At 59.5% G+C, this 56955-nt stretch carries 57 protein-coding genes and 3 tRNA genes (1 of these 60 running past the window's edge); 36 read left to right on the forward strand and 24 right to left on the reverse strand.

Annotated features, from left to right (window positions below):
- On the reverse strand, positions 1–654 hold the 5' portion of the coding sequence (locus ESZ53_RS09550; RefSeq protein ID WP_246837281.1) for an oxidoreductase. 294 nt of this gene lie to the left of the window's left edge; the window shows 654 of its 948 coding nt (coding positions 1–654); its start codon is at positions 652–654; its stop codon lies beyond the left edge, outside the window.
- Positions 655–890: 236 nt separating this feature from the next.
- Here ESZ53_RS09550 and ESZ53_RS09555 point away from each other — a divergent pair, with 236 nt between their 5' ends.
- Together ESZ53_RS09555 and ESZ53_RS09560 are read left to right on the forward strand one after the other, a co-directional pair.
- Complete coding sequence (locus ESZ53_RS09555) at positions 891–2195, forward strand: PLP-dependent aminotransferase family protein (RefSeq protein WP_129072611.1); 1305 nt, start codon at positions 891–893, stop codon at positions 2193–2195.
- Between the two features lie 7 nt (positions 2196–2202).
- Positions 2203–3153, forward strand: coding sequence for a D-alanine--D-alanine ligase (locus ESZ53_RS09560; protein ID WP_129072612.1), 951 nt, complete (start codon positions 2203–2205; stop codon positions 3151–3153).
- A gap of 668 nt (positions 3154–3821) precedes the next feature.
- Here the strand turns inward: ESZ53_RS09560 and ESZ53_RS09565 are convergent.
- The 8 genes from ESZ53_RS09565 to rpmH form a co-directional block, all read right to left on the reverse strand.
- The gene (locus ESZ53_RS09565; protein ID WP_129072613.1) at positions 3822–4772 is read right to left on the reverse strand and encodes a ParB/RepB/Spo0J family partition protein; all 951 of its coding nucleotides are present in this window, start codon (positions 4770–4772) and stop codon (positions 3822–3824) included.
- Positions 4772–5689, reverse strand: coding sequence for a ParA family protein (locus tag ESZ53_RS09570; RefSeq protein ID WP_129072614.1), 918 nt, complete (start codon positions 5687–5689; stop codon positions 4772–4774). Before ESZ53_RS09570 ends, ESZ53_RS09565 begins: the two co-directional genes overlap by 1 nt.
- Positions 5690–5755: 66 nt before the next feature.
- Positions 5756–6391: a 16S rRNA (guanine(527)-N(7))-methyltransferase RsmG gene (rsmG, locus tag ESZ53_RS09575; RefSeq protein WP_129072615.1), complete on the reverse strand. Its 636-nt coding sequence runs from the start codon at positions 6389–6391 to the stop codon at positions 5756–5758.
- A 14-nt stretch (positions 6392–6405) separates the two neighbouring features.
- Positions 6406–6936, reverse strand: coding sequence for a R3H domain-containing nucleic acid-binding protein (locus tag ESZ53_RS09580; RefSeq protein WP_129072616.1), 531 nt, complete (start codon positions 6934–6936; stop codon positions 6406–6408).
- Positions 6933–7910: a membrane protein insertase YidC gene (gene yidC, locus ESZ53_RS09585; protein WP_129072617.1), complete on the reverse strand. Its 978-nt coding sequence runs from the start codon at positions 7908–7910 to the stop codon at positions 6933–6935. Before yidC ends, ESZ53_RS09580 begins: the two co-directional genes overlap by 4 nt.
- A gap of 7 nt (positions 7911–7917) precedes the next feature.
- Entirely contained in the window at positions 7918–8229 is a 312-nt protein-coding gene (yidD, locus tag ESZ53_RS09590) for a membrane protein insertion efficiency factor YidD (protein ID WP_129072618.1), read from the reverse strand.
- On the reverse strand, positions 8226–8567 hold the full coding sequence (gene rnpA / locus ESZ53_RS09595) for a ribonuclease P protein component (RefSeq protein WP_246837282.1): 342 nt from the start codon (positions 8565–8567) through the stop codon (positions 8226–8228). The genes yidD and rnpA overlap by 4 nt, the downstream gene beginning before the upstream one ends.
- Before the next feature lie 9 nt (positions 8568–8576).
- Positions 8577–8714 carry a 50S ribosomal protein L34 gene (rpmH, locus tag ESZ53_RS09600; protein WP_055810406.1) on the reverse strand — a complete coding sequence of 46 codons (138 nt, stop codon included), beginning with the start codon at positions 8712–8714 and terminating at the stop codon, positions 8577–8579.
- Between the two features lie 287 nt (positions 8715–9001).
- On the opposite strand from rpmH, the gene dnaA reads away from it, so the two are divergent.
- The 10 genes from dnaA to ESZ53_RS09650 all read left to right on the forward strand — a co-directional run bounded on the left by dnaA (position 9002) and on the right by ESZ53_RS09650 (position 19882).
- A complete protein-coding gene (gene dnaA / locus ESZ53_RS09605; protein WP_129072619.1) occupies positions 9002–10420 on the forward strand; it encodes a chromosomal replication initiator protein DnaA in 1419 nt (472 codons plus the stop codon).
- Positions 10421–10746: 326 nt separating this feature from the next.
- Entirely contained in the window at positions 10747–11892 is a 1146-nt protein-coding gene (dnaN, locus tag ESZ53_RS09610; RefSeq protein WP_129072620.1) for a DNA polymerase III subunit beta, read from the forward strand.
- A gap of 15 nt (positions 11893–11907) precedes the next feature.
- Positions 11908–12792, forward strand: a complete 885-nt coding sequence (gnd, locus tag ESZ53_RS09615) for a phosphogluconate dehydrogenase (NAD(+)-dependent, decarboxylating) (RefSeq protein ID WP_129073577.1) — start codon at positions 11908–11910, stop codon at positions 12790–12792.
- Between the two features lie 11 nt (positions 12793–12803).
- Positions 12804–13967 (forward strand): DNA replication/repair protein RecF, encoded by a 1164-nt coding sequence (gene recF / locus ESZ53_RS09620; protein WP_129072621.1) that lies wholly within the window; start codon positions 12804–12806, stop codon positions 13965–13967.
- Complete coding sequence (locus ESZ53_RS09625; protein WP_129072622.1) at positions 13960–14460, forward strand: DUF721 domain-containing protein; 501 nt, start codon at positions 13960–13962, stop codon at positions 14458–14460. Before recF ends, ESZ53_RS09625 begins: the two co-directional genes overlap by 8 nt.
- Before the next feature lie 166 nt (positions 14461–14626).
- On the forward strand, positions 14627–16621 hold the full coding sequence (gyrB, locus tag ESZ53_RS09630; RefSeq protein ID WP_129072623.1) for a DNA topoisomerase (ATP-hydrolyzing) subunit B: 1995 nt from the start codon (positions 14627–14629) through the stop codon (positions 16619–16621).
- A 59-nt stretch (positions 16622–16680) separates the two neighbouring features.
- Complete coding sequence (gyrA, locus tag ESZ53_RS09635) at positions 16681–19257, forward strand: DNA gyrase subunit A (RefSeq protein ID WP_129072624.1); 2577 nt, start codon at positions 16681–16683, stop codon at positions 19255–19257.
- Positions 19250–19660, forward strand: a complete 411-nt coding sequence (locus ESZ53_RS09640) for a DUF3566 domain-containing protein (protein WP_129072625.1) — start codon at positions 19250–19252, stop codon at positions 19658–19660. The genes gyrA and ESZ53_RS09640 overlap by 8 nt, the downstream gene beginning before the upstream one ends.
- A gap of 48 nt (positions 19661–19708) precedes the next feature.
- A tRNA-Ile gene (locus tag ESZ53_RS09645) sits at positions 19709–19782 on the forward strand.
- 27 nt (positions 19783–19809) lie between these two features.
- Positions 19810–19882, forward strand: a tRNA-Ala gene (locus ESZ53_RS09650).
- Between the two features lie 401 nt (positions 19883–20283).
- Here the strand turns inward: ESZ53_RS09650 and ESZ53_RS09655 are convergent.
- On the reverse strand, positions 20284–20829 hold the full coding sequence (locus ESZ53_RS09655) for a hypothetical protein (protein ID WP_129072626.1): 546 nt from the start codon (positions 20827–20829) through the stop codon (positions 20284–20286).
- A 133-nt stretch (positions 20830–20962) separates the two neighbouring features.
- On the opposite strand from ESZ53_RS09655, the gene ESZ53_RS09660 reads away from it, so the two are divergent.
- On the forward strand, positions 20963–21502 hold the full coding sequence (locus ESZ53_RS09660) for a peptidylprolyl isomerase (protein WP_129072627.1): 540 nt from the start codon (positions 20963–20965) through the stop codon (positions 21500–21502).
- 230 nt (positions 21503–21732) lie between these two features.
- Positions 21733–22341 (forward strand): rhomboid family intramembrane serine protease, encoded by a 609-nt coding sequence (locus ESZ53_RS09665; RefSeq protein ID WP_307841919.1) that lies wholly within the window; start codon positions 21733–21735, stop codon positions 22339–22341.
- Between the two features lie 59 nt (positions 22342–22400).
- On the opposite strand, the gene ESZ53_RS09670 is transcribed toward ESZ53_RS09665, so the two are convergent.
- Positions 22401–22631 carry a cell division protein CrgA gene (locus ESZ53_RS09670; RefSeq protein ID WP_129072629.1) on the reverse strand — a complete coding sequence of 77 codons (231 nt, stop codon included), beginning with the start codon at positions 22629–22631 and terminating at the stop codon, positions 22401–22403.
- An 81-nt stretch (positions 22632–22712) separates the two neighbouring features.
- Between ESZ53_RS09670 and ESZ53_RS09675 the strand changes: the two genes are divergently transcribed.
- From ESZ53_RS09675 to ESZ53_RS09680, 3 genes are read left to right on the forward strand one after another with little or no spacing between them, the layout of a single operon-like run.
- Entirely contained in the window at positions 22713–23486 is a 774-nt protein-coding gene (locus tag ESZ53_RS09675; RefSeq protein ID WP_129072630.1) for a class E sortase, read from the forward strand.
- On the forward strand, positions 23486–23644 hold the full coding sequence (locus tag ESZ53_RS14345) for a hypothetical protein (RefSeq protein WP_168187218.1): 159 nt from the start codon (positions 23486–23488) through the stop codon (positions 23642–23644). The genes ESZ53_RS09675 and ESZ53_RS14345 overlap by 1 nt, the downstream gene beginning before the upstream one ends.
- On the forward strand, positions 23641–24276 hold the full coding sequence (locus tag ESZ53_RS09680; RefSeq protein ID WP_129072631.1) for an aminodeoxychorismate/anthranilate synthase component II: 636 nt from the start codon (positions 23641–23643) through the stop codon (positions 24274–24276). Before ESZ53_RS14345 ends, ESZ53_RS09680 begins: the two co-directional genes overlap by 4 nt.
- Positions 24277–24304: 28 nt before the next feature.
- Here ESZ53_RS09680 and pknB read toward each other — a convergent pair whose 3' ends face one another.
- The 8 genes from pknB to ESZ53_RS09720 all read right to left on the reverse strand — a co-directional run bounded on the left by pknB (position 24305) and on the right by ESZ53_RS09720 (position 33955).
- Positions 24305–26032 carry a Stk1 family PASTA domain-containing Ser/Thr kinase gene (gene pknB, locus ESZ53_RS09685; protein WP_129072632.1) on the reverse strand — a complete coding sequence of 576 codons (1728 nt, stop codon included), beginning with the start codon at positions 26030–26032 and terminating at the stop codon, positions 24305–24307.
- A 68-nt stretch (positions 26033–26100) separates the two neighbouring features.
- Positions 26101–27795: a protein kinase gene (locus ESZ53_RS09690; RefSeq protein WP_129072633.1), complete on the reverse strand. Its 1695-nt coding sequence runs from the start codon at positions 27793–27795 to the stop codon at positions 26101–26103.
- Positions 27792–29246, reverse strand: coding sequence for a penicillin-binding protein 2 (locus ESZ53_RS09695; protein ID WP_129072634.1), 1455 nt, complete (start codon positions 29244–29246; stop codon positions 27792–27794). The genes ESZ53_RS09690 and ESZ53_RS09695 overlap by 4 nt, the downstream gene beginning before the upstream one ends.
- Positions 29243–30688 carry an FtsW/RodA/SpoVE family cell cycle protein gene (locus tag ESZ53_RS09700; RefSeq protein WP_129072635.1) on the reverse strand — a complete coding sequence of 482 codons (1446 nt, stop codon included), beginning with the start codon at positions 30686–30688 and terminating at the stop codon, positions 29243–29245. The genes ESZ53_RS09695 and ESZ53_RS09700 overlap by 4 nt, the downstream gene beginning before the upstream one ends.
- Positions 30672–31916 (reverse strand): PP2C family serine/threonine-protein phosphatase, encoded by a 1245-nt coding sequence (locus ESZ53_RS09705; protein WP_129072636.1) that lies wholly within the window; start codon positions 31914–31916, stop codon positions 30672–30674. The genes ESZ53_RS09700 and ESZ53_RS09705 overlap by 17 nt, the downstream gene beginning before the upstream one ends.
- 4 nt (positions 31917–31920) lie before the next feature.
- Positions 31921–32442 (reverse strand): FHA domain-containing protein, encoded by a 522-nt coding sequence (locus ESZ53_RS09710; protein WP_129072637.1) that lies wholly within the window; start codon positions 32440–32442, stop codon positions 31921–31923.
- On the reverse strand, positions 32439–33155 hold the full coding sequence (locus tag ESZ53_RS09715; RefSeq protein WP_129072638.1) for a DUF3662 and FHA domain-containing protein: 717 nt from the start codon (positions 33153–33155) through the stop codon (positions 32439–32441). Before ESZ53_RS09715 ends, ESZ53_RS09710 begins: the two co-directional genes overlap by 4 nt.
- 80 nt (positions 33156–33235) lie before the next feature.
- Positions 33236–33955 (reverse strand): M23 family metallopeptidase, encoded by a 720-nt coding sequence (locus tag ESZ53_RS09720; RefSeq protein WP_246837283.1) that lies wholly within the window; start codon positions 33953–33955, stop codon positions 33236–33238.
- A 210-nt stretch (positions 33956–34165) separates the two neighbouring features.
- Between ESZ53_RS09720 and ESZ53_RS09725 the strand changes: the two genes are divergently transcribed.
- Positions 34166–34249, forward strand: a tRNA-Leu gene (locus tag ESZ53_RS09725).
- Between the two features lie 124 nt (positions 34250–34373).
- On the opposite strand, the gene pdxY is transcribed toward ESZ53_RS09725, so the two are convergent.
- Positions 34374–35225, reverse strand: a complete 852-nt coding sequence (gene pdxY, locus ESZ53_RS09730) for a pyridoxal kinase PdxY (protein WP_129072639.1) — start codon at positions 35223–35225, stop codon at positions 34374–34376.
- Between the two features lie 141 nt (positions 35226–35366).
- Between pdxY and ESZ53_RS09735 the strand changes: the two genes are divergently transcribed.
- Positions 35367–35966, forward strand: a complete 600-nt coding sequence (locus ESZ53_RS09735) for a hypothetical protein (RefSeq protein WP_129072640.1) — start codon at positions 35367–35369, stop codon at positions 35964–35966.
- Positions 35967–35976: 10 nt separating this feature from the next.
- On the opposite strand, the gene ESZ53_RS09740 is transcribed toward ESZ53_RS09735, so the two are convergent.
- Together ESZ53_RS09740 and ESZ53_RS09745 are read right to left on the reverse strand one after the other, a co-directional pair.
- Positions 35977–36384, reverse strand: a complete 408-nt coding sequence (locus tag ESZ53_RS09740; protein WP_246837284.1) for a DUF2834 domain-containing protein — start codon at positions 36382–36384, stop codon at positions 35977–35979.
- The gene (locus tag ESZ53_RS09745) at positions 36359–37423 is read right to left on the reverse strand and encodes a LacI family DNA-binding transcriptional regulator (protein WP_129072641.1); all 1065 of its coding nucleotides are present in this window, start codon (positions 37421–37423) and stop codon (positions 36359–36361) included. Before ESZ53_RS09745 ends, ESZ53_RS09740 begins: the two co-directional genes overlap by 26 nt.
- Positions 37424–37703: 280 nt before the next feature.
- On the opposite strand from ESZ53_RS09745, the gene ESZ53_RS09750 reads away from it, so the two are divergent.
- The 16 genes from ESZ53_RS09750 to ESZ53_RS09825 all read left to right on the forward strand — a co-directional run bounded on the left by ESZ53_RS09750 (position 37704) and on the right by ESZ53_RS09825 (position 54632).
- Complete coding sequence (locus tag ESZ53_RS09750) at positions 37704–39002, forward strand: ABC transporter substrate-binding protein (protein ID WP_168187219.1); 1299 nt, start codon at positions 37704–37706, stop codon at positions 39000–39002.
- Between the two features lie 75 nt (positions 39003–39077).
- The gene (locus ESZ53_RS09755; protein WP_129072643.1) at positions 39078–40037 is read left to right on the forward strand and encodes a carbohydrate ABC transporter permease; all 960 of its coding nucleotides are present in this window, start codon (positions 39078–39080) and stop codon (positions 40035–40037) included.
- A gap of 2 nt (positions 40038–40039) precedes the next feature.
- Positions 40040–40975 (forward strand): carbohydrate ABC transporter permease, encoded by a 936-nt coding sequence (locus ESZ53_RS09760; protein ID WP_129072644.1) that lies wholly within the window; start codon positions 40040–40042, stop codon positions 40973–40975.
- A 62-nt stretch (positions 40976–41037) separates the two neighbouring features.
- A complete protein-coding gene (locus ESZ53_RS09765; RefSeq protein WP_129072645.1) occupies positions 41038–41802 on the forward strand; it encodes an SDR family NAD(P)-dependent oxidoreductase in 765 nt (254 codons plus the stop codon).
- Positions 41799–43643 carry a heparinase II/III family protein gene (locus ESZ53_RS09770; RefSeq protein WP_129072646.1) on the forward strand — a complete coding sequence of 615 codons (1845 nt, stop codon included), beginning with the start codon at positions 41799–41801 and terminating at the stop codon, positions 43641–43643. Before ESZ53_RS09765 ends, ESZ53_RS09770 begins: the two co-directional genes overlap by 4 nt.
- Positions 43640–45670: a DUF4962 domain-containing protein gene (locus ESZ53_RS09775; protein ID WP_129072647.1), complete on the forward strand. Its 2031-nt coding sequence runs from the start codon at positions 43640–43642 to the stop codon at positions 45668–45670. Before ESZ53_RS09770 ends, ESZ53_RS09775 begins: the two co-directional genes overlap by 4 nt.
- Positions 45667–46320: a DUF624 domain-containing protein gene (locus tag ESZ53_RS09780; RefSeq protein WP_129072648.1), complete on the forward strand. Its 654-nt coding sequence runs from the start codon at positions 45667–45669 to the stop codon at positions 46318–46320. The genes ESZ53_RS09775 and ESZ53_RS09780 overlap by 4 nt, the downstream gene beginning before the upstream one ends.
- Before the next feature lie 3 nt (positions 46321–46323).
- Positions 46324–47535 carry an MFS transporter gene (locus tag ESZ53_RS09785; RefSeq protein ID WP_129072649.1) on the forward strand — a complete coding sequence of 404 codons (1212 nt, stop codon included), beginning with the start codon at positions 46324–46326 and terminating at the stop codon, positions 47533–47535.
- A gap of 5 nt (positions 47536–47540) precedes the next feature.
- A complete protein-coding gene (locus tag ESZ53_RS09790) occupies positions 47541–48050 on the forward strand; it encodes a MauE/DoxX family redox-associated membrane protein (RefSeq protein ID WP_246837285.1) in 510 nt (169 codons plus the stop codon).
- 63 nt (positions 48051–48113) lie between these two features.
- A complete protein-coding gene (locus ESZ53_RS09795; RefSeq protein WP_129072650.1) occupies positions 48114–49172 on the forward strand; it encodes a type III polyketide synthase in 1059 nt (352 codons plus the stop codon).
- Between the two features lie 67 nt (positions 49173–49239).
- The gene (locus ESZ53_RS09800; RefSeq protein ID WP_100387739.1) at positions 49240–49770 is read left to right on the forward strand and encodes an isoprenylcysteine carboxyl methyltransferase family protein; all 531 of its coding nucleotides are present in this window, start codon (positions 49240–49242) and stop codon (positions 49768–49770) included.
- Positions 49767–50966 carry an NAD(P)/FAD-dependent oxidoreductase gene (locus ESZ53_RS09805; protein WP_129072651.1) on the forward strand — a complete coding sequence of 400 codons (1200 nt, stop codon included), beginning with the start codon at positions 49767–49769 and terminating at the stop codon, positions 50964–50966. Before ESZ53_RS09800 ends, ESZ53_RS09805 begins: the two co-directional genes overlap by 4 nt.
- Positions 50967–51097: 131 nt before the next feature.
- Positions 51098–51742 (forward strand): hypothetical protein, encoded by a 645-nt coding sequence (locus ESZ53_RS09810; protein ID WP_129072652.1) that lies wholly within the window; start codon positions 51098–51100, stop codon positions 51740–51742.
- A 40-nt stretch (positions 51743–51782) separates the two neighbouring features.
- The gene (locus tag ESZ53_RS09815) at positions 51783–52877 is read left to right on the forward strand and encodes a peptidoglycan-binding protein (protein WP_246837286.1); all 1095 of its coding nucleotides are present in this window, start codon (positions 51783–51785) and stop codon (positions 52875–52877) included.
- Between the two features lie 4 nt (positions 52878–52881).
- Positions 52882–53526 (forward strand): ABC transporter ATP-binding protein, encoded by a 645-nt coding sequence (locus tag ESZ53_RS09820; RefSeq protein WP_129072653.1) that lies wholly within the window; start codon positions 52882–52884, stop codon positions 53524–53526.
- A complete protein-coding gene (locus ESZ53_RS09825; protein WP_246837287.1) occupies positions 53523–54632 on the forward strand; it encodes an FtsX-like permease family protein in 1110 nt (369 codons plus the stop codon). Before ESZ53_RS09820 ends, ESZ53_RS09825 begins: the two co-directional genes overlap by 4 nt.
- Before the next feature lie 32 nt (positions 54633–54664).
- Here ESZ53_RS09825 and ESZ53_RS09830 read toward each other — a convergent pair whose 3' ends face one another.
- Both ESZ53_RS09830 and ESZ53_RS14350 read right to left on the reverse strand, forming a co-directional pair.
- Entirely contained in the window at positions 54665–55213 is a 549-nt protein-coding gene (locus ESZ53_RS09830) for a hypothetical protein (RefSeq protein ID WP_129072654.1), read from the reverse strand.
- Between the two features lie 220 nt (positions 55214–55433).
- Positions 55434–55595 (reverse strand): hypothetical protein, encoded by a 162-nt coding sequence (locus ESZ53_RS14350; protein ID WP_168187220.1) that lies wholly within the window; start codon positions 55593–55595, stop codon positions 55434–55436.
- Positions 55596–55960: 365 nt separating this feature from the next.
- Here ESZ53_RS14350 and ESZ53_RS09835 point away from each other — a divergent pair, with 365 nt between their 5' ends.
- Positions 55961–56167 carry a hypothetical protein gene (locus tag ESZ53_RS09835; protein ID WP_129072655.1) on the forward strand — a complete coding sequence of 69 codons (207 nt, stop codon included), beginning with the start codon at positions 55961–55963 and terminating at the stop codon, positions 56165–56167.
- Positions 56168–56955: the final 788 nt, after the last annotated feature.

A 56955-nucleotide genomic window follows, 5' to 3' on the forward strand; every position in this document is an offset into this window, starting at 1 on the left:
TCCTGTGCCTGCGGTTCCCGGATGCGCGGCCACCGAGATCGCGTCGACTTCAGCTGCGTCGAAGAGGCGCTGAAGCTCGTACGCGAACAGAAGATTGGCGAGTTTTGAGCGACCATAGGCGGCCCGAGGCGTGTACGAGCCGTTGAGGAACATGAGATCGCCAAATTCCATGAATCCCCAACGGTGTGCGACGCTCGACAGGCTTACGACGCGTGCGCCGGGAGTTGCCCTAATGAGATCGAGTAGATGTCCCGTGAGCGCGAAGTGGCCGAGATGGTTGGTGCCGAGCTGCGATTCGAAGCCGTCGATCGTGAGCTGGGCATCCGTCATCATGATCCCCGCGTTGTTGATCAGAAGGTCAAGGCGCGAATGTTTCCCGTGAAACATTTCGCTGAAACGCCGCACGGACTCGAGGTCTGCGAGGTCAAGAATCATGGTCTCGAGGGAGGCCCCGTCGAGCTCAGCAGTCAGCGCAGCGGCAGTGGATGAGGCCTTCGCTTCGCTCCGCATCGTCATGACAACGTGGGCACCAGCTTTGAGCAGCGCGCGGCTCGTCTCTAACCCCAGCCCCGAATTCGCACCGGTCACAATCGCGACCTTGCCAGTGAGGTCTCCGAGGTTAGCTTCGGTCCAGTCGGTGCGAGGGTTCATCATTAGCTTCCGTTGAGGGTATGAGGTGTCAGACGAGCAGGGGAGAGCCAACGCAACATCGGCGCTCCGCCCACTGTAGAACCGTGAAGCGAACAGGCTAATTCCACGATTCTTTCTTTGTCAGTTATTCGGAGCCGCAGCGGGTTCAGATTGTCCTCTCTCGAGTCACAATGCCCGCTCGGTTTCAGGTCGGAACCCTCAAACGCCTATTGTTTAAAGTCAACCGAACGGGACGCCCCATGACAACACAGCCAAACAACCTCGACCAGTGGTTTGACCACTACGCTGATCGCGCCTCAGGACTTGCCGCCTCAGAGGTACGAGCGTTGTTTGCCGTGGCCTCGCGGCCCGAAGTAGTTTCGCTCGCGGGCGGTATGCCGTATGTTTCAGCGCTGCCTCAAGACCTCATCACCGAGTCAATCGACCGCGTGATGCGAGATCGTGGGCCCGCCGCGCTTCAGTACGGCTCAGGTCAAGGACTTCCGGCTTTGCGCGAGCAGATCCTCGAGGTGATGGCGCTCGAAGGCATCCGAGCCAGTGTCGACGACGTCGTCGTCACCACGGGCTCTCAGCACGCTCTTGAGCTCGTCACGAAGCTGTTCATCAACCCCGGCGACGTCGTCATTGCCGAGGGACCGAGTTACGTCACGGCAATGGTCGTCTTCAAGTCGTTCCAGGCCGAGATCACTCATGTCGAAATGGATGAGTTCGGTCTCGTTCCCGAATCGCTGCGAGCCCACATCGCGTCGGTGCGCGCCGCCGGCAAGACGATCAAGTTCCTCTACACGGTTCCCACATTCAGCAACCCCGCTGGTGTGACGCTCAGCTGGCAGCGTCGCCTCGAGGTGCTAGAAATCGCTCGGGAAAACGGCATTCTAGTTCTCGAAGATAACCCCTATGGGTTGCTCTACTTTGACGGACCGCCACCCCACGCCATGCGATCGGTCGAAGAAGATGGCGTCGTTTACTTGGGTACGTTCTCCAAGACTCTTGCTCCCGGTTTCCGAGTCGGTTGGGTTCTCGCCCCTCACGCCATCAGAGAGAAACTCATTTTGGCTAATGAGGCGGCGGTACTGTCGCCGAGCTCGTTCACGCAGAACATCATTAGTGAATACATGAGTGTTGCCGATTGGAAGGGGCAGATCGATACCTTCCGTGGGGTTTACCGTGAGCGTCGTGATGCAATGCTGGGTGCCCTGGGTGATTACCTTCCGGACCTGCAGTGGACCGTGCCAAACGGCGGCTTCTACATCTGGGTCACGCTGCCCGATAATCTCGATTCCAAGGCGATGTTGCCGCGTGCCGTCAAGGAACTAGTGGCCTATACGCCCGGCACAGCCTTCTTCGCGGATGGCAATGGACGCAGCAATATGCGCCTGTCTTTCTGTTATCCCACCCCTGACTTCATTCGGGAAGGAATTCGCAGGCTGTCCACCGTGATCAACGGTGAACTTGAGCTTCTCAACACTTTCTCGCAGACAGCCCCTCTGACGGTGTCGCCTCCTGCGCCATCGATGATCAACCCCCCAGCCAACCTCAGCTAGGAACACCATGAACGATTCACCTACCCGCGTACTCGTTCTCGCTGGCGGAATCTCGCATGAACGGGACGTCTCGCTCCGCTCCGGTCGCCGCGTCGCCGATGGATTGCGTGCCCAAGGCAAGATCGTCGAGCTTCGTGATCCCGACGCGACGTTGCTGCCCTATCTGCGCGAGTCGAAGCCGGATGTCGTGTGGCCTGCACTCCACGGCGCTAGCGGCGAGGATGGCGCCCTCCGAGGCCTCCTCGACCTCATCGGCATTCCCTACGTAGGGTCACGCGCCGACGCTGCCCGATTAGCGTGGGACAAGCCGACAGCCAAGTCGCTCGTTTCACGCGTCGGCGTCCGCACGCCATTGTCCATCGCTCTGTCTCGAGACTCGTTCCGCGAGCTGGGAGCGCACAGCATCCTTGATGAACTCGCTGACGAGCTGTCGGGGGAGTTGGTGGTGAAACCTGCTCAGGGCGGATCGGCTCAGGGCGTGTCTATCGTGACCGACCGCGCTAACCTTCCGAGCGCGATGGTGAACGCTTACAACTATTGCGACGTAGCCCTTATCGAGCAACGCATCACGGGTGTTGAGATCGCTATCGGAATCCTCGACAGCGGTATGGGCCCAGTCGCGCTTCCCGCGGTTGAGATCGATCCCGTCGAGGGCGCCTACACTTTTGAGGCTCGCTATAATGCTGGTCAGACCCGCTTTTACACGCCAGCGAGAATCTCAGAAGCTGACGCCGAACGCGCAGCCGCGGCGGCGCTTGCGGCGCACTCCGCCCTCGGACTACGCCACCTATCTCGCGTCGACCTCATCGTCGACGGTGCCGGAACCCCGTGGTTCCTCGAGGCGAATGTGCTCCCCGGTCTTACCGAGACATCCATTTTGCCGCAGGCCTTGGTAGCCGCCGGTCACGATCTCGGATGGGTTTACGCAGCCCTGGCGGACATCGCGATGGAGGGCTAGAGCCTGCTTTCCATTGCTCTGGCGCGAATGAGTTTCCTCACCAATAAGCTCGCACAGTGGTCGAAGACACCGCTCGAGCTGGAGGGCCGTTGTTCGAACGGATAGCCAACCTCGTTGAATCCTGCGATGTTTCACGTGGAACATAGTGGGGGAGTCGCTCAAGTTGTCGAGTCACGCCGTACGGGTGATGCGCGGTCCGATCTCTTTCACGACGGCGCCGAGAGTGCACAATCTTGGGTGCGACTAGCGACTAGCGACTAGCGACTAGCGACTAGCGACTAGCGAAGTTTCACGTGAAACATCGAATGTGTATGCACGCCTGATGCAAATCAGGAGCCCGTCTTCATGAACGCGGCGCACTACTCCTGACAGGAAGCCGCAAACCTTGGAAGCTACCCTCCGAATAGTGTCAAAACCACGCCCGACCGCGCTCTCGCAGTCGCAGTCGCAGTCGCAGTCGCAGTCGCAGTCGCAGTCGCAGTCGCAGTCAACGTCAACGTCAACGTCAACGTCAACCGGAATGATTCCGTATCAGTCGAGCATGCCTATCCAAAAACAGGAGCTCCCGACAATACGAAGAGCAGAAAAGCGCCATGGACCATCGAAGAGCGCAATCCGGGCTCGTGTTCCTTCAAACGAAACACGACACAACGAGGGGCTGCGACACCTTAGGCGCTGAACCCCGTGTCGCCGAGTTCCTCGAGAATGCGGTTGAGGTCGCCCACGGTAGCAAAATCGATGACGACCTGGCCCTTGCTCGCACCCAGAGTGACCTTGACGCGGGTATTGAGTCGGTCTCCGAGGCGCTCAGCGATCTCGTCTAGATGTCCCTGCTTTTTTCCGCGAGACGGCTTTGAGCGAGGAGGTTTCGTCGAGAGAGAACCTGCGGCAGCTTCCGCTGCACGCACCGAGAGCTCTTCATTGACGATTTTCTCAGCCAAACGCTCCATTCCGGCGCTGTCAGGAAGCGATAAGAGCGCTCGAGCGTGGCCCGCGGTGAGAACTCCGGACGCTACGCGGCGCTGAACGGTTTCTGGAAGGCGCAAAAGCCGCATTGTGTTCGTGATTTGGGGCCGTGAGCGACCGATTCGCTCTGCGAGCTGCTCCTGAGTGATGCCAAAGTCCGCGAGTAGCTGTTGATACGCCGATGCCTCTTCGAGGGGATTGAGGTTCGCGCGATGAAGATTCTCGAGAAGCGCGTCCCGAAGCATGTCTTCATCGGCTGTACTTTTGATCACAGCGGGGATCGTTGAAAGTCCCAAATGCTTGCTCGCGCGCAGCCGACGCTCGCCCATAATCAATTCGTACTGTGGGCCGCCGTCAACCGCGCCCACCAGTGGGCGAACTACGATCGGCTGGAGCACTCCTATCTCGCGAATCGAAACGATCAGCTCTTCGAGCTCCTCCTGCCGAAATTCGCTTCGCGGCTGGCGAGAGTTGGGAACAATATCGAGAGGGGAAAGGCTCGCGAGTCGAGCGCCGGGAACCGCGCGTAAACGATCTGGGACTAGTTCGCCACCGGGAAAGAAAACATCCACCGGACGCTCTTGATTTTCATCGGTGGACGGGATCAGCGCGCCAATTCCACGACCCAAACCAGTTCTCTTCGGTGCTGCCATTATTTGGGTACTCCTCGATGTGCAATTTCCGCTGCCGCTTCAAGATAGGAGAGCGATCCGGGGGAGTTCTGGTCATAGCTGATCACGCTCTGGCCATAGCTCGGGGCTTCCGAGATACGGACCGAGCGCGGTATCAGAGTAGTCAACACTTGATTCGGGAAGTGCGCTCGCACATCATCCACGACCTGGTTCGCCAGATTGGTGCGGGAGTCGTACATGGTCATCAATATTGTGGTCACACGCAGCCGTGGGTTGAGGTGGCGCTCTATCAACTTGATGTTGTTGAGCAGCTGGCTCAGTCCTTCAAGAGCGTAGTACTCACACTGGATCGGGATGAGAACTTCTTGCGCCGCGACGAAGGCGTTGATTGTAAGCAACCCTAGTGATGGCGGGCAGTCGATGAAGACATAGTGAAATGGCTCCGAAGTTTCAGCCAAAAAAGTATCGAGCGCAGAACGAAGACGCTGCTCCCGAGCAACGAGAGAAACTAGCTCGATCTCGGCACCAGCGAGATGAATCGTCGCTGGTACACAGTACAACGCCGCAAATTCAGGGCTCTTCTGGACAACATCAGCCATAGGGACGTCGTTGATCATTACGTCGTAGACGCTAGAAGTCTCGGAGCGATGCTCGACGCCGACGGCTGTTGAGGCGTTTCCTTGGGGATCGAGATCGATCACGAGGACACGTGCGCCTGTACGGGCGAGAGCTGCAGCCAAATTGACTGTCGAAGTAGTTTTTCCTACGCCACCCTTTTGGTTAGCGACAGTGAAGACTCGGGGCTCAGCCGGAAGAGGCAACGAAGCCGACGCCACAGCCCTACGGCGTCGAGTGAGATCAGCTATCTCCCGCGCAAGCGGCGTGGTTTCATCGAACGATTTACCTTGTTCGTTGACTTCGCTTTCGGGATGTTTCACGTGAAACTTTCTCTCAGACTGCGGTAAAAACGGTAAAAACTAGAGCCGGCTATGAAGATTGCCGAATTAGTCCACTCTAGCCCGAAAGACCCGAGTGATCTCCGGAGTTAGACCCTCTCCAAGAACAAGAGATTCAACATCTCTTAGCCGCGCCTTACGAATGGCTTTCGCCGCCGCCTCGATCTCATCATCGATGCGTGCACCCTTCATGAAGACCATTTCGCCGCCGGGGGAGAGCAGGTGTTCCGTAGAGGGTATTAGTTTCGAGAGCGCTGTGACTGCTCTAGCTGTGATCTGCGTGAGCTTTTCAGCGTACGGCGCGTCCTGAGAACGGGAGCGATCCACCAGCACGTTGCCAAGCCCAAGCCGAGAGACTTCTGCATTGAGCCAGTCAACTCGACGTTCCATTGGTTCGATGAGAACAAAATTCACATCGGGACGCGCGATTGCGAGTACTAAGCCCGGAAGACCAGCGCCACTGCCAATATCGCCAACGAGTCCAGGGCGAAGCAGGGGAGCCACTAACGCACAATTCACAATGTGACGAGACCACAGCCGAGGAACTTCAAGAGGCCCGATAAGACCGAGTTCCTCACCACGGTGCGCAAGGCTCTCGGTATACATACGTGCTAAATCAATGCGAGAGCCAAATAACTCCGCCGCAATGTCTGGCTCAGGTTCGAGCTCTAATCCGTGGCTCAATGTTTCACGTGAAACTATGAACGCGTAATCACGGTGTGACGGTCACGGCCCTCGCCGCTGGACTGGGAGACAAAGCCGCGCTCCGCGACGACATCGTGAACAAGCTTGCGCTCGTACGAGGACATTGGAGGCAGTGCGGCTGAATCAGAACCAGCCTCAATGCGAGCGACGGCAACGTCGACGAGTTTCGAAAGTTCTGCAGCGCGAGCTTCACGAGATCCGCCGATGTCCAGAATCAGACGCGAGAATGCTCCGGTCTTGTTCTGGACGGCGATTCGAGTGAGCTCCTGCAGAGCCGTGACGGTGTCCGGCTTCGAGAGCAGGCGGAGGTTGGTGTCTTCACTCGACGTGACCGATACATACGAACGCCCCGCGCGGGCATCGATCTCGATGTCGCCATCAAGATCCGCGATGTCGAGCAGCTCTTCGATGTAATCCGCCGCGATGTCGCCCTCTTCTTCAAGCTGGGCGGTGGTGCGGTCTTCGCGATCTTCCACAGGAGCGGATTCGACGGCGGCGGTGTCGGTGTCAGAAACGTTCGTCATTTCTTCTTTCCCTGCTTCTTCTTTGCACGGTTTTTGCTCACGGGTTGATCCCGCTGCGGGTTCTTAGGTTCTTCGATGATGATCGTGCCGGCATCCGGAGTTTCTTCGACGATGCCCTTGCGCTGATTGCGCTTCGCAAGACGAGCCTCACGGGCCAGAGCAGCTTCACTGCCGGGCGTAGGCATGTTGCGAATAACGAGGAACTGCTGACCCATGGTCCAGAAGTTCGATACCAGCCAGTAGAACATCACCCCAAGCGGGAAGGTGAAGCCCGAGAATGCGAATACGAGGGGGAGTAGGTACAGCATGATCCGCTGTTGGCGGTACATGGGGCTAGCTTTCATCTCTGCCGACTGGTTCTTCGACATGATCTGGAGCTGAGTAATGAACTGCGAACCGGTCATCAGAATGACCATGATGACCGCGGTAACGATAACCGCCGTGTTCCCGTCAGCGGTGCTGATTGCGAGGTGAAGCGGAGCGATATCAAAAAGCGACGATGTACCAAAGGACTCTGAGAGCTCCGCGTTGAGCAGACCAACACCGGGAGCATTTCCCTCGAGTTGTGCGTTACGTAGCACCGAAAAGAGACCGAAGAAGATCGGCATCTGAAGCAGAAGGGGGAGGCAAGAACTGAACGGGTTGGTTCCCGCGTTCTTGTACATGGCCATTGTCTCGCGGGACATCGCCTCGCGAGAGAACTGGTCCTTCTTACCCTTGTACTTGTCTTGAATTTTCTTGAGCTGAGGAGCGACTTCCATCATCCGCCGCTGGCTCTTAATCTGGCGAACAAACACCGGGATCAACGCTGCGCGAACGACCAAGACCAGGCCGACGATCGAGAGCACCCAGGTCAGACCGTCATCCGCATTCATTCCAAAGAACGTGAGGATTTCGTGGAAGGCGACGAGGATTGCCTCGATTACCCACTTGATTGGCCAAAGCAGATTGCCAAAGAAAGCAAAAAGGTCCATGAAGTGGTTAGCCCCTTTCGTGGCTTGCGGCTATAACAAAGCCGAACCGGGTGATCTGGTAGCGGTCATGCCGGCGAGCCGGGATGTCGTCGATTCCACCTTCTGCCCACGGGTGGCAACGGAGGATTCGGCGCGAACCAAGCCACACACCACGGAAAACCCCGTGCTGTTGAATAGCCTGGAGCGTGTAGTGAGAACACGATGGGTAATAACGGCAAACATCCCCGTAAAGCGGAGAGATAACCGCGCGATACACGCGAAGAACGAAGACACAGATGTTTCGCGGAAGAAGCAGAGCGAACGTCAGGACGGAATTCATACCTTCACCACGATGCGGTCAATCCCTTCTGCGATCTCAGCGTGCAGCGTAGACCACTCAGCTTGCTCTGAACCTGCCAAAGCCCGAACAACGATGTCCGCATTGGCATGAACATCCGGAAGCAACTGAGCCGCCGCCGCACGAAGTCGACGACGAACACGGTTGCGTACAACCGCGTTGCCTACCGCTTTAGAGACGATGAATCCGAAGCGCACGCCTTGAGACCGCTCGTTGTTCACAATGTGGACAACGCAGTGCGGTGCTGTAAACCGACGACCCCGACGAACAGCCAAACGAAAATCGTTTGGCAACGCGACGCGATTCGTCTTAGACAGCACCGGACGAGATTACGCGGAGAGTTCGGTGCGTCCCTTACGACGACGCGCGCTCAAGATTGAACGGCCGGCGCGGGTACGCATGCGCAAACGGAATCCGTGTACCTTCGCGCGGCGACGGTTGTTTGGCTGAAAAGTTCTCTTGCTCATAGCTATATCTCCAAGGCCCAGCTCTAGCAGCCGGGAAGAATTGGTAGGCCCAAGGGCCGGAAGTCAACTGATTAAAACTACGGCGTTAAACCGATGCGGTCAAACCGCAACGGAAACACCGACGCATTATCCACACAGAATACATCGTTATTGGTAACGACATGCTGTGGACAACTAAGGTGACTAGCGGTGCATAACGGCCAAAAGATCGCAGTGTTTCAGCGAGAATAGCTGTACTCACCAGTGGATAAGCCTGTGAGTAATTACTGCAAAGGGATGGGAAAAGAATGTCGGAAACACCCGACCCGACTAGGGGACTATGGCAAATAGTCCTGACACACCTCAACGGAGACGAGCGAATTACCCCGCAATTGCAGGGCTTCGTAAATCTCGTTGAACCAAAAGGTGTCATGGCAGGCACGCTCTATCTAGAAGTTCCGAACGAACTCACCCGAGGAATGCTGGAGCAGCGACTGCGTCAGCCGTTCATCGATGCCATAGCCGCGCTCGATGATTCTCACGGCGTCACAAACTTCGCGACCGTAGTGAATCCAGAAATCCAGCAGGATGCGTTATCCCAGGACCTTCCTCACACGGAACAGCCCTACATCGAGCCGACTCCTCCCAGTCCAGTGGAGAAAACATCCTCTCCGCGGCGAAGCGACTCACGGTTAAACCCTAAATACAGCTTTGACAACTTCGTTATCGGCGGCTCGAACCGCTTCGCGCATGCCGCAGCGGTGGCCGTAGCCGAAGCACCAGCCAAGGCATACAACCCACTCTTCATCTATGGAGGATCGGGGCTCGGCAAAACCCACCTCTTGCACGCAATCGGACACTATGCCGAAAGTCTCTACCCGGGCATCCGCGTTCGCTATGTCAGTTCAGAAGAGTTCACCAACGACTTCATTAACTCGATCGCAAACAACCGCGCGTCAGTATTTCAATCGCGCTACCGCGAAATCGACATTCTTCTCATTGACGACATCCAATTCTTGCAAGGAAAGGATTCCACCCAGGAAGCCTTCTTCCACACTTTTAACACGCTCCACGATCACAACAAGCAAGTGGTCATCACGAGCGATCTGCCTCCCAAACACCTGACCGGTTTCGAAGATCGGATGCGTTCGCGCTTCGAGTGGGGCCTGATTACAGACGTGCAGGCGCCAGATCTCGAGACTCGCATTGCGATTCTGCGCAAGAAAGCGCAGAGCGAGAAGATGCAGGTCGGCAACGACATCCTCGAATTTATGGCCTCAAAAGTCTCGTCGAACATCCGCGAGCTCGAAGGAACTCTCATTCGCGTGACTGCGTTCGCGAGCCTCAACCGCACTGAGGTCGACATGGCGCTCGTGCAAACAGTGTTGAAAGACCTCATCACTCTCGATGAAGACAACGTAATCGCGCCGGTCGACATCATTAATCACACTGCGGACTACTTCAAACTGTCGGTCGACGACCTGTACGGGTCGTCACGATCCCAGGCGATTGCTACCGCGCGTCAGATCGCCATGTACCTCTGTCGCGAGATGACTAATCTTTCGCTGCCAAAAATCGGTCAGTTGTTCGGCAACAGAGATCACACCACGGTTATGTACGCCAATAAGAAGATCACTGAGCTCATGAAAGAGCGCCGTTCTATCTACAACCAAGTAACTGAGCTCACCAGCCGCATCAAACAAAACCAGCGTTTCACTCAAAAGTAGCTTTTTCCACTTGGGGATAACTTGGGGATAACCTTCCCAACTCGCCGGAAAGATTGTTGATCACAAGAATCTTTCTGTGGAATTGAGAATTCTTGTAACTCGAGTTTCCACGAACAGTGCCACTGTTCTCCACGTCTCCTCAACAAGTCACACGGATGTAGTTTCCAGTAATTACAAGAAAATCGCAGAGTTATACACACAATCCACAGCGGTTAAGAGTGTGACCTTTAAAGAATGAAATTTGAATCCCAAATAACCTGTAGTTCGCAAGTGGATTGGCTGTGCCAGTATTAACGGCCAGAGCGTCATCCGGTTAGGGGTAGTTCATGAAGTTTCAGGTCAATCGTGACGTCTTCAGCGAGGCGGTTTCGTTTGCGGTAAAACTGCTGCCGCAGCGCACCACGCTGCCCATTTTGAGTGGTGTGTTGATCGAAGCCACCGCTGAGGGTCTAACGTTGTCGTCGTTTGACTACGAGGTTTCAGCTCGAACACAAATCGTTGCTGAAGTTGAAGAGCCTGGGCGCATCCTTGTTTCAGGCAAGCTTCTCGCGGACATCGCAAGCAGACTCCCCAATGCTCCGGTGCGTTTTAGCACTGAAGAAAACAAAATCATCGTTGCTTGCGGCACTGGCCACTTCACGTTGTCGAGCATGCCTGTCGAGGAGTACCCGAGCCTTCCGGAAATTTCCGACAAGGTCGGAACGCTGAAGGCTGACGTATTCTCGGCCGCAATCTCACAAGTTGCTGTTGCGGCGTCACGGGATGATGTGACTCCCGTTATCACCGGTGTTCAGCTCGAAGTTTCCCAAAACAATATTTCGCTCGTAGCGACGGACCGTTACCGTGTTGCCGTTCGGGATATTGAGTGGGACGCCGGTTCGTCTGGTGTCGAATCAGCCACCGCCCTTGTTCCGGCTAAGACCCTGATGGAGGTCGGAAAAACTTTCGGCAACAGTGGCGAAATTTCCGTAGCGATCACGAGCACTGACGAGCGAGAGCTGATTGCTTTTCGGTCGGACAAGAAAACCGTCACCTCGTTGCTGATCAAGGGCAACTTTCCACCGGTTCGCCGACTTTTTCCCGAGACTGTGGATAACTTCGCCGTCATGAACACGGGCGAATTGATCGAGGCTGTCCGTCGAGTTTCGCTCGTGCTGGAAAGAGAAGCAGCTCTTCGCTTCACCTTCACTGAAGAGGGAGTCACTCTCGAGGCGATCGGATCTGAGCAAGCACAAGCTTCGGAGACCATCGATGCGTTCTTGACCGGGGACGACACCGTCGTATCGCTCAAGCCGCAGTTCCTTATTGACGGTTTGAGCTCAGTGCACTCCGAGTTCGTGCGCATCTCGTTCACCAAAACTGAAAATCCGAATAAGCCCGGACCAGTGTTGATTACTAGCCAGTCGTCGAAAGACCAACCTGGTAGCGACAATTACAAGTACCTTCTCCAGCCGAACCTGTTGTTGCGATAGGCCATGGCAGACACCATGCACCTTGGGATCATCGGCCTCGGAAAAATGGGCGGAAACATGCGGGAACGCATGCGCACTGCCGGTCTCACAGTCACCGGATTCGATCCGAACGCCGAGGTCTCCGATGTAGCTACGCTTTCAGATCTAGTGGATGCGCTGCCGACCCCGCGCATCGTATGGGTCATGGTTCCATCCGGTCCCATTACTGATTCCGTAATTACAGATGTCGCGACCCTTCTTGAGCCGGGCGATCTCGTTATTGACGGTGGGAATACCCGCTTCACCGACGACCAGTTACACCGCGATCAACTGGCCGAACTGAAACTTTCTTTTGTAGATGTAGGGGTTTCCGGCGGAATTTGGGGCCTAGAAAACGGCTACGGTCTCATGGCCGGCGGCGAAAAGGCCGATATCGAGCGGGCAATGCCGATCTTCGATGCTCTTCGTCCAGAAGGTCCGCGTGACGAGGGCTTCGTTCACGCCGGTCCGGTTGGTGCCGGGCATTACGCCAAAATGGTGCACAACGGCATCGAGTATGCGCTGATGCAGGCGTGGGCCGAGGGCTTTGAACTGCTCGATAGCCGCAAAGACCTCATCGACAACGTCCCTGGAACTTTTAAGGCATGGCAACGCGGAACAGTTGTCCGTTCATGGTTGCTTGAACTTCTCGTAAAAGCGCTAGAGGAAGACCCCGACTTCGCCGACATCTCCGGCTACGTCGAAGATTCGGGGGAGGGTCGATGGACAGTGCACGAAGCGCTGAACCAGGCGGTCGCTGTTCCCACTATTAGCGCAGCAATCTTCGCGCGCTTTGTCTCTCGTCAAGAAGATTCGCCGTCCATGAAGGCGGTCGCAGCTCTCCGCAATCAGTTCGGCGGGCATAGCGTCCGTAAGAGCTAAGCTCCGCACCAATGCGCGTAACTCACGTCGAACTCAAAGATTTTCGCAACTATAAAGAGCTCACCCTCGAGCTTGGTGCAGGGCCGACTCTCATCGTCGGATCGAATGGCCAAGGCAAGACGAATCTGGTCGAGGCGCTTGGATTTTTGAGCACCCTTGGCTCGCATCGAGTCTCCACTGATCACGCGATGGTGAGACAAGCGATGGATGCAGCCATTGTGCGGGTGCGCCTCGAGCATAACGACCGCAAGTTTTTGGCGGAGGTTCAAATTAACCGCTCTGGGGCTAACCGCGCCCAGATCAATCGCTCGGTCATCCGTACCCGCGAACTTCCGCGATATTTTTCCAGTGTGTTGTTCGCGCCCGAGGATCTCGCTCTTGTGCGCGGAGAACCTTCTGGCCGCCGCAGATTCATCGATGATTTGCTTATATTGCGATCGCCGCGCTTTAGCGGAGTGATGAGCGACTACGAGCGCGTCGTAAAACAGCGCAACATGCTGCTTAAATCTGCCCGGGCATCCGGGGTTCGCGACACGCAGTTGAGCACCCTTGATGTGTGGGATGAACGACTCGTCGCCTTCGGCTCAGAGATCATCAGTGCTCGCAGCGCCCTTATTGCGGATTTGAGTCCTGAAGTCGCCAGCGCATATGAACGCATCGTCGGGGCCGATCACGGTGCATCGCTTGCCAATTCTTTGAGCATCATCTCGCGACAGGACGACCCGGACAACGCTGTGGCTACCAACGCTGTCGGCGAAATTATTTCGGTCGCTGACGCGACAACAGCTTTCACTGCAGCCCTCTCCTCGGTGCGAAAAGCAGAACGCGATCGTGCGATCACACTGGTCGGACCCCACCGTGATGACCTCATCTTCGGGCTCAATGGTTTGCCGGCACGTGGCTATGCGAGCCATGGTGAATCCTGGTCCTTCGCTCTCGCCCTGAAACTGGCATCCGCCGAACTATTACGTCGAGAATCATCGGCGGGCGACCCCGTGCTGATTCTGGATGACGTGTTCGCTGAACTCGACCAATCACGCCGCGAACGCTTAGCTAGTTCGATCTCCGGATTCGAACAAGTGTTGATTACGGCCGCTGTTTTCGGTGATGTTCCGAAAGAACTTGCAGCGAATGTGGTGCGCATCCAAGCGGGGGAAGTAATTGCCGGTGAATGATCGAGATCCCAATGTGGACGAACACGTCGCGGTGTATCTGCGATTTCGGGACATTTTTGGGGATGCCACGAAACGTTCTTATATGGCGCGAAAGCGTAATAAGAAGGAGCCAGGAACCAGTGTGCCCTTCGCTCCGGGCCGCGATCCGCACGGATTGGGCGATGTGATGGATAGCCTCACCTCGAATATGGGGTGGAAGTCACCACTCGCTCGCTCCGAGCTCATTTTGGCGTGGACCACGATCGTGGGAGCCGAGACTGCGGAACACTCTGAGCCGGTCGGAATCGAAGAAGGTGTGCTCACCATCCGCTGCGATTCGACAGCGTGGGCGACACAGCTGCGTCTCATGCGTGGCCACATCACGACGACGATTGCTCAACAGCATCCAGAAGCGGGTGTGGAAACTGTGCGCTTTGAAGGCCCCAACGCCCCTTCGTGGAAAAGAGGCCCCAGATCAATTCCAGGTAGGGGCCCGCGCGATACTTACGGTTAGGGAGACAAAATGGGTCACGCTACTAAAGAAACTCCCGTAGAACGCGATTTGAGCGCCGCGGCCGCTCGGAATTTGTTAGAATCTCAAGAGCCGTCGGACGCACCTCTTGAGAGAGATATCCGCTCTGAATGGCGAGCATGAACTAGCGGCAGGAGCCTAACTTCAGATGACATCGACGCCCGAAAACGACGTGCCCGAGAGCCACATCATTGCCAACGGTCATGTTGCCGCTGATAGCTATGGCGCCGATCAGATTCAGATCCTTGAGGGTCTTGAAGCTGTGCGTAAGCGCCCCGGTATGTACATCGGTTCCACTGGTCCCCGCGGTTTGCACCACTTGGTGTACGAAGTCGTCGACAACTCTGTTGATGAATCGCTGGCTGGCTACTGCGACACTATTGGTGTGTGGATCCGCAAGGACGGTTCCGTGCGCGTGCGAGACAACGGTCGCGGTATCCCGGTCGATCTGAACCAGCAAGAGCAGAAGTCGACTGTCGAAGTAGTCATGACGATCCTGCACGCTGGTGGAAAATTCGGTGGTGGCGGCTACGCCGTATCGGGTGGACTTCACGGTGTAGGTATTTCTGTCGTCAACGCGCTCTCTGAAGAAGTGGATACGGAAGTTCACCGCCAGGGGTACGTGTGGCGTATGAGCTTTAAAAACGGTGTTCCCACCGGCCCCCTAAAACAGGGCGAAAGTTCTGACCAGACCGGAACCCAGCAGACTTTCTGGCCGAGCAAAGAGACGTTCGAAACAGTTGAATTCGATTTTGAGACGCTTCGCGCCCGCTTCCAGCAGATGGCCTTCCTTAATAAGGGACTGCGCATCACGATCACTGATGAGCGCGGCGAAGAAGAAGTCGTCGAGAGCTACATGTACGAGCGTGGCCTTGTTGACTATGTCGAGTACCTGAACAAGACCAAGAAGAACGAGCTCATTCATCCGGATGTCATCGCGTTTGAATCCGAAGATACCGAGAAGCGCATCTCGCTTGAAGTCGCGATGCAGTGGACGGCTGGATATTCCGAAAGCGTTCACACCTACGCCAACACCATTAACACTCACGAAGGTGGAACACACGAAGAGGGTTTCCGCGCTGCGCTCACTACTCTGGTGAACCGTTACGCTCGCGAGAAAAACATCATCAAGGAAAAGGACGAAAACCTTTCCGGTGACGATGTTCGTGAAGGACTGACTGCGGTCATCTCGATCAAGCTCGGTGAACCTCAATTCGAGGGCCAGACCAAGACCAAGCTGGGCAACACCGAAGCAAAGGCATTCGTTCAGCGCATCGCCGGCCAGCAGCTCGGTGATTGGTTCGATCGCAACCCCACGCAGGCCCGCGACGTTATCCGCAAGGCCATCCAGGCCTCGCAAGCACGACTCGCTGCCCGTAAGGCGCGCGAACAGACTCGTCGAAAGGGACTGCTCGAATCGAGCGGAATGCCTGGAAAGCTGCGGGACTGCTCGAGCAAGGATCCTTCGCTCTCCGAGATCTTTATGGTCGAGGGCGATTCGGCCGGCGGCTCCGCCGTTCAGGGCCGTAACCCCGAGTTCCAAGCGATTCTTCCGCTGCGAGGCAAGATCCTCAACGTGGAGAAGGCGCGTCTTGACCGTGCTCTTGGTAATGCTGAAGTGCAGGCCATGATCACCGCGTTTGGTGCGGGTGTCGGCGAAGACTTCGACCCCGAAAAGGCTCGGTACCACAAGATCGTTTTGATGGCCGATGCTGACGTCGACGGCCAGCACATCACGACGCTGCTCCTGACGTTACTGTTCCGCTACATGCGTCCGCTCATCGATTTGGGCTATGTCTACTTGGCCCAGCCACCGCTATACCGCCTCAAGTGGAGCAACGCCCAGCACCAATACGTCTACAGCGATGCCGAGCGTGACGCTCTGACTGAATTGGGACTCTCTGAAGGCAAGCGCATGCCCAAGGACAACGGCATCCAGCGCTACAAGGGTCTTGGTGAGATGGACTACAAGGAACTGTGGGAAACCACCATGGACCCCGCCACTCGCACGCTTCTTCAAGTGACCTTGGATGACGCTGCCGCGGCCGACGAAACCTTCTCAACTCTCATGGGCGAAGACGTTGAATCTCGCCGAAACTTCATCCAGCGCAACGCTAAAGACGTCCGCTTCTTGGACATCTAGCTCTCACCGAGCTCACGGCGCCCGCACTCGCGACTGATACAGACTGGAACTGAAACTTAATGGCTGACGAAGAAACTCCGAAGAAAACCTTCGAAGACGCACCCGTAGACGACCGTCACGACAAGATCAACCAGGTTGATCTTCAATTGGAGATGCAGCGCTCGTACCTCGACTACGCCATGAGCGTCATCGTGGGTCGTGCGCTTCCTGAAGTGCGCGATGGCCTCAAGCCGGTGCACCGCCGCGTGATTTACGCGATGTACGACGGTGGCTACCGCCCAGACAAGGGCTTCTCCAAGTGCACCCGTGTCATCGGTGACGTCATGGGGCAGTTCCATCCGCACGGTGACTCGTCGGTCTACGACGCTCTTGTTCGTCTGGTCCAGCCGTGGAGCCTCCGCTATCCGCTGGCTTTGGGCCAGGGAAACTTCGGTTCTCCCGGAAACGACGGCGCCGCTGCTCACCGTTATACCGAAACCAAGATGGCTCAACTTGCCATGGAAATGGTTCGGGACATTGAAGAAGACACCGTCGACTTCCAAGACAACTACGACGGTCGCACGCAGGAACCCACGGTTCTCCCGAGCCGGTTCCCCAACCTGCTTGTCAACGGTTCGGTCGGTATCGCTGTCGGTATGGCCACGAACATTCCGCCGCACAACCTTCGCGAAGTGGGGGAGGGTGCCCTCTGGCACCTCGCTAACCCGGATGCTTCGAAGGAAGAACTTGTTGAGGCGTTGATTCAGCGCATCAAGGGACCAGACTTTCCGACTGGCGCCCAGATTTTGGGCGTCAAGGGAATTCAGGATGCGTACCGCACCGGTCGTGGATCGATCACAATGCGCGCCGTGGTCAACGTCGAAGAGCTTCAGGGTCGGACCTGCCTCGTCGTCACCGAGCTGCCGTATCAAGTCAACCCCGACAATCTGGCATTGAAAATTGCCGACTTGGTCAAGGATGGCAAGCTCGCCGGCATCGCCGACATCCGTGATGAGACGTCGGGTCGCACCGGCCAGCGCCTTGTCATCGTGCTCAAGCGCGACGCCGTTGCCAAGGTTGTTCTCAACAACCTCTACAAGCACACGCAGCTGCAGGAAAACTTCGGCGCGAACATGCTCGCGATCGTGGATGGCATCCCGCGCACGCTCTCGATCGACGGCTTCATCACGGAGTGGGCTACCCACCAGATCGAAGTTATTGTTCGCCGCACCGAGTTCCGTCTGCGCAAGGCCGAAGAGCGTGCCCACATTTTGCGTGGTTATCTCAAGGCTCTGGATGCTCTCGACGAGGTCATCGCGCTCATCCGTCGTTCGCCCACCGTCGAAGACGCCCGCAACGGCCTCATCGAGTTGCTCGACATTGATGAGATTCAGGCTCGCGCCATTCTCGACATGCAGCTTCGCCGGCTTGCCGCTCTTGAGCGTCAGAAGATCATCGATGAGCACGATGCCATCGAGCTCGAGATCGTAGATTTCAAGGCGATCATCGCGAGCAAGGAACGTCAGAGCAACATTGTCAGTGAAGAACTGACCGAACTCCTCGCCAAGTATGGCGACGATCGCCGCACCGAAATCATGATGGGTTTCGACGGCGACATGAGTATGGAAGATCTCATCCCCGAAGAGGAGATGGTGGTCACTGTCACGCGCGGCGGTTACGTCAAGCGCACGCGCAGCGACAACTACCGCAGTCAGCACCGCGGCGGCAAGGGTGTCAAGGGTGCCCAGCTGCGTGCGGATGACGTGGTCGATCACCTGTTCGTCACCACCACTCACCACTGGTTGCTGTTCTTCACCAACACCGGTCGCGTGTACCGCGCTAAGGCTTACGAGCTACAAGAGGGCGGCCGCGACGCGAAGGGGCAGCACGTTGCCAACTTCTTGGCGCTGCAGCCCGGTGAAGAGATCGCTCAGATTCTCGACATCCGCGATTACGAGCAGTCCACTTACTTGGTTCTCGCTACCCGAAACGGTCTCGTGAAGAAGACCGCCATGGCGGAATACGACACCAACCGCAGCGGCGGAATCATTGCCGTGAACCTGCGTGAGGGCGACGAACTCGTTTCGGCGATGCTCGTGGAAAACACCGACGATGTGTTGCTTGTTTCGCGCAAGGGAATGTCGATTCGCTTCACGGCATCCGATGAAGCATTGCGTCCCATGGGGCGATCAACCTCCGGCGTGATGGGTATGAGCTTCCGCGAGGATGACCAACTGCTGAGCGCCAGCGTTGTTCCCGAGAGTGGCTTCGTCTTCGTTGTTACTGAGGGTGGCTTTGCGAAGCGAACTGCCGCTGATCAGTACCGCGTGCAGGGGCGTGGTGGTTTGGGTATCAAGGTTGCCAAACTCGACGGATCTCGCGGCGATTTGGCGGGAGCTTTGATGGTCGGGGACGAGGATGAAGTGCTTGTGGTTCTTGCCAGTGGCAAGGTGGTACGCTCTTCTGTCGCTGAGGTTCCGGCCAAGGGCCGTGACACTATGGGCGTCGTTTTCGCTCGTTTCGCAGCGGAAGACAAGATCATCGCAATTGCGCGAAATAGCGAACGAAATCTAGACAACAAAGAACTTGAAGCTGGGGACGATAGTGTTCCGAGTGAAGATGCCCCTGCTGGGAAGGACGAGTCGGTAGATGAGTAGTGTCGCGGAGAAGTTGCAGCGCAAGTCGCAGCGCCAAACATCAGTGAAACAGGTTCGCCTCAAGCTGGTGTACATCGACTTCTGGTCGGCCGTAAAGTTCTCATTCCTGGTGGCAATTTCGCTCGGAGTGGTATTCGTTGTTGCGACGATGCTGGTGTGGATTGTTCTTAACTCCACCGGAATTTTCGGCGATATCGACAACATCTTCCGAGACATCCTTTCGAAGGAAGCCGACTTCCGAATCACGAGTTCGTTCGGGTTCGGGCAAGTCGCATTGTTCTCGATCGTGATCGCACTTTTGAACACTCTCGTGGGTACGGCGCTCGGTGCAATTGCGAGTATGCTTTATAACTTCAGCGTTCGACTGACCGGTGGAATCCTCGTGGGTTTCACCAATAACTAGTCGATTACGCCAAACGGGCAGAATGCGATACTCTCGTATCTGCCCAACGGGGGTATAGCTCAGGCGGTTAGAGCGCTTCGCTGATAACGAAGAGGTCCGTGGTTCAAGTCCACGTACCCCCACTGGAATTTCTGCAAGAAGTTCCTATTGGGGCCTTAGCTCAATTGGTAGAGCGCCTGCTTTGCAAGCAGGAGGTCAGGGGTTCGATTCCCCTAGGCTCCACAGCACGACAACAAAAACCCCGGCCAGTTAACTGGCCGGGGTTTTTGCGTACTCGAACGCTCGCGTAATTGCTGGTTAGCGACGCAGCGAGATCGCACTCAGGGCATCGCCACCGAGGCGAGGATCGTTCCACGACATTCACACCAGTGGCTGGGGAACTCTCTGCGGGCTCAAGCGCCACTGAGGCGACCAACCGGGGCGAAGGCTCCCATATTCCCGCCGGTTCCGTTTAAAGCGCCTGGCGGCCCAAGGGCGCCTCGCCCATGACCCTGACGCCGCGGTACGCACTCGGCCGTGCTGCAGAGATTAACGAAAAAAGTTCTGGCCCGATTCGAAGGAACCGGGCCAGAACTGTTTAAGAGGTTGTGGCTACACCGCAGGCGGTGAGCAGCAGAGAGAAATTATGCTGTCTCTGCTTCGTCGTCGATCCACAGGTCGTCATCTGCGCGAAGCGTCTGCCAGGCGGCGTACGCGACGCCCACAGCAGCAACGACGCCAACACCGATGAGGATGTAGCGGCCAAATCCAGCTGACTTCGGCTGTGGCTTAACGAGGCCGGTTTTCTCGCCCGCAGACACTGCGAGGCCAGAGACGCGAGTGAACGCATCCCGCACCTGCTGGTTTTTGGCGACTTCGAGCGCCGCAAGAGCTGCGCCGAGCGCCGAGGTGACGGCCGGAAGCACATCACCCTTGATTTTCGATTTGGTGTTTTCGGCCGCTGAACGTGCGCCAGCGACTGATGACGATACGACGGGCTTTACCCGGGCATCGAACGTGTTGTGAATTTTGGGGCTGACTTCTTCACGAGCGTAGTTAGCGGCCTGTTGGCTCGCCTCTCGTACAACGGCAGAAGCGTGGTCGAGCAGCTCCTTTTGGTCTTGCCACAGGTCTTCGGCTTGACCTTTCAAGCGCTTGAGTTCTTTGCGGCGTTTGCGAGTTAGTGCCACGGGAAACCTCCAAAGGTGGTCGAACAGTGACTCCATACTGCCACGGTGGGTTCCAAGTCCGCACTGCTTTGCCTGTGAGCACGCTGAATAACTAGTATCCGAGGCTCAGGTTCGCTATGTAAGAATTGACGCTATGTCTCAACACACCGCAGTTGCCACGATCAAGACAAACCTCGGAGAAATCCGTCTCAACCTCTTTGGCAACCACGCGCCGAAGACCGTTGCCAACTTCGTAGGTCTCGCCAAGGGCGATATCGAATGGACCCACCCCGCCACCGGCCAGAAGACCAGCGCACCTCTTTACGATGGCGTCATCTTCCACCGCATCATCAAGCAGTTCATGCTCCAGGGCGGAGATCCCCTAGGTAAGGGCATCGGCGGCCCCGGCTACAACTTCGACGACGAAATCCACCCCGAGCTCAACTTCTCGGCTCCGTACATTCTCGCCATGGCAAACGCTGGTACGCGCGGTGGCAAGGGAACCAACGGTTCACAGTTCTTCATTACGACGGTCGCCACACCTTGGCTCCAGGGCAAGCACACCATATTCGGTGCTGTCGCAGACGACGAATCACGCAAGGTAGTCGACGCCATCGAGGCAGTCGACACCGACGGCAGCGACAAGCCCCTCACCGACGTTGTTATCGAGAGCGTCACGATCGACGAGGTCTAACCTTCGTGACCACATCGCCGGATGCCAGCGGTAATTACTGCTACCGGCATCCAGACCGGCAAAGTTTCACTCTCTGCCAGCGATGTGGGCGCACTGTATGCCCCAGCTGCCAAACGCAGGCAGCTGTGGGCGTGCATTGCCCCGAATGTATCAAAGAGGCCCGTGCGAATGGGCCGAAGCGTAAGCCAGTTCTAGTGCGAGCCTCCCGCGCCTCTCAGGGAAAGCCGGTCGTGACGTACACGCTTATGGCGTTGACCGTTGCTATTTTCTTACTGCAGTTGATCCCAGGCACTGGTGTTACTCAAGCGCTCGTTTATTACCCGCCCCTGACGGCCATTGAGCCCTGGCGCATGATCACTTCGGCGTTCTTGCACTCCACGAACAGCGTTTTCCACATCGGTTTCAACATGTTCACACTCTTCATTTTTGGGCGTGCACTGGAACTACCGCTGGGGCGTGCTCGATTTCTTGCCCTCTACCTGGTGAGCGCGTTAGGCGGGTCGGTGGCGGTATTGCTGTTGGCGCCCGGTTCAGTGGTGCTGGGAGCATCCGGAGCCATTTTCGGAATCGTCGCCGCGTTCTTCGTGATTCAGCGTCGTATGGGCGTGAACAACAAGGTTTTGCTCATCGTTCTGGTGGTCAACTTGGTCGCCGGCTTTATCCCGGGGCTCAACATCTCGTGGCAAGCGCACGTCGGAGGACTGATAACCGGCGCCGTGCTGGCTCTGGTCTTTTTGCGGCAGCGCAATAAGAAGTCTTCGAACGCGGAGATCGCGCTTGTCGCGCTCGTCGTCGCCGCTTTGATCAGCCTGACGCTCGTGCGAATCTTCGTCCTATAAGTGACTAAAAGTTATCCACAGGTTTATTAACACTGGGTATAACTACACGGGTGTAATTTCTAACGCCACCGTGTTGTCATGAGAAATCCAATGAAGAGGATGCCGAAACCAACAAGAATGTTCCAGCTGCCGAGCGAAGCAACAGGCATCTGCTGGTTGCTCACGTAAAACACGATGATCCAGGCAAGCCCGATCAGCATGAAGCCGAACATGACGGGCTTGAACCAGACCGCGTTGGGAGTATCCTCAGCGGGACGCGACGGTGACTTTTCTGCAGAATTACGGGCCATGGGAGAGATTCTAGCGCGAACGCCCTGAGTGACGAACGGCCGCGCGGAAACGCGGAGGAGACTGCGGATAGAATTGCGCCTATGGTTCTCGAAGACGGCCGCCGCACACGGCGCAGTGCGAAAGCCCGCCGCCCTGTTTCTTTCATCGGTGTTCTCGGCGAAATCTTCATCACGGCCGGCGTAGTTGTGCTGCTGTTTCTTGTGTGGCAGACCTGGGTCAACAACATCTTTGTCAGCAACACCCAGCGTGACGAAGCTATTGAGTTGAGCCAAGAATGGAACAAGGGCGAAGCGGTCAAGCTCGCCCCAGATGAGCGGGCAGATCCTGGGGTGCCCGTTGTCGACGAAGCACCCGGTGAAGCTCAGGTCTTCGGCACCCTCATCGTTCCGCGCTTTGGCGCGGACTACACCCGCCCGATAGCGGAGAGCGTCAGCCTTGAACAGGTATTGAACACGCGCGGAGTCGGTCATTACACGGGAACGCAGATGCCGGGAGAGGTGGGCAACTTTGCGGTTGCCGCTCATCGAACCGGGTGGGGCGATCCGTTCTTCGATATCAATAAGCTGCAACTCGGAGACAGCGTCTACGTGGAGACTGAGGCGGGTTGGTACCGCTACGTTTTCCGTTCGCTGGAATACGTGCCCGCATCTGGGGTGGGAGTACTCAACCCCGTACCCCAGTTCGACGGTGCAGTTGCAAGTGATCGCATCATGACGCTCACGAGCTGTAACCCCATTCATACCGCGGATGAACGAATCATCGCCTATGCGGTGTACGACACTTGGTACCCGCGTTCAGAAGGCGCCCCCTCTGAAATCGCAGCGATCGCTCAAAACCTCGAAGGAGCTGGCTAATGTATGCAGCACTCTGGAACGTACTGCCAGGCCCAGCACTGGTCCGCGTGCTGATCCTGTTCATCATGGCGGCTGTAGCCGTCACGGTACTGTTTGCGTTCGTGTTCCCGTGGTTGTTGCCGCTTGTCACTCCTCTGGATGCGACGGTGCAACAGTGACTCACATTCTCGTTGTCGATAACTACGACAGTTTCGTTTACACGCTCAACGGCTATCTTCTCGAGCTCGGCGCTACGACGGATGTTGTGCGCAACGATTCTTTCAACGCGGATGAGGCTGCCGCTCGAATCGCTGAGTACGACGCCGTTCTGCTTTCGCCTGGCCCTGGCACGCCCGCCGACGCTGGCGTGAGCATCCCCATTGTGCACGCAGCGCTTGCTACCGGAAAACCGCTGTTTGGGGTATGTCTTGGACATCAGGCAATCGCTGAAGCGCTCGGTGCAACCGTGACTCATGCCGATGAGCTGATGCACGGTAAGACGTCGCAGATCGATCACGACGACAGTGTGATCTTCCGTGACCTTCCCCAACCATTTACGGCGACTCGGTACCACTCACTGGCGATCGTCGATGGCACCGTGCCTGACGAGCTCGTAGTGACGGCGCGCACGCCCGGTGGAGTGATTATGGGAGTGCAGCACGCAACCCAACCCGTCTACGGCGTGCAGTTCCACCCGGAGTCAGTACTCACCGAGGGCGGCTACCTCATGCTCGGCAACTGGCTATCGCAGGCAGGATTGCCGGACGCCCCCGCGCTCGCCAAGACCCTCACGCCGCTCGTTCACAACTAGCTACTAGTTAGTAGCCAGTAACTACCAGCTAGTTGGCGGCGCAGTACTCGATGGTGATGTTGGACTTCTGAGGTTGGTCGCCAACGATTGACTGGTAGGTGACTGAGTTACCCGAGCACCCGAAGTTTGCATTCGCGCTCACGCTCAATTGCAGCGCGGTGAGCGTGCTGTTGGCTTCACCTAAATCGGTGCCCACGAGATCCGGGATTTTCACGAGACCGTTCGAGACCACCAGATTGACAGTCTCACCCTCGCGGATGATCTCGCCGGCCGAATTACGCTCGGCATCTCCACGGGGATCTGAACTGATTACGGTGCCCTTTTTCAAACTGGGCGAATACTCCTGTGAGGTTGAGCCGTAGACGAGGCCGGCGGATTCCAGCAGTTCAATCGCGGCATCCTGCTGCATATTCGACACGTTCGGCACTGTTACGGGCGTGCGGCCGAGAGAAACGACGACCTGAATCTCGAGTCCGAGAGGAACGGTCTGGCCAGGGCCGGGGTCGGTGCGGATGATAATTCCCTCATCCACGGTCTCGCTTGCCTGGTTGACCTGTTTGGGAACGAGATTGAGCTCCGTCAGCAACGCAGCCCCGTCTTCATAGGTCATCGTCGCAACATCGGGTACGTCGACGGCAGTCGAACCACTGAGCTGAGCCGGGGTGAGGGTGAACGCCCACACGACAACCGAGACGATGATGACCGCCATCAGAGCAATGCCGCCCCAGATCCACGCGACGGGAGGGCGGTTTTGCGTGCGAGGACTGCGATCGTTCTCGTCTACCGCAAGTTGGCGGAAGGTGGCGTCGCTGCCGGCCGTCATGTTCGGGTTGACACCGAACAGCGTGCTGTTGAAGTCGGTAGCGGCGAGTTGCTTGCGCTCGGGGACTGACCCGGCGGCGGCCGACTCTACGTCGGTGCGAAACTCTGCCGCGCTTTGGTAACGGTCGAAACGATCTTTTGCGAGGGAGCGCAGCACAACAGCGTCCAGTGCCGGCGATACTGCGGCAACCATGGTGCTGGGAGGGATCGGCTCGGAGTTGACGTGCTTGTAAGCCACAGCAACCGGGTTTGCCCCGCTGAACGGCGGTTTTCCGGTGAGTAATTCGAACAGGACTACGCCCGTGGAGTACAGGTCAGAACGCGCATCCACGCTCTCGCCGCGAGCTTGTTCGGGAGAGAAATACTGAGCGGTCCCGACGATTGCGCTCGACTCAGCAATTGTTGCGGCGGAGTCGGAAACGGCACGGGCGATACCGAAGTCCATGACCTTTACTTGACCACCCGTGGTGACCATGATGTTGCCGGGCTTGATATCACGGTGCACGACGCCAGCACGGTGAGAGTATTCGAGCGCGGTGAGGACTTGGGAAACGATACGGGCTGCTTCTTCGGGCGCAAGCGGGCCCTCGGCAACGATGTCTTTGAGCAGACGCCCGTCAACGTATTCCATGATGATGAACGGGATGAGCGTTTCGTGCCCGGAGGGGTCGACTACTGACTCTTCACCGGCGTCGAAGATGCGCACGATTGTGGGATGCGCCATCTTCGCGGCGTCGTGAGCTTCACGGCGAAAGCGGGTTCGGAACGCGGGATCGTTAGCGAGGGTCGGCTTGAGCAGCTTGATAGCTACGCGCCGCCCCAGCCGAGTGTCGACGCCGAGGTGAACATCAGCCATTCCACCGTGGCCGAGAAGCTCACCGATTTGGTACCGACCAGCGAGCTGGCGTACGCCCTGTGCCACGCCTTCGCTCACTGGTTAACTCCTGTTTTTGTTTGAATCAGTACCGAATAAGTGTATCCGTTGCCTTTGCCGATCACTGCTTACGGAGCGGGATCTGTAACCGTAACGATGACTTGCTCCGACATGGGCGACGCGACAAGACCGTCGCACGTGACCGAGTAGGAGATCTTTGTCTCGACAGTTGAGTCCTCGCCAAGAATGATGTCGAACGACGTGGCATCCTTGTCGTATTCGGACGGCCCGGCGCTCGGCCCACCCTGAACGAGGAAGTTATACGACGACAGAGCATGCCCTGCGGGGCAGTCGCTGTAGGTGTTCCACTTCACAGTGACAGTGTCACCGGGATTGTAGGGGCCTGCAGGTTCGAGCAGGTTCGCTTGAGGCTGAGGAGCGGTCGGCGTCTCAGGAATCTCATCGTAGAAACGAACGGTGATCGTTTCACCGATCGCAACGTTTCCTACCGGTGCCGCCGAGTAGGAGCGACCGACGTCGTTTGACGTTGGAGCCTCAGACCCGGTTTGAGCATCGAGCAAGAGACCCTTTTCTTCTAGCAACTGCTCAACAGCGTCTCGTGTGCGGTTGAGCAGCTCGTCTTCTGTCAGAGACACCTTGGTGGGCGGTGCTGACGTCGACGGGGCGGGCTCTGGAGCGACCGAAACAGTTGGTGAGGCGCTGGTTGGTGGGGCTTCTTCTTCTCCCGGGCTCGCGAGTAGAGCGATAATCGCACCGATCAGAACAACTGCGAGCAAGGAAATGAGCGCGACGATCGGCCACGTCCATGGGTTGCGTGGTTTCGATTCCGCGGCAATCTCTGCAGCAGTGGGCGCTTCACCGGGTGCGCTAGCGGTGTTGAGTACTCGAGTGGCTTGGGTTGAGTTGCCGTAGTTGAGTCCAACAGTTGCCGCGTGAGAGTTGTCGCCCATAATTCCGGGCACGGCAGCCGCGGCAGCCGCGATGTCTCCGCGACGGAGCGACTGGGCGGCACGCGAAAGATGCGATGCGGATGACGGGCGGTCGCCTGGCGACTTAGCCAAGCAGGCATACACAAGGTTGCGAACCGGTTCTGCAACGGTGATCGGAAGCTCAGGCGGAGTCTCGTTGATCTGAGCCATGGCGATCGCCACCTGAGACTCGCCCGTAAATGGACGACGCCCTGCCAACGCTTCGTAAGCGACGATACCGAGCGAATAGATGTCGGTGGTGGGGGAGGCGGGGTGACCACTGGCCTGCTCGGGCGAGAGGTATTGCACCGTGCCCATGACCTGGCCGGTCGCTGTGAGCGGTACTTGGTCCGCGATGCGCGCAATACCGAAGTCAGTGATCTTCACGCGGCCTTCGGGCGTGATGAGCAGGTTACCGGGCTTGATGTCGCGATGAACGAGTCCTGCGGCGTGAGCAGCTTGAAGTGCGGCCGCTGTCTGCGCGACCATGTCGAGTACGCGATCGGGATCGAGTACTCGTTCGCGCTCGAGAATGGCGCTGAGTGCTTCGCCGGGTACGAGCTCCATAACGAGGTAGGCGCTGCCATCCTCTTCGCCGTAGTCGAAGACGTTGGCTATGCCCTCGTGATTCACAAGGGCGGCATGGCGGGCTTCTGCACGGAAGCGCTCGAGGAATCCGGGGTCGCCCAGATATTCATCCTTGAGGATCTTAATCGCGACCGTTCGACCGATCACGAGGTCGGTTGCTTCCCAGACCTCGCCCATGCCACCGATCGCTACGCGACTGGACAGCTGGTATCTACCGCCGAAAGTGAGTCCGCTAGTCGGTCTCATTTGTTTAGCACCGCCTCTAGTACTTGACGCCCAATTGGTGCGGAAAGCCCGCTGGAGGTTCCGGACTGTCCTAGTCCGCCACCATCCTGAACCACTACCGCCACAACAACCTCTGGATCATTTGCCGGCGCGAATCCAGTGAACCATAGTGTGTATGGCTCACCTTCTCCGTTCTCTGCTGTACCGGTCTTTCCTGCGACCTCAACGCCATCGATCGCGGCCGTGTTCGCTGCACCGTTATCGACTCCATTCACCATCATCTGGGTCAGGGATGCTGCTGTTTCGGCACTGACTGCTTGATTGAACAGCGTTGGTTCGAAGGACTGGATGGTTGTGAGGTCGGACGAAACGACGCTCTCAACAAGATTGGGTTGCATGATGTTGCCGCCGTTGGCGATCGCCATCGACACCATCGCCATCTGCAAGGGGGAAGCGCGCACGCTCGACTGGCCGAAGGCGGAGAGCATCGTTTGGGGACGATCAAGCGCGCTGGGGTAGACACTCTCGGTCGAGACGAGGGGTACAGAAACGCTCTCGTTGAAACCGAACCTTTCGGCCTGTTCCCGAATCGCGTTAGAACCAAGAGCATCGCCTAATTGCGCGAACGGAATGTTGCACGACAATTGGATGGCCGTGGCGATCGTGGCTGTGCTGCCCGAGCCGCACGTGCCAGAGTCGGCGTTGCTGATCTCGAAAGTGCTCTCCGGCAATTGCAGCGAAGCGGGGTTGGGGAACGTGCTTTCGGCGGTGTAGTCGCCACTTTCGAGAGCGGCTGCCGCGACAACAAGCTTGAACGTCGATCCCGGAGGGTCGAGAGGCCCAGCGAGAGTGCGGTTATAGAAGGGCTCATCGGCGTCGTTCAACAAGCGAGTGTAGGCGTCGATGACCTCGGCGCTGTCGTGAACTGCCAACTCGTTGGGATCGTACGAAGGCTTCGAGACCATCGCGAGGATCTCACCCGTCTTGGGCTTGATCGCGATGACGGCTCCCTTGAGGTCACCAAGCGCGTCCCATGCTGCTTGCTGGATAACGGGATCGATAGTCAGTTCTACCGCGGCGCCCGTGGGGTTCTGGCCCGTAAGAATCGAGTTCACTTGGTCGAAGAACTGATCATTCGACGAGCCACTGAGGTAGTCGTTGAGCGAGTGTTCGAGTCCGGTGTTGCCTTGGTTCAGGGTGAGGTATCCCGTGATCGGCGCATACAACTCGCCCTTCGGGTATACCCGCAAGAACTTGAATTCGTCATCGACCGGCTCGGAGTACGCAATAGGTTCGCCATTGACAAGGATCGGACCACGTTCGGCTGAGTAGCTTGCGTAGAGTGTGCGGACGTTTCGGCCATCCGCCTGCAGCTGATCAGCGGTGACGACTTGAATAACGGAGCTCGAGATAAACAAGCTCACGAACATGAGCAGCACGACGGTGCTCACACGCTTGAGTTCGCGGTTCACTGTCCCACCACCAATCGGTTTTCGATAGACGGTTCCACGACCAACTGTGGTTGGTGTCGGACCGTGTCGGAGAGGCGCAGCAGGAGGGCCGCAATAATCCAGTTAGCAACGAGCGATGAACCACCCGCAGCGAGGAAGGGAGTGGTGAGTCCGGTCAGCGGAATGACGCGGGTGACGCCACCGATGACGACAAAGACCTGCAGTGCGATCACAAAAGCGAGACCGACACCAAGGAGGCGGCCGAAATCATCTTGACCGGCAAAGCCGATACGGAATCCACGAGACACAAAGAGAAGGTACAACGCGAGAATTGCGAAGATGCCGATAAGGCCGAGTTCTTCTCCGAGAGCGGAGATGATGTAGTCGCTCTCAGCGAGAGGCGTGATCTCAGGACTTCCCCGGCCAAGACCGGTACCGATGAGCCCGCCATCCGCGAGCCCGAACAGGCCCTGCACGAGCTGATAGCTGCCGCCCGTCGCGTCGTACACCGCTGGATCGAAGGGGTTGAGCCATGCATCAATGCGTCCGGAAATGTAGGTCAAGAAGCGACTTGCGACGAACGCTCCGCCGAGGAACATGGCCATACCGAGGAGGATCCAACTGGAACGCCCTGTTGCGACGTAGATCATCACAAGGAAGAGACCGAAGTAGAGAAGCGCCGTTCCCATGTCGCGTTGAAAAATCAACACCAACATGGAGGCGACAAACACAACGAAGATCGGGCCGAGGTCGCGAGCTCGGGGGAACGTCATCCCCATGAATTTGCGACCGACCATCGACAAGGAATCGCGGGCTGAAACCAGGTACCCCGCGAAGAACACTGCCAGGGCGATCTTGGCGAGTTCGCCAGGCTGGAAAGAGAAAGGGCCGATTTGAACCCACAGGCGCGCGCCGAACCGAGTGTCGCCGATGATGGGAGCGAGCGGGAGCAGAAGCAGCGCAATACCGCTGAACATTGCGATGTAGCGATAACGCTGAAGAACGCGGTGATTCTTGATGATGAGCAGTACCGCGATTGCAATCGCGATTGCGATACCGGTCCAGATGATCTGACGAACTCCTCCACTGCTCCAACCAGTGAGTTCATCGGCGATATCGAGACGGTAGATCATGGCGATACCGATGCCGTTCAGCACGGTAATGATGGGCAAGATCAGCGGATCCGCATCGCGAGCGGTAAATCGCAGGGTGATGTGCATGGCGAACACCAACGCACCGAGCACCCCGGAAAGTGCGAGAACGGTGAAATCAAGGCTGCCGAGCGCGCCCAGCTGCACGAGTGCGATGGCCCCCAGATTGATCGCGATCGCCACAATAACCAAGAGCAATTCGAGGTTGCGCAGCCGTGCGGGCACGCGGAGCTTAAGCCGGATGTTTTCAGTGATAGCCCGCGGGACCGCCGTGGCAGAGGCGCGGGTCTCAGCGCTAGGGGACTTGGGCATCAGACAACATTCCTACAATGCGACGGGCATCCGCGAGGTCGCGCGCGTTAATGGTGTTTTCGACACTGGCACGCAGGTACAGCGGAAGATCGACGACTCGAACATCAGTGACTTGATAGATATGAGACAGCGAAATAGGGCCGATGTCCTGCTGCACACCCTGGTAAATCGCTACGTTGCCATCCTCGATGCCCACGTACAACTGCTGCTGGGTGTACTGGTAACCAAGGACCAGACCGGCAACGATCGCGGCGATCGTGAGAGTGATGAACGTGATCCACGAGATGCGACGGCGGCGAACACGACGACGGTCTTCGCGAATAATCGCTTGGAAGTACTCGTCAGATTCCGGCTCAAAGTGGCTGTCGTCGGGCTGCGTTGCCTTCAATGGATGCAGCAAAAGGTTCGGCAAGCGCGTCTGCTTCTTAGCGACTGTCGGCTCGAATGACAGCGGTGAAGCAGCGGAACCGACCATCAGGGGTGGCTCGTGAGAAGACGTGTCGTCATCGCCGACATCCACCACAACAACGGTGACGTTGTCGGGGGCGCCTTGATCAAGGCTGGCTTGAACGAGTCGTTCAGTGGCAACCCGCGGATCGGTGACGCGACGCAGCGTTGCGGCGATCTTGTCTTCGGTAACGAAGCTGCTCAAGCCATCCGAGCAGAGCAACCAGCGGTCACCTGGCTCGGTGGCGAAGACCTCGGTGTCGATTTCGGGCGAAGCGTCGACATCTCCGAGAACGCGCATGAGAACGGAACGGCGCGGATGCACGGCGGCCTCTTCGAGAGTGATGCGGCCACTTTCGACCAGTCGCTGCACGAACGTGTGGTCGTGCGTCATCTGCGTCATCTCGCCCTGACGCAGCAGGTAAATGCGCGAGTCACCGATATGCGCCATGGCCATCTTGTTGCCAACGCGGATCATTCCACTCACCGTGGTGCCCATGCCGGTGAGCTCGTTGTGCTCGATTACGGTGTCAGAAAGTATCGCGTTCGCGGCGAGGAGAGTGTCGTGGAGCACCTGAGCTGCGTCGTCAGCCGACTCGAAACTGTGATCGGCCTCGACAACGTGCTTGATCGTGATCGCCGAAGCAACATCGCCACCCGCATGGCCTCCCATACCGTCAGCGACGATGAAGAGATGGCTGCCGGCGTAGGCGCTGTCCTGGTTGTTAGCCCGAACCTTGCCCACATGGGATGCGGCAGCACTGTTGCCCGGCGTGGCCATTCAGTTACCGCCGCAGTTCGAAGCTAGTAGTGCCGATCTTGATGGCAGTATTCAACGGAATCGGCGTCGGAACGCTCACGCGCTGGCCCGCCAGAAATGTGCCGTTGGTGGAATCAAGATCTTGAACAACCCAGCTATCCGCCCAACGCAGCAAGCGCGCGTGATGGGTTGAGGTGTAATCGTCGCGGATGACGAGCCCGGACTCACTTGAGCGACCGATAGTGAGTTGCTCTTCGGGGAGCGCAATTTCGAGCCCCTCCTTCGAACCAGAAACGATCACGAGCCGAGTGGCATCGAGCGAGTTTCCGGACGCCGCGACGGGCTGGACCGGTCGAGTGGCTTGCGCGGCGACCGGGGTGGACGGAGTCGAGGGCGCTTGTTGTGCCTGGGCAGCGCTTTGCACGGGCATCCGCCGCACCTTCTCACCAAAGAGATCGGAGCGCAGTGCGTAAACGATCGCGAAGATGAAGCCCCACATGATCGCGAGGAATGCGATGCGCAGCAGCAGAAGCGTGAGTTCACTCACAGGGGGAACCCCCGGTCATTGCGGCGAGCAGCGGACTGGTCGGCATCGGCAGATTGGGCAAGCACACGGAACACGATACGGGTTCGACCGATATCAATCACGGATTCCGGCGCGAGTGGTGCGCGAGAAACTGGCGATCCGTTCAATTTTGACCCGTTTGTGGAGTTCAGGTCGTTCACTTCGGCGCGCGAACCATCCCAGAGGATCTCTACGTGCTTGCGAGAAATCCCGTTGTCGTCAACCGTGATGTCGGCTTCGCTACCGCGACCGATGATGGTGCGGGAGTGGGCGAGAGTGTGACGCGTGCCGTTGATGTCGACCACCGGAGTCCATGCAACCGTGCCCTTAACGCTGATTGAGTCGACCTCGATCATGCCTTGGCTGAGGGAATCGTCGGGCGCCAGAACGATAGAGATACCGCCGGAGAAGGAGTAGTGCTGAGCCGTGGCATGCCGTTGAACGAGTTCAGTCAACTCGGAAATCAAGGTGCTGCCGAGCCCTGCCATTCGCTGGTAGTCGGTATCGCTCAGGCGAACGGTGAAGTTGTTGGGCACGAGGATGCGGTCGCGCGACACAACAGCGGCCTGCGTGTCGAGTTCGCGGCGCAGGGCGCTGGTGATTTCGACGGGCTGCAGACCACTTTTGAAGGTCTTTGCGAATGCGCCGTTTACTGCGCGTTCGAGACCTCGCTCAAAGTTGTCCAGAAGACCCAAAGCTCTCCTCGTAGTGGCTCGGTGTAGTACGTCGATGTTAGCCGGTGTGTGAAGCTAACCCGTTACCCGGGGTCGAGCTATTAGGGAAGAAGGCCCATGGGGTCAACGCGGGTGCCATTGACGTAGGTCTCGAAGTGGAGGTGGGCGACAGTGACGTAGCCGGTGGAACCGCTCAGCCCGAGAGGTGTTCCCGCTGACACGGTCTGGCCAGGAGAGACCATTTGCGAACCGGCGATCATGTGGGCGTACAGGGTCGAAACTCCGCTGCCGTGGTCCACCTTGACGTACTGGCCCCAGCCGCCGCCGTAGGTAACTTCGGTGACAACACCGGGGGAGGCAGAGACTAGCGTTGCGCCGCTGCCGGTCATGATGTCGATGCCGCCGTGGAACTCTCCACCGTCGCGGTAACCGAATCCGTCGTTTACAGGAGCATTGGCAGGCCACACGGCCAAGAAGCCAGCGAATTCACCGCTGTAGCTACCGGCAAACGAACCTGAAGGCCCTGCGGTGTAGGTCTCGACGACTGGCTCTGGCTCAGGCTCGGGTTCTTTGATGCTCAGCTTGTCGCGCTTTGCGGCACTGATTTCTGTTTCGACCGAAGAGGCGAAGGACTGGATCGGCACGCTTTGAACGGGCTCGGTGGTGGCGACAGCAACAGACTGCTGCAAAACGACGGATGCCGACGCTGCGGAAGCGGTGGATTCGATGTCGCGCGACGAAGGTTCCATGTGTGCTGCGGCTGGAACAGTCACGCTCACGACAACTGCCATGATTGCGCTGAGTGTCAGCAATCGTTTCACGCGGTAACCCCCAGGGGTGTGGTCTGTGTTCTGTCTGGTTGGACAGCTTTGGATCAAGTCTGGTTGAACCCGTGGCTTTAGGCACACGGACAGCTATCAACCCTATATGACAAAGCTGTGAATCGTCACTAAACATCTTCGTGCACACGAATCGTTGAACAGCCTGACGCTGTGATAATCTCAGCCAGTTGAGTGTTCAACTCAACCCACGCGTGAGTGGCGGAATTGGTAGACGCGCACGGTTCAGGTCCGTGTGTTCGAAAGGACGTGGGGGTTCAAGTCCCCCCTCGCGCACAGTGCAATCGCACAGCAGAGGTAAGAGAAAAGGCCCACCGGTTGGTGGGCCTTTTCTTGTTGGTCTGAGTCTTGTTGGTTTGTGCTTTATCGGTCCCCGGGACTGGCCCTGGTTCTGCGGCGCCTAGCGAACCTGGCGCGCGGTGAACTGCATCTGCGGGTGCGCGTAAAACTCTTGCGACTCAACGAGCTGCAGCTCGCGTTCGCCCGACTCGAGAGTCTTGGTGAGCAGGTCGAAGACACTGGATGCCGTGCGAGCCAGAGCATCCGCGGCGTCGCCGGTGCGCACAAAGTGGGCGGTGAAGAGGGCGGCGGTCACGTCGCCGGAACCGTTGGCCTTCATGGGCAGCTGCGGGGTCTGCACGATCCAAGCTCCGGCATCCGTCACGACCATCATCTCGATGGTGTCGGGTTCGCGGTCGGGGCGCTCAACGCTCGTGACGAGAACCGTGCTCGGGCCCATCGCGCGGGCGAGATCGGCGGATGCCAGCGTCGACTCGATCGTGTCGGGCTCAGTTTCGGTGAGGAAACCCAGCTCGAACTGGTTAGGGGTGATGATGTCGGCGACCGGAACCACGCGCTCGCGCAACAGGATCGGTATGGCCGGGGCCACGAAGCATCCGGATTTCGCATTGCCCATCACGGGATCGCAGGCGTAAATCGCGTGGGGGTTCGCTGCCTTGACGCGTGCAACGGTGTCGATGATGACATCGCCGATGCCCTCGCCACCTTGGTAGCCCGAGAGGATGACATCGATCTGGGGGAAGACTCCGCGGTCCTCGACGCCGGCAATGACCTCGGAGACGTCACTGGGGTCGATCATCGGCCCCCGCCAAGCGCCGTAGCCCGTGTGGTTCGAGAAGTTGACCGTATAGACCGGTACAACCTCGACGCCGATGCGCTGCAGCGGGAACACCGCGGCAGAGTTGCCGACATGGCCGAACGCGACTGCTGACTGAATCGAGAGGATCTTCATCCTTTGATTCTCCCACTTTCTTAGGGCGGTTGCCGTTCTCTTGCCTGCGAGCCCGAAGCGTCACCACAACGCGGGGGAGCGCCTGACAAGGGTCGTTAGATAACCTCAATTTTGACTTATTATGCCGATTTAGGGGATTTTGTGATTGTTAGAACTAAGACCATGAGCGTTATCGCGGCAGCGATTGTGGCCTGCACAATGATGTCTGGCTGCGCATCCTCGGGAGCGAGTAATGACCCCGAACCCTCGTCGTCAGCGGAGGGTGGCATTGCGGTCGAAGAGAAATTTCTTGACGTCGTCGTGACGCTGCCGGCGAGCTTCTTTGAAGACATGAACGCGGAGGAGATCCAAACGAGTGCGGAGGAGTCCGGCTACAAAGCGGTCGTCAACGACGATGGTTCGGTCGAGTACACCATTCCCAAGTCAGTGCACGCCGAGCTGATCGCTGAGATGGCCAGCGGCATCGACGAGAGCATCACCGAAACGCTGAGCACGGAAGCTTCGATCGAAGAGATCACGCACGACGACAAGTTCGCCACGTTCGCGATGACCGTGGACCGCGCGGCGTTCGATGACTCATTTTCCGCTCAGTTCATTCCGTTCGGCCTCGGATTGCAAGCGATGTTCTTCCAGTCGTTCGATGGAGTTTCGCTCGATGACAGACGGGTTGTCGTGACTTATATTGACTCGGCTTCCGGAGAAGAGTTCGACACCTACGTACTTCCCGACGCCTTGGAGTAAACCCTTGGCGCTAGCGGCGCCCGAGCTCCACGAGCTTGCGCTCGCGCATCGCGAGAAACAGCGGGAAGGTGAACGCGAAGGCCGTGATGCCCGAGAGCACGATGTAGAGCCAGGCCCGCTTCATCCCGAGGCGACGTGCTTCGATGATGATCAGGATGCTGCCCGCGATGGCAACCACGAGAAGGTCGACGCCGAGTGAGTTGACGGCGGGGCCGCTGCCGAACCAATCGCCGAGGAAGTTGCGCATTTGCACGATCGCTAGTGCGTTGAAGATCCACGTGCCGACGAGGCCGACGATCGACAGGGTCGCGAACGTGATCGCGGTGGCATTCCAATGGCGCAGGAGCGCGGGGCGACCGTCCTGGGGTGCGGGTTCCGGTGCGGCAGGTTGCTTAGGGTCGTGCGACTGAGGAGACATGTTCCGTCGATTCTCGCACCACAAGCTCGGGGCGCAAGAGAACGGAGCTACCCGGGTCGGTCGACTCGTTCGAGCCACGCTCGATGGCCTCTGACACGGCAAGCTGCGCCATCCGCGTGATGGGCTGACGAACGCTTGTGAGCGGCGGGTCGTAGAGGTCGGCGAGGATGATGTCGTCAAAGCCGATGACGGACACATCGCGCCCGACCTTGAGACCGAGATCGCGGAGCCCGCGGCAGAATCCCAGCGCCGTCATATCGTTGATCGCCACGATCGCGGTCGGTGCAGTCTTGGGGTCAGCGAAGAGGTCGCGTGCGGCAGCCCGCCCTACCGCGGCCGCTTCGACATCACCAAACTGCGCAGCATCCATCCCGGTCCACTGCGGCATATCGGCAACCGAGAGCCCAGCAGCTTCGAGAGCATCGCAGTACCCGCGGTAGCGCGCTGAGCGGTTCACCGAGCGGATTGAGCCCGACACGAAGGCGATGCTCGTGTGACCGAGCTCGAGGAGATGCGCGGTGGCGACTTGGCCACCCACATTGTTGTCGATGCTGATGCTCACGACAGATTGTGGGTCATTCGGCTGGGCCGGCCGGTCGAACGTGACGAGGCGCAGACCTTCGTCGATGACGTGGCTGACGTGATCGAGCGACGGGAGCGAGGTGCACAGGATGATGCTGCGTACGCCGTCTTCCCACAGCTCTTCGACGTAGCGGCGTTCGCGTTCGGGATCGCGCTCACTGTTGCAGAGCAGAACACTGCAGCCCAAAGCCAGGGCAGCGACTTCCACTTCGTGCGCGAAGGCGCCCCAGAAAGGGTTGCCGACCGAGGGCACGACGAGGCCCACGGTTTGAGTTTTGCCGTTGCGCAGCTGGCGAGCAGCACGATTGGGGCGGTAGCCAAGCTCTGCGATCGCGGCCTCGATGCGAGTTCGCGTTGCCGCGACCATCCGGCCCTGACGGTCATTCAAAAAATTGGAGACGGTACTGGGGGAGACCCCAGCAGCTTGCGCCACGTGCTGGATGGTTACTCGAGCCACGCGACCTCCTTCGGTTGTTGGCGATCCTGATGATCGTCGTTTTAGTGTAACGATTTATTGAACTTCGGCAAGCAGTGGTCCAGCAAGTACGTGCCTTGTGAGAGTAATTTCATCGTCGCCCTTGACTCTCAGAGAATGACTCGTCTATGGTCAGTGCATCGTTACACCGATTTCACCCACCCCCCTAGGAAATCGGTTAGGAATCGAATGAGCCGACGACGACGTCGCGGAACGAAGGCACTGGAGCCGTCGCTCAATCTCAGCTTGAGAGGACATGCACATGGAAGTGAAGTCACGAATGCGCCGCACAGCATCGGTCGCGATGGTGGCCCTGATGGGTCTCGGTCTCGCCGCCTGTTCAGCCGGAGAAGCAGACGCCGATCTGAACCCCGATGAGGTTTCGGGCGAGATCAGCCTGCTCACCCCCATTTTTGAAGGAAGCCCCGGGCAAGACCTTCTCGAAGACGAGCTGCTTCCGCAGTTCTACGAGGAGTACCCCAACGTCACGGTCAACGTGGACTACACGACCTACGGCAACCTGAACGAGAAACTCACTACGGCGGTCGTTTCCGGTCTCGTCCCCGATGTCATGCTCATGGGCGTCGGCTGGATCGAGGCGTTCGCCGACAAGGGCGTGCTCGCCGACCTCGGTGAACTCGGCCTCAACGAAGCTGACCTCAAGGAGAGCTACACCGACGAGATCGTCGAAGCCGGCATGTGGGACGGCAACGTCTACGCTGTGCCAATCATGCTCGACACCCGCTTCGGAGTCGCCCGCATGGACATCCTCAAGGAAGCTGGCTACGACAGCCCGCCCTCCTCGTGGGAAGAACTCATCGAAATCGCTGAAGCGACCACCGTGCGTTCGTCAAACGGTTCACTTGAGCGCGCTGGCTTCGACATGATGTCGCTGGATGCCCGTCAGGCGTTCGAGACAATGCTCTTCTCGGCGGGCGGCGCACTCTTCAATGAGGATGCCACCGCTCCTGCCTTCAACAGTGATGAGGGTGTCGCCGCTCTTGGGCTTATGGCTGACCTCGTGAACAAGTACGAGGTAGAGGACATCGGTTTTACTTCGACGGATGACATCGTGAACCCGCTCATCAACGGGCGCGCCGCAATGGGAATCGCCCACAACAACCTCTGGACGCAGGCACTCGAAGCGGATGAAACCGTTCTCGACAACCTCGAGCCCTTCGTTATTCAGGGCGATGCATCCGGAATGTTCTTCGGTGGAACCTTGGCGACCGTTGCCAACAACTCGAAGAACCCCCAGGCTGCCCGCGCACTGCTCGAGTTCCTGTCGAGCCCGGACGCTGCACTCGCCGCCAACGAACAGCGCGGTAACGTGCCGGCACTGACCGAACTCCTCGACTCTGACTACGTTCAGTCGAACCGTTTCGTTCAGTTCGCAATGGAAAACCTTGAGGTCGCCCAGCGCGAAGGTGGCCCCTCTCAGTGGCTCGAAGTCCGCGGTGACTTTGCGCCCGCCGTTCAAGCAGCTCTGCTTGGTCAGAAGTCAGCGGAAGAGGCTCTTGATGACCTCGCCGCGCTCGTTCAGACCTCGATAGACCGCTAGTTCCTCCCCTGGATGCTCGGGTACTCCACGTACCCGGGCATCCCTCTTCCCCAGCACCACACACACGAGGGCGTGATGACTACTACAGACCACCAGCCAGTGCAGGTCGCGAAAGCGGCGCCTGTGCCCGGCACGGCAACAGCACCTCCGCGCAAGCGCAAGCGGATCAGTATGGCCGAGAAGAAACGGCGACGTGCTGGCTGGCTGATGATCACGCCATCCGTGATTCACGTTGGTCTCTGGACGCTGATCCCGGTTATCGCTACCTTCTACCTCTCCTTTACGGACTACGGCATCTTTTCGGCACCGAAGTGGATCTGGTTCGACAACTACGTTGAGATGTTCAGCGACCCGGTCTTCATGCAGTCGATCGGCAACACCATTTGGTACACCTTCTGGACCGTGCCCGTGTCGATGGCCGTCGCCGTTGTCGTGGCGGTGCTCCTCAACCAGGGCCTGAAGCTGCAGAAGTTTTACCGCACCGCCTTCTTCCTCCCGCAGGTCACCGCGACCGTCGCCATTGCGATGGTGTGGCTCTGGATCTTCAACCCGCAGTACGGTCTGCTCAACGCCATGCTCGAAGCCGTTGGCCTTCCCGGGCAAGCCTGGCTCGTCGACCCGCAGTGGGCATTGCCTTCCGTAATCTTGGTTGGCGCGTGGCAGGGCATCGGCATCAAGATGCTCATCTACATTGCGGCCCTGCAGAACATCGATGAGTCGCTGTATGAGGCAGCCTCGCTCGACGGCGCATCGTCGGTGCGCAAGTTCTTCAGCATCACCGTTCCGATGCTCAAGCCGGCGACGTTCTTCGTCTTCATCATCTCGATCATCGGAGCATTCCAAGTCTTCGATCAGATCTACGTGCTCACCGACGGTGGGCCCGCGAACGCGACCACGATGATGACCTACGAGGTCTACCGCTCGGCGTTCCAGGAGTTCCGGATGGGAATGGCATCGGCTCAGTCGGTCGCGCTGTTCGCCTTCCTCCTCTTTGTCACTCTCATTAGCCGTCGCGTCACCAAAGAAGAGGACTAGCGATGACCCTCCCTACTATTAAGGCCCTCGCGATCAGCGAAGAAATCACGGTCGCACCCCGCAAGCGCTGGTTCCATCACGCCAAGGGACGTCAGGCGGTGCTCGTCAATGTGCTGCTCAGCTTGGGCGCAATCACGATGCTCGTGCCGTTCCTCTGGATGGTGCTGACGAGCCTCAAGTCTCCGGCCGAGCTGGCCCAGTTTCCGCCCACGGTGTTGCCGCAGGAGTGGATGTGGAGCAACTATGCCGCGACTCTGGATGCTGCGCCGTTCGGCCTCTACTTTCGCAACAGTTTGGTGATCGCAACCACTCACACGCTCATCACGATCGCTCTCGGCGCGATGGCCGGCTACGCACTCGCTCGCATTTACTTCCGCGGCCGTGAAGCGATCTTCCTCGCCTTCATCGCGATGCTGATGATCCCCACCTACACGAAGATCGTTCCCCAGTTCTTGCTCGTGAAGTTCATGCCCCTGTTCGGTGGCAACGACATCCTCGGCCAGGGCGGTAGCGGCTGGCTGGACACGTGGTGGGCGCTCATCATTCCTGGTGGGCTCAGCGCATCCGCCATCTTCCTGTTCCGTCAGTTCTATTTGTCGCTGCCGAAAGACCTCGAAGAGGCGGCTCGTATCGATGGGCTGGGCGAGTTCCGCATCTTTGCGCAGATCTATACGCCGCTCATCAAGCCGGCCATCGCGACGGTGGGTTTGCTCACCTTCCAAGAGAGCTGGAACAACTTCCTCTGGCCGCTGCTCGTCACAACCAGCAGCGACCTGCGCGTGATTCAAGTAGGGCTCGCGGTGTTCCAGCAGCTCGACAACACGCAATGGCAGTACCTGATGGCCGGAACAACCATGGCCACCGTTCCCATGGTGGTCTTGTTCATCTTCGCCCAGAAGTACTTCATTCAGGGCTTCACTAACGCGGGTATCAAGTAACTCGCCCGCATCCATTCACGAACTTTCCATCACCAACAAAAAGATAGGCACGGTAAAGAAAAATGAGCATTGACCTCACCGGACGACGCGCACTCGTTACAGGCGCAGGAGCAGGAATCGGCGCGGCCATCGCGAAAGCACTGGCGGCGGCGGGCGCTGACGTTGTGGTGCACTACGCCCACAGTGAAGCGGGAGCCACCGCGGTAAAGGACGAGATTGAAGCGGGCGGACGACGCTCGCTCGCCGTTCAGGCCGACCTCACCGATTCAGCGCAGGCGACCACCTTGGTGGATGCCGCTGTTGAGTTTCTGGGCGGCCTCGACATCCTCGTCAACAACGCCGGCCACCTGGTGGGCCGCGCGACCATTCCCGAGACCACGGATGAGCGCTGGAACGAGATCATGGAGGTGAACGTGGCCAGCACGTTCTTCACCACCCGGCAGGCGCTTCCGGCGCTCGCCGAGTCGGAGCACGGCCGCATCATCACGATGGCGTCGCTCGCCGCTGAAAACGGTGGTGGTGCCGGATCGGTTGTCTACGCCACCTCGAAGGCTGCTGTTGTCGGTTTCACTCGGGCACTGGCCAAGGAGATCGCCGGCAAGAAGATCACCGTAAACGCGGTTGCTCCCGGCTTCATCGGCGAGACTGCCTTCCACGAGACCTTTACGCCGGGCGAAGCTCAGAAGAACATCGTCGCGGGCATCCCGCTCGGTCGGGCGGGCACCGCGGGAGACGTTGCTGACGTCGCACTGTTCTTGGCCTCTGACCTCTCGTCGTATGTCACGGGCCAGGTTGTCGACATCAACGGAGGCCTCAACTTCCGATGAGTTCTGTTCCGCAGCAGCCGGGTGGGTGGTGGCATGACTATGTCTGCCCCACGCATGGCATCGAGTTGGGCGCCCGCGACGGCGACGAGTTTCTGTGCGACCACGGCTGTCGTCTCACGGGCGACAAGGTCGAGGCCGCGTGGCTCGCGCTTGAACATCAAGCGCTCGCTCGTGCCGCCCGGGTTGCTGCGCGACGGTATGCGTTGCACGGCGACACCGCCGATCGAGAACGGGCCGTCGAGCTCGTTCTCGACTACTCCGCTCTCTACGTGCAGATCTCGGCTGGCGGTTGGAGCGACAAGAGCGAATCATGGATGCTGCAGGGCAAGCTCTTTGCCCAGGCTCTCTCCGAAGCGCAGTGGGCAGTCGGGTTCGCGGATGGCATCATCACGCTCGGGCCGATCCACGAACTTCGCGAGTCTACCGACCTCAGTCGCACCCTCGACGGGCTGGGCGAGACACTCGCCGAGTCTCGCCGCATCCTCGTGGAAGATCGTGACGATCAGCGCAGCAACTACACCGCGTGGCTGGATGCCGCAGCCCGTCTGGTAGCGCTGGCCTCGCACACGCTGGGCGGGCCCGCGGTCGCACCGCAGTTTGCGGCGGTGGTCTTCGACCATATGCAGCTCGCGGTACGTTCCGACGGCTGGGAGTGGGAGGCATCCACCTACTATCACGTGTTCGTTCTGCGCGCCTATCTTCTGGGTCTGCGCGGAATCGAGCTCGCGGAGCTGCCGGCCGACGTCGTCGTCACGCTCCGTCGCATGGTCGACGTGCTGGTCTCGATTGCGGCGCCCGACGGTTTCTTGCCCGCGCTGCACGACGGCCCCTACGACCGGGTCGCGATGCACCGCGAAGTGCTCGAAATTTGCACGCTGGGAGCACAGCTCTTCAGCGATACCGGCCTGACGACTGTGCAGTCGTGGGTCGTCGAAAGACTTGGTGCTGACCACGATGGTCTCGAGTGGATGCTCGATGGCTGGTTTGTGGGTGCACCGCTTGATCGCGCACCGGTGGTGGTCGGTTCGCGAGCATTCGAGGATGCCGGGTATGTCGTGTTGCGGGATTCACGCAATCGCATGGTCGGCATCCTCGATGCTGGACCCCACGGTGGAGCCCACGGCCACTTCGACAAACTTGCGCTCTACCTTTATGGCGACGGCCCGAAGTGGCAGCCGGCTCCGGCCGTGCCGCCGTATGGGCACGCGCTTCGTCGCTCGTACTACGCGCGCACGATCGCGCATCCGACCGTTCGCGTTGACGGCGCTGACCAGGTCGAAGCCAGTGCTGAAATTACCGAATGGGATGCTGCGGCCTCTCGCGTCACGGCCGTCACCACGACCGCGATCGAGGGCGTTCGGCTGAGCCGCACCGTGCAGCTCGCCGACGGACTGCTCGTGGATGTCGTGCACGTCGTCTGCGATGACGGCGAACCCCACGAGATCTCGCTTGGCCTTCGCCCGGCCGTTGACTTCAGTGTTGTGGTGGCGGGTGACTCGTGGCGTTCGACTTGGGGCGCTGCTTCGGGCGCAGGCTTGACGGGCGCTCATGCGAAGCCAACCCTGAGCCGCGGGCAAGCAGGCTTGACCGGCTGGCATCGCGCATCCGGCAACGCCACGCTCGAACTGGCCGCGGGCCGCGGGCCATCGGATGACCCCAGCCGTCTGCAGCATGTTGGCGACTGGTCGATGACCGCCAGCGCCGCAACTTTCGTGAGCGTGTACTCCTTCGACCCCGAGTTCAGCCTCGACACTGTCGAAGCCGACTTCTCTGACACCGCAGTGCGGATCACGATCCCCACTGCCGCCCCCGACTCATCACTAATAGAGGTAGGACTGTGACCAACATCGCCGAGACCACAACCCCCACATCATCGACCGCAGCTTCACTTTCGTCGGCAACGGGCCGCGCGATGCTCATCGGCGACCGCGAGCAGCAGCTGCGCAGCGAACTTGATGGCAGCAGGAGCGCGCAGTTCCGTCGACTGCTCGAGGAGTGTGAGCGCGCGAAGGGGATGGAACTTCCGCAGGAACACCCGCTGGCATCCATCACCTATTTCGGGCCGGGCTCGGCGAACCTCGCGCTAGCGTACCGCTTGACCGGTCAAGCGGCGTACCTCGAAGAGTTGCGTCGCTGGTTGGCTCCGCCGCTGTCGTTCCCCCACTGGGGAAAGGCGAATCTGCCCGACCACGACCTCGATGCCGGCTGGATTCTGCACGGGTTGTCGCTCGCCTATTCGTGGGCCGGTGACGCGCTGCGCCCCGAAGAGAAGCAGGCCCTCGAAGACAAACTGCTGCTTCAGGGCCAGCGCATGTACGAGTTCGCTGTCGAGAAGGAAGGCGGATGGTGGTCGTCGTCGTACTGGCAGAACCACAATTGGATTTGCTACGCCGGCCTCGCCACCGCCGGGTATGCCCTGCAAGAGAAGTACCCCGAAGCGAAAGCCTGGACTGAGCGCGCGAAGGACAACTTCGGCAAGGTTCTCGACTCGCTTCCCGACGACGGCTCCAACAACGAGGGTGTCGTCTATTGGCGCTACGGAGTGCCGTGGATCGCGAGCTACCTTGACGTGCTGCGCGACCAAGAGGGCCTCGACTGGTTCAACCGCGGCACCTACTTGAAGGAGACCTTCTGGTACCGCCTCTACCAAGCGGCTCCCGATCTGGAACGCATCGTTGACCACGGTGACTGCCACGATCGCCGCAGCGGGCATCCGCTCGCCCTTTATTACAAGCTCGCCGCCGAGTACCGCATTCCGCAGGCGCAGTGGTTGGCCAACAAGGTCTCGACCGAGTTCTACTGGCGCGAAGCGTACGAGAGCGGAGTGCGACCCGGCGTTCGCCCCGAGGCGTACCAAGAGCTGCTCTGGTTCGACCCCACGGTTGAGCCGGCCGGCCCGGAAACTCTCCCGCCGAGCAAGTACTTCGAAGACCTCGGGCTCGTCGTCGGGCGCAGCTCGTGGGATGAGCAAGCGAGCCTCGTCTCGTTCAAAGCATCACCCGGTGGCGGCCACAAAGCGTGGGATCAGTCGCACCGCCAGCGCAAGGAGAACGGCTGGGTCACGCTCAACGCGGGACACCACCACCCCGACTCGGGCTCGTTCGTATTTCTCGGGAACGGCTCGTACTTGGCGATCGACGAAGGCTATTCGTCGCGCAAACTCACTGAGCACCACAACTCGATCCTGATCGACGGCAACGGCTTCGTGAATGAAGACCGGTATCACGTGTTCGAAGAGCTGGCCGAGGAGTTCACGGCCGAAATTCTGACCACGACGATCAAGGATGGCTGGACCCACGCGGTAAGCGAGTCCTCCGCGATGTACGACCGCGACCTGGGAGTCACGCGGGTTCGCCGTCACCTCGTCATGACGCCAGGCGGAACCCTCGTGATCGCCGACGACCTCGCCGCCGACCAGCCCCGCACCTGGACGTGGCTGCTACAAACCGACAACGCCCCCGTTGCCCTCGGCGACAAGCGCTGGCGAGCGGATGCCGGACACGGTGTCATGCCGATCGCTGCGCTCGACGACAATGCGGCCAGTGAGATCGTCGAGACCTTCGTGCATGCCAACCCCACGTCATCCACGCCGAGCCTGGCGATTAGCAAGAAGCAGCACACGCTCAAGCGCGTGAGCGAGCCGACGACGAGTGCACGCTTTGTCACGGTGCTCGAGTCGCGTCGCTGGGATGACACTGCCCCGGCGAGCATCCACTATGAAGTGTCGGATGGTGGCGTGCGTGTGGAGATCGAGCGCGACGGCGTGACCGAAACCGTATCGTTGGGCTTCGATGGCGACGCTCCCACCCTGGGCGCAACGGCCGTCGTGGGCGAAGGATTCCAGGGGAGCACGAGTACGCACCGATGAGACAACGACCGCAGCGACCGCAGGGCACGAGACGGTCTCCCCGCTGGGAGACCTCTCTGCTCGGCGCGCTCGCGTATCCGGGAAATATCTTCCTGGGGTCGCTTGCGGTTCTCATTCTGTCGCTCGGCATCATCACGGTGCTGCCGGCCGCGATTGCGTACGCCCGCGCGTGTGCCGACTGGAACGTCACGAACAACGACAAGGTGTTCACGAATACGTTCCGCGAGTTCCGCCAGACGTGGCGGCGCACGCTGGGGCTCGGGGTGATCGCGACTGTGGTGTTCGCGATTCTGGTCGCCGACGGCATCTTCCTCGCGGCGCAGTTGACTAGCACGGGCGATCCGCTCGCGCTCATGTTTGCCGCCGCGGTGATGCCGATCGCTGCTGCCGTTGGTGTGTTCGCCGTCGCGCTAACGGCTGCCTCGACACTGGCTCCCGAGGCGGATGCCCGCACCTGGGCACGTGAGGGATTCGTGCTGATGCTGCAGCATCCGCGTCGCTCGCTACTCGTGTTGCTCACGCTGACGGTCGTGATCGTGGGCTCGGTTTTGCTGCCGAGCCTCGCGCCGTTCGTGGCGATCGCGGTGCCGGTGTACGTGGGGGTGCGGGCCTGGGGTCCGCGGCCGCCCGCGAACGACGAGCAGGACTAGGCAGTGGCTAAGCGCCCACCCGTCTCGTTCGCGCTGAAGGTTCTCTACAGCGACACCTTCATCATGGCCGTCGGCTTTTACATGCTCGTGCCGTTGCTGGCGTATCACTTTCTACAAGATCTGACCCTCACGATTGCGGCTGTCGCGGCGCTGACGGCCGTGCGCACCGCCGCCCAGAACGGCATGATGCCGATCGCCGGGTGGGTTGCCGATCGCATCAACTTTCGTCGCGCCATCCTGATCGGGGTGCTCGTTCGGGCTTCGGGATTCGCCATGCTGGGCACTGTAGATTCGGTGCCGTTGCTCGTGGTGGCGTCGATTCTCACGGGGCTGGGCGGTGCACTCTTTCACCCCGCCAGCTATTCGGCGTATGCCGCGCTCACGACCGGCAGTGACCGCATCCGCGTGTATTCGACGCGCGAGGTGGTCAGCAATGTTGGCTTCATCGTCGGCCCCATCATCGGTGGTTTCTTAGCGGGTGCCGACTTCGCTTTCGTGAGTTTGTCGGCGGCCGGGATGTTTGTGATCGCGTTCATCATTAGCGCGTTCGGTTTGCCCGGACCGGGGGAGGACGACAAGGCCCGCACCCCGCCACGCTTGCGAGTGGCCTTCGCCGACCTCGCGTTCGTGCGGTATTGCGCGCTCGTGGCGGGCACCGCGGTGCTCGTCGCTCAGTTCTATCTCGTGATCCCATTCCGGGCCGCCGAGTTCACCTCGGGCCCGTCCGATCTCGGCTTCATCTACTCGGGCGCCGCGATCGTGATGGTGCTCACGATGCTGCCGCTCACGGGTGCCGCCAACCGTTTTCTGCCTGACCGCGTCACCCTCGCCGGCGCGACAACGTGTCTGGGTGTCGGCGTTGGCATCATGGGCCTCTCCACAAATTTGTTCGGGATGCTCGTGGGCGTTGCCGTGTTCATCGTCGGTCAAATGCTTGCGCAGCCTGTGCTCAATGCCACCGTGTCGCGCTTTGCCCCGGAAGGCTCAGTCGCTAGCTACTTCGGAGTGCAGGGCCTCGCCAACGCGATCGGTGGCGTCGTGGGAAGCAGCTCAGCTGGTGTGATTTACGCGCTCGCCGGCTCGGGCGAACCCGGAGCATCCTGGGTCTGGCTGACGTACCCCGCGTGGGCGGTCATCGTCGCGGTGCTGTTTGTAGTGTTTGGGCCACGGCGCGCTTCAGGCTCGGCAGACTCTAAGCCGAGCGCACCACAATAGGGCAGATGGAGCCGACACCACCCCGCGAGCAGATCGAAGTCGCGTCAGTCAGAGATTCAACCGCGCCCGGCGAGGTTTCGCGCGCCAGCCGTATTGGCCGCCGCATCGGACGCATCGCGCTCGGCGCCTCACTGGTGTTCGCCGGCATCAGCCACCTCACCTTCGCGCGCGAAGACTTTCAAGCGCAGGTGCCGAATTGGCAACCGTTCGACCAAGACTTCGTGGTGGTGGCATCCGGAGTCGTCGAGATTGCCCTCGGCAGTGCCCTCATCTTTTCCAAGAAGTACCGCCCGGCGGTCGGCTGGATCGCGGCCGCCTTCTTCATCGCGATCTACCCCGGCAACATCTCCCAGCTCGTGAACCAGGTCGATTCCCTCGGCATGGACTCCGACCTCAAACGTTGGATTCGGATGCCGTTCCAACCCGTGCTGATTCTCTGGGCCCTGTGGTCTACCGGGGCGTGGCGCGCCTGGCGTGCCGCACGCCGCACGGGAGGGCTCGGCCTCACTGCGTGATACTTTCCCTACAGAAGCAAGGTTGAGGTATCGGCGAAGTTGTTGAATGAGTGGAGTCTCTGAATGAGCAGAGTGGCGGCAGTCGCCCCGGTGGTGCCCGAGCACAGCTACACGCAGGCCGAAATGACCGGCATGCTCGCGTCGCTTTTGGCCGAGAACACACGCCATCAGGCCGTGATTGAGCGGATGCACGGCGCCAGCGGAATCGATCGTCGCCACATGGCGCTCCCGCTCGAGCGGTATCCCGAACTCGGCAGTTTTCGCGAGACCAACGACGAGTTCATCCGCGTCTCGACCGAGCTGCTTGAGCGCGCGCTGACCACGGCGCTCGCGGACGCTGGGCTCACCGCCGCCGATGTCGACTTCGTCTTCTTCACCTCCGTCACCGGCATCTCGGCGCCGTCGATCGACGCGCTGCTGATCCCGCGGCTGGGGCTGCGCCCCGACGTGAAACGGGTTCCCTCGTTTGGCTTGGGCTGCTTGGCGGGGGCCGCGGGCTTGGCCCGCGTGCATGACTATTTGGTCGGGCATCCGGATGACGTGGGCGTCGTATTGAGCGTCGAGCTGTGCTCGCTCACCCTGCAGCGTGATGACCACACCATGGCCAACTTTGTCGCCACTGGCCTCTTCGGCGACGGTGCCGCGGCGGTCGTGATGGTGGGGGAGAACCGCAGCGAGCCGGGCCCGCGCGTGATTGATACCCGCAGCACGTTCGTCGCCGACAGTCACGATGTGATCGGCTGGAACGTCGGCGGCACCGGTTTCGAGATCGTGCTGAGCGCGGGCGTGGCCGACGTGATTCAGAACAGTTTCCCGGGCGAGGTCAGCGAGTTTCTGGGCCGCAACGGCCTAACGATCGCCGACATCGATACCTGGATCGCGCATCCGGGTGGCCCCCGCGTGCTCGAAGCATTCGAGAGTTCGCTCGGGCTTCAGCGCCGCGACCTGCAGTCGAGTTGGGATTGTCTCGCCCGCGTCGGCAACTTGTCGTCGGCCGCAGTGCTGCATGTGCTGGCGGATGCTCTGCACGCCGATCCCGCGCCAGCCCCCGGTAGTCACGCTCTCGCCTTCGCCCTCGGGCCGGGTGTGAGCGCCGAATTCGTTCTCTTGGAGTGGTCGTGATGGGCGCCGCTGCCGGAATTTGCGGCGGCCGCAACGACCGAGAGGTGAGCATGAAGGAGCCCCGCACATGACCGTCATTGCCTACATCGCCCTCATCGTGGGCACGAGCATGGAGCGCCTCTATGAGCTGCGTATCTCCAAGCGCAATGCTGCCGCAGCGTTTGAGCGCGGCGGTCGCGAGTATGGGCAGAAGCATTTTCCGTGGATGGTGGCCCTGCACACCGGCTTGCTCATCGCCTGCGTTGTCGAAGTGATCGTCGCCGATCGCCCCTTCCTGCTGTGGCTCGGAATCCCGATGCTCGTCATCACCCTGCTCTGCCAAGCGGCGCGCTATTGGATCATCAACTCGCTTGGTGCTCAGTGGAACACCCGCGTCATCGTCGTGCCCGGGGCCGGCCGTGTGCAGAACCGCGGGCCGTACAAGCTGACGTGGCTGCCGCATCCCAACTACCTAGTTGTCGCAATCGAGGGAATCGCATTGCCGCTCGTGCACACCGCGTGGGTTACGGCGATTGTCTTCACCGTGCTGAATGCGGTGCTGCTGCTGGCGTTCCGCATCCCGACCGAAAACCGGGCCCTGCGCGAACTGACGCCATGAGTGGTGCGGGTGACGATGCGGTCGCTGCAGGTGCGGCCGATGATGCGGTGACCGAACCGAGCGTTTCGCCGGTCGTGGACGTCATCGTCGTCGGTGGCGGGCCGGTCGGTCTCGCCGCTGCCATCAATGCGCGGATGCACGGCCTCACCGCCCTTGTGATCGAGCCCCGCACCGGCACCATCGACAAAGCCTGCGGCGAAGGAGTCATGCCCGGCGCCGTCACCGAACTCGCCGCCCTCGGGGTTCACCCACGCGGGCGCAGGATCGCGGGTATTAGTTACCAAGACGGCACTCGCACCGCCGAACACCGCTTCGCTTCGGATGCCGCGCTCGGCGTCCGTCGCACCGAACTGCACCGGGCGCTCACCGAGCGCGCGATCGAGCTAGGCGTCGAGTTCGACCACGGCAAGGTTGAGGCGATCGAGCAGCATGGCGACAGGGCTCAGATGGATGGCCGGAGCCGCAGTGCGAACCGCGCAGAAAGCGGCCAAGGCGGCACGAAGGCGCAAGCGAGCGCGGTATCCGCGCACCTCGCTGACGTTCGCACCATCGAGGGGCGGTGGATGCTCGGCTGCGATGGTCTGCACTCCACAGTGCGCGAGCTGGTTGGCCTGGCCGCGCGCCCTCGCCGCGCGAGGCGACGTGATTCTCGGCGGTTCGGCATCCGGCAGCACTTTGAGGTTGCTCCGTGGACTGATCTCGTGGAGGTGCATTGGGCGCCGACGGCTGAGTTGTATGTCACGCCGGTGAGCGACACCGAGGTGGGTGTTGCGGTGCTGGGCCCGCGCGGAACATCGTTCGATGAGGCGTTGGCGAGTGTGCCGGTGCTCGCCGAACGCCTACGCCATGCAACCCCCGCCTCGACGGTGCGGGGTGCTGGCCCACTGTTGCAGAACACCACCGGGCAGCGCGCGGGCCGAGTGCTGCTCGTGGGCGATGCCGCTGGCTACGTCGATGCGATCACGGGGGAGGGCATCCGCTTAGGGCTGGCGGAAGCGCGCGCTGCGATCGAGTGCCTCGTCGCAGGCAAACCCGAACGGTACGAACGCGAATGGCGTCGAGTGACCCGCGACTTTCGGATGCTCACCACCGGGCTCGTGGCGGCCGCGAACTCACCGCTGCGCCGAGCTATCGTGCCGGTCGCCGCGCGGTTGCCCGGCATTTACGGTCGCATTGTGGAAAGCCTGGCCCGCTAGAGGGTGCGGTCCGGCGGAGTCAGCCTGAGCTGAATGAGCAGTGCCCCGAGGGTTTCTTCGGTTGATCTTGACCAAGTGAACTAGATTATTAGTCAATAAGTACGGCACGTAACACTAAAGGAGAATTTGCGATGAAGCGATTCCGCTCGTCGACCGCAGTTCAGCCCGCTCTGAATGCGCGAAGTCGGCTGCGTCGGAGTTCCTTGCTCTCGCTATCCCTCGTTCTCGTTGGCCTATTCCTTGTGGCGTCGTGCGCGCAGCACGATGTGGGGCAAGCCGCCGGGCATTCAGTGTCGCCGGATGCCACTGATGTCGACCCTGATGGATTGGTCAATGGGAAATCGACTTTCGAGCTTGCAGACGAAATCGTAGACGCGTGTATGAGCGAGTTCGGCTGGCTGCCTATTGAAGACGGTCCAGGGGCAGGAGGCGTCACGGTACCCGAAGGCCAGGGGGACCAATACGACGCAAACCTCGAGGAGTGTGTCGCTGAGGCAAGCGCTACTTTTCCGCCTGCGCCCATGTCGGAACGAGCGATTCGTGAACGATACTCGCTTGAGTTGGAGGCTCGTCTTTGCCTGATGCAGCAAGGGTATGAGATCAGCGAACCGCCTTCGGAGCAGGCTTGGGTTGAGCAGTTCGCCGGAGATATTAGCGCTAGCCCCCTCTGGCTTCCCTACTTTGAGATCATTACTGATCCCGCAGTGTCGCAAGCAACACTCGCCGAGCTCAGGGTTGCGTGTCCGGGTCCAGCGAACCGGGTCTACGCCGAATGAGTATTCTTTTCATACTCCATCAAGTTGAAAGTGCCTCACAATGACAGATTCCCCCACGGAGCTGAGCCTCTACGAAAAACCGCGCCGCCGCATCGTGCCCGCGTTGGCTCTCGGCTTCGTGGTGCTCCTCGTGGGCGCCGGTGTGGGCTGGGCGGCATCCACTGTTCTCACTCCGGCAAAGGACGTACTTGATTCAACGGCGTTCACCTTTGTCGAGGTTGTCGACGGTGAGGTCGGGTCGAGCATCAACCTGAACACTGTTGCTGAATGGACGCCTGTTCCTGTGGGCAGCAATCAGGCCTCCGGAACAGTCACGAGTGTGGCAATTGCGGCTGGCGATGAGGCGAAGCAGGGCAGCATTCTCTATACGGTGAACTTGCGGCCCGTCGTCGTCGCCCAAGGGTCGATCCCCGCGTTCCGCTCTCTCGAATTGTGGACAGAGGGGGCAGATGTGAAGCAATTGCAGGCGATGCTCTCCGACCTCGGTTTCTATGAGTGGACTCCCGACGGAGAGTTCGATTACGCCACCTATTGGGCTGTTCGAGCCTGGCAAGAAAGTCTTGGCCTTGAGCGCGATGGAGTCGTGCAGTCGGGCGATCTCGTTTTTGTGCCCTCACTGCCTTCGCGCTTGGCGCTCGACACCGACGTGGTCAAGCGCGGCGCAAGTCTCGGCGGGGGCGAAGCCGTCGTGAAGGGGTTGCTACCGTCACCCACTTTTGAGATTCCGGTCACCGAATCGCAGTCTTCACTCATGCCCAACGGCACCCGGGTAGAAATCACGAACGGTGACGCGGTGTGGGAAGCGGTCGTCGTCGATCGTGAAACCTCAGAGTCGGGAGAAACCACGATCGTTCTCGCGGGCGCTGATGACAGTGTTATTTGCGGCGACGAATGCTCCACCATTCCAGTGACAGGGCAAACACTGCTGTCGTCTCGCATCGTCACCGTTGAGACGGTAAGCGGACTTGTTGTTCCCTCGGCTGCGTTGTTGAGCGGTGCTGACGGCACCATCAGCGTGATCGACTCCGAGGCCGTTGCCCATGACGTCACCGTCGTCACGAGTGCTCGTGGAATGTCCGTGATCGAAGGCGTGCCGGCGGGAACTCGCGTGCGGGTCCCGGCCTCGGGAGAATAGCGCCGTGCCCCACGAGCTGCTCGAAGCACGCGGAATCACCTTCGGTTACAACCGGAACACGCCCATCCTCAGCGACTGGGATGCCACCTTCTCGGCCGGAGAAGTCGTCGCCCTGACTGGCCCCTCGGGCCGAGGCAAGTCAACGTTGCTCTACCTCCTCGGGCTCATGCTTAAACCGGGCGCCGGGGACGTGCTGCTCGACGGCGTCGAGTCAACGCGCCTGCCTGATGCCCAGCGTGCCCGCCTGCGGGCAACCCTTTTCGGCTTCGTGTTTCAGGATGCCGCTCTTGACGCGACTCGCACAGTGCTCGATAACGTGATCGAGACTGCTCTCTACCGCGGCGAGCCAAGGGATACCGCTCAGGGCCGTGCGCTTGAACTGATGGCGCAGTTCGGCGTCAACCTGCGGGCGCACCACACCCCAGGACAGGTGTCGGGTGGGCAAGCTCAACGCATTGCTCTCTGCCGGGCTCTGCTCAACAACCCTCGCATCCTGCTGGCCGACGAACCCACCGGAAACCTGGATCCCGACTCGGCGACCATCGTCGTCGACGCGATGAGGGAGCAGGCGGCGAACGGCGGCACCGTTGTTGTTGCCACCCACGACCCTGCGCTCGTTGCTCGCTGCGACAGGGTGATCCAACTATGAGTGCCCTGCGGCGGATGCTCGCCATCCTGCGTGAGGGAACAGCGACGGCACGTAGCCAGCCCGTCGCATCCGTTGTCACGATCATCATGATCGCCGGAATGTGCGCGACCGTCTTACTGACGACCGGGCGCACGGTCGGTGCCGAGCAGGCCGTTCTTGGCACCATCGATTCCACCGGAACTCGCGCGGTTGTGGTGCGCGCCGAGAGTGGTGCCGGTCTGAACTCTTCTGTTCTTGAGCGCCTCGCCAACGTGGATGGCATCGCGTGGGCGGGCGCCTTCGGGGGAGCGCTCGATGTTCGTAACGCTGCGATTCTGGATGGCCCGCCGGTGCCGGTGCGGCTGGCCTACGGTGACGATATTCAGGCATTGACTGGAGCGCTGCCGCTGAGCGATGTGTCGGCCTTGGCGTCAGAACTAGCGCTTGAGCAATTGGGGATGCCGGATGAGACCGGGGGAGTGGTCTCCTCGAGCGGCGCCGACTATGCGATCGCGGGTCGCATCACAGTGCCCGATTACCTCGCCTTTCTCGAACCGCTCGTTGTCGTGCCTCAGCAGCAGGAGTCGGGGGCGGCGCCGGCGGACGTCAGTGTCCTCGTCGTGATTGCGGAGCGCCCAGACCTCGTTGCGCCGATTGCTGCGGCTGTTCGCTCAGTGCTTGCGGTGGATGACCCCTCCAAAGTGACGATCGCGACGAGTGAATCTTTGGCCGAACTGCGGTTGCTAGTGCAGGGTCAGCTCGGCAGCTTCGGCCGTAATCTGGTGCTCGTGGTCTTCGCGTTAACGGCAGTGCTTGCCGCCGCAATTCTGTACGGGCTCGTGATGCTGCGCCGAAAAGACTTTGGCCGCCGGCGCGCGTTAGGGGCCTCCCAAGGGCTCATCGTGGGGCTGCTCCTCGCGCAGGTAGCAGTTCTGAGTAGTATCGGCGCGACCATCGGCAGTGTCGCCGCGGCGCTCGGACTGCAGCTGAGCGGTGACCCGCTACCGGGGTTGAACTTCTTCCTGGCAGTAGCCATCTTGGCGATCGTCACCGGGCTCATTGCTGCCCTCATCCCGGCGCTCGCCGCCGCTCGCCGTGACCCCCTTAAGGAGCTTCGGGTTCCGTAACGGCTCGGGCCACTGAAAGCTGGGCCTCTAGATCAAAACCCGTCTTGGGGGCAGACTGCCTCGGCCTTCTGGATCTGGTCAATGCCACTGAGCGACTCGTAAGGCGACCATGCACCGGCGAGCTCCACGAATCGTTGAAAGGTAGGGGCAGCCGCGATTTCGAAGCCGTTGGTGACTAAGCACTCCCGCATGTCGAGAAGAGAACTGTAGCCCGCCTCGAGAGATGCGTCAGTGATGTCAGGCGCGGGGTCGGGGTCGAGGCCGCTCTCCGTCGTGCAACGCTCCTCGGATGCGAGGAAAGCGTCCTTTTGTGCGGTGGGGGCACCAAAGATGGTGCCGGTTGGCGAATCGACACCGGTCCACTCGTCGGCCCTCATGCACTCGTCATACCTTTCGAGCGCACGCTGATAATCGTCGTCGGTCGGCCGCATCGCCGGTGTCGCGTCGAGCTCAGTCTGATCGGATTGCGTGCACGCCCCCAATCTGATCACTAAGCCGATCAGCAGCACCCCACTTGCCAGGCTGCGAGCTCGACGCGCTGCCGTGCCGTCGCGAGGCGTGTCATCCGATCGGACCGTCATGCAGAATCACCGCGGCAGGACACTCAGTGCCCTGCCGATCTAGTTCGTCCCGACTCTGCGCCTGTTCTCTCGCTTGGGAATGAGGTAGAGAGAACCCGCCTTCGTCAAACGATGAGTAGTAATGATCAATATAGTTTTGCTTGGTCGGCACGGTAATTGAATAGCCGCGAGCTTCTAAACACCGTTGAGTTTCACGTTCGAAGTCATACATTGCGGTTAGTTATGATTCCGTCATTTCGCCTGTCGTGTTGTAGCCATAGCGGCGTTCACAATAGGCAACGGCGGCGTTGAACGGCTCAACTTGGTCCCGGGTGGTCTCGCTCGTGAAGCCGAAGCCTTGTGCTTCAGCTTCGAAACCTGATTCCCCTAGGCAGTCGACCATAAGTTTGCTGTAGTCAGCGATCGAGGGGCCTCGGCGACCGGATCCTCGTCAGGGATGTTCGCGCAACCCGACAAGATAAGCGCCACCGCAATCGCTCCCCACGCTTTCGCCCTAATGCTGCGCGCGCCGCTCATCGAATCACCCCAGCCCAGCGCCATGTAGCGGTCTATTCTGAGTTTTCCTTAAGGGTAATGCAGTGTCAGCCCACTGTGACACCGTCGTTACTCCGGCTAGTGGAAGGTCTCAGATCGATCAATTTCCTTGTCGAAGGGCGCGGGCCGCGGGAGGGTGAGTTTCACTTATCTTCTAGCTGTTTCGTCGTGGCTTAGTCGAGGTTGGGGAGGGTTCTGAGTGCGGAAAGTAAGTTGGAGAGCGGTTCGCGTCGAAAGGCGCGAGGGGCTGCGCTCGCCGGCTTCATTTTCGCGTGTGGCCTCTCCCTCACTGCGCGCGTTGGTCTCAGCATCGCGCTCAAGGATGCCGGCGATTGCGAGGGCGCTGACGTTGTGGTGAATGACGACTCTGGCGACCTCATCGCGTGCCTCATTGATGACGATAAAGCCGACATCCGCTAGTGAGCGATCAGACCTTCACCGATGAGTATCGGAAGACAGTCGAGCTGTAGCCCTCTAGCTAGTCGGCAACAACGCCTGCAACTCTTCCGCCTTCGACACGAAGACGAGCGAACCCTTTTCTTCGCCAGTAGGGTTCGACTCATCGATCTGGGTGGGTGTGCTGACCTCGTGTGTAATGTGCGTGAGATCCGCCGAAAAGTGGCCAGAGCATCGTTTGCAAGACAACTTCGATCGTCTGGCTATCGATTTCCCGGACTTCAGTCGGGTAGGCCGGACGGCTCGAACTGCCCGCGAGGGTGAGTGCAAAGTGCTCAGGATCCATCAGCCACACAACGCTCGGATCGCCCTCAATGATATCTCTCTCAAGGCTCGTTAACGATTGTCCCGCGTCGCCGGAGTAGGTTTCATTCGCTCGGGAAGCACGTCGCGAGGCTAATTGCCGCAAGAGTCCGCAGCAGGAGACTTCGTAGACGGGCGGTCAAGCGAGGAGGAGATGGATTGCTGCCCGACGTTCCTCGATCGCTGCACGTCTCAAGATAGGCACGCCGGTTAGCCCGACGACCGCTGCACCGGATCACGGACTTCGGGCCGGATATCGCGGTGTTCCGGAACCGCGGCAGAAAATCGACAATCACTCTCTCAGCCGCAAGGCCATCGTGTCGTTCACACTCTCGCTGCTGTGATGTCACGCGAGACCCTATTCCTATGTCCTGCACCAGAACATCGAGCTGACGTTGCCGGTAACCGTTCCACTATGCGGGACGGTCTAGGGGGACTTTTCCCATTCG

Source organism: Salinibacterium sp. UTAS2018 (assembly GCF_004118935.1).
Classification (GTDB): Bacteria; Actinomycetota; Actinomycetes; order Actinomycetales; family Microbacteriaceae; genus Rhodoglobus.

Excerpts from the sequence above, each read along its gene's own strand:
- ESZ53_RS09555 (WP_129072611.1), top strand. The coding sequence starts at position 891 with ATGACAACACAGCCAAACAACCTCGACCAGTGGTTTGACCACTACGCT.
- ESZ53_RS09760 (WP_129072644.1), top strand. The coding sequence starts at position 40,040 with ATGACCCTCCCTACTATTAAGGCCCTCGCGATCAGCGAAGAAATCACG.
- ESZ53_RS09830 (WP_129072654.1), bottom strand. The coding sequence starts at position 55,213 with ATGACGGTCCGATCGGATGACACGCCTCGCGACGGCACGGCAGCGCGT.
- ESZ53_RS09765 (WP_129072645.1), top strand. The coding sequence starts at position 41,038 with ATGAGCATTGACCTCACCGGACGACGCGCACTCGTTACAGGCGCAGGA.
- gyrB (WP_129072623.1), top strand. The coding sequence starts at position 14,627 with ATGACATCGACGCCCGAAAACGACGTGCCCGAGAGCCACATCATTGCC.
- gnd (WP_129073577.1), top strand. The coding sequence starts at position 11,908 with ATGCACCTTGGGATCATCGGCCTCGGAAAAATGGGCGGAAACATGCGG.
- pdxY (WP_129072639.1), bottom strand. The coding sequence starts at position 35,225 with ATGAAGATCCTCTCGATTCAGTCAGCAGTCGCGTTCGGCCATGTCGGC.
- ESZ53_RS09580 (WP_129072616.1), bottom strand. The coding sequence starts at position 6,936 with ATGACGAACGTTTCTGACACCGACACCGCCGCCGTCGAATCCGCTCCT.
- ESZ53_RS09565 (WP_129072613.1), bottom strand. The coding sequence starts at position 4,772 with ATGGCAGCACCGAAGAGAACTGGTTTGGGTCGTGGAATTGGCGCGCTG.
- ESZ53_RS09690 (WP_129072633.1), bottom strand. The coding sequence starts at position 27,795 with ATGAGACCGACTAGCGGACTCACTTTCGGCGGTAGATACCAGCTGTCC.
- ESZ53_RS09810 (WP_129072652.1), top strand. The coding sequence starts at position 51,098 with ATGAAGCGATTCCGCTCGTCGACCGCAGTTCAGCCCGCTCTGAATGCG.
- recF (WP_129072621.1), top strand. The coding sequence starts at position 12,804 with ATGCGCGTAACTCACGTCGAACTCAAAGATTTTCGCAACTATAAAGAG.
- yidD (WP_129072618.1), bottom strand. The coding sequence starts at position 8,229 with ATGAATTCCGTCCTGACGTTCGCTCTGCTTCTTCCGCGAAACATCTGT.
- dnaA (WP_129072619.1), top strand. The coding sequence starts at position 9,002 with ATGTCGGAAACACCCGACCCGACTAGGGGACTATGGCAAATAGTCCTG.
- ESZ53_RS09750 (WP_168187219.1), top strand. The coding sequence starts at position 37,704 with ATGGAAGTGAAGTCACGAATGCGCCGCACAGCATCGGTCGCGATGGTG.
- ESZ53_RS09770 (WP_129072646.1), top strand. The coding sequence starts at position 41,799 with ATGAGTTCTGTTCCGCAGCAGCCGGGTGGGTGGTGGCATGACTATGTC.
- ESZ53_RS09780 (WP_129072648.1), top strand. The coding sequence starts at position 45,667 with ATGAGACAACGACCGCAGCGACCGCAGGGCACGAGACGGTCTCCCCGC.
- ESZ53_RS09660 (WP_129072627.1), top strand. The coding sequence starts at position 20,963 with ATGTCTCAACACACCGCAGTTGCCACGATCAAGACAAACCTCGGAGAA.
- rpmH (WP_055810406.1), bottom strand. The coding sequence starts at position 8,714 with ATGAGCAAGAGAACTTTTCAGCCAAACAACCGTCGCCGCGCGAAGGTA.
- gyrA (WP_129072624.1), top strand. The coding sequence starts at position 16,681 with ATGGCTGACGAAGAAACTCCGAAGAAAACCTTCGAAGACGCACCCGTA.
- ESZ53_RS09790 (WP_246837285.1), top strand. The coding sequence starts at position 47,541 with ATGGAGCCGACACCACCCCGCGAGCAGATCGAAGTCGCGTCAGTCAGA.
- yidC (WP_129072617.1), bottom strand. The coding sequence starts at position 7,910 with ATGGACCTTTTTGCTTTCTTTGGCAATCTGCTTTGGCCAATCAAGTGG.
- ESZ53_RS14345 (WP_168187218.1), top strand. The coding sequence starts at position 23,486 with ATGTATGCAGCACTCTGGAACGTACTGCCAGGCCCAGCACTGGTCCGC.
- ESZ53_RS09795 (WP_129072650.1), top strand. The coding sequence starts at position 48,114 with ATGAGCAGAGTGGCGGCAGTCGCCCCGGTGGTGCCCGAGCACAGCTAC.
- dnaN (WP_129072620.1), top strand. The coding sequence starts at position 10,747 with ATGAAGTTTCAGGTCAATCGTGACGTCTTCAGCGAGGCGGTTTCGTTT.
- ESZ53_RS09670 (WP_129072629.1), bottom strand. The coding sequence starts at position 22,631 with ATGGCCCGTAATTCTGCAGAAAAGTCACCGTCGCGTCCCGCTGAGGAT.
- ESZ53_RS09825 (WP_246837287.1), top strand. The coding sequence starts at position 53,523 with ATGAGTGCCCTGCGGCGGATGCTCGCCATCCTGCGTGAGGGAACAGCG.
- ESZ53_RS09675 (WP_129072630.1), top strand. The coding sequence starts at position 22,713 with ATGGTTCTCGAAGACGGCCGCCGCACACGGCGCAGTGCGAAAGCCCGC.
- ESZ53_RS09800 (WP_100387739.1), top strand. The coding sequence starts at position 49,240 with ATGACCGTCATTGCCTACATCGCCCTCATCGTGGGCACGAGCATGGAG.
- ESZ53_RS09805 (WP_129072651.1), top strand. The coding sequence starts at position 49,767 with ATGAGTGGTGCGGGTGACGATGCGGTCGCTGCAGGTGCGGCCGATGAT.
- ESZ53_RS09740 (WP_246837284.1), bottom strand. The coding sequence starts at position 36,384 with ATGTCTCCTCAGTCGCACGACCCTAAGCAACCTGCCGCACCGGAACCC.
- ESZ53_RS09755 (WP_129072643.1), top strand. The coding sequence starts at position 39,078 with ATGACTACTACAGACCACCAGCCAGTGCAGGTCGCGAAAGCGGCGCCT.
- ESZ53_RS14350 (WP_168187220.1), bottom strand. The coding sequence starts at position 55,595 with ATGGTCGACTGCCTAGGGGAATCAGGTTTCGAAGCTGAAGCACAAGGC.
- ESZ53_RS09700 (WP_129072635.1), bottom strand. The coding sequence starts at position 30,688 with ATGCCCAAGTCCCCTAGCGCTGAGACCCGCGCCTCTGCCACGGCGGTC.
- ESZ53_RS09705 (WP_129072636.1), bottom strand. The coding sequence starts at position 31,916 with ATGGCCACGCCGGGCAACAGTGCTGCCGCATCCCATGTGGGCAAGGTT.
- ESZ53_RS09640 (WP_129072625.1), top strand. The coding sequence starts at position 19,250 with ATGAGTAGTGTCGCGGAGAAGTTGCAGCGCAAGTCGCAGCGCCAAACA.
- ESZ53_RS09560 (WP_129072612.1), top strand. The coding sequence starts at position 2,203 with ATGAACGATTCACCTACCCGCGTACTCGTTCTCGCTGGCGGAATCTCG.
- ESZ53_RS09815 (WP_246837286.1), top strand. The coding sequence starts at position 51,783 with ATGACAGATTCCCCCACGGAGCTGAGCCTCTACGAAAAACCGCGCCGC.